The organism is Angustibacter sp. Root456, from assembly GCF_001426435.1.
Taxonomy (GTDB): Bacteria; Actinomycetota; Actinomycetes; order Actinomycetales; family Angustibacteraceae; genus Angustibacter.
In genome coordinates this window covers 1-57532 of record NZ_LMER01000002.1, presented here as the reverse complement: position 1 = coordinate 57532, position 57532 = coordinate 1, and the positions used below count along the sequence as shown (strand labels likewise).

50 protein-coding genes, 1 tRNA gene and 1 pseudogene (1 of these 52 cut by a window edge) are annotated in these 57532 nt (G+C 72.2%); 16 read left to right on the top strand and 36 right to left on the bottom strand.

Annotated elements, in window-relative coordinates:
• Nucleotides 1-116: the 3' portion of a hypothetical protein gene (locus tag ASD06_RS19230; protein ID WP_200941857.1), read on the top strand. Its footprint begins 22 nt before the window's first position; the window shows 116 of its 138 coding nt (coding positions 23-138); its start codon lies beyond the left edge, outside the window; the stop codon is at nucleotides 114-116.
• 62 nt (nucleotides 117-178) lie between these two features.
• On the opposite strand, the gene ASD06_RS18720 is transcribed toward ASD06_RS19230, so the two are convergent.
• Genes ASD06_RS18720 through ASD06_RS03450 form a run of 6 tightly spaced genes read right to left on the bottom strand, consistent with a single transcriptional unit; the run spans nucleotide 179 to nucleotide 6486 of the window.
• A complete protein-coding gene (locus tag ASD06_RS18720; RefSeq protein WP_056673243.1) occupies nucleotides 179-1864 on the bottom strand; it encodes an alpha/beta hydrolase in 1686 nt (561 codons plus the stop codon).
• Complete coding sequence (locus tag ASD06_RS18715; RefSeq protein WP_157371479.1) at nucleotides 1861-2097, bottom strand: hypothetical protein; 237 nt, start codon at nucleotides 2095-2097, stop codon at nucleotides 1861-1863. The genes ASD06_RS18720 and ASD06_RS18715 overlap by 4 nt, the downstream gene beginning before the upstream one ends.
• Nucleotides 2098-2150: 53 nt before the next feature.
• Entirely contained in the window at nucleotides 2151-3296 is a 1146-nt protein-coding gene (locus ASD06_RS03465) for an AI-2E family transporter (RefSeq protein ID WP_157371478.1), read from the bottom strand.
• Between the two features lie 14 nt (nucleotides 3297-3310).
• A complete protein-coding gene (locus ASD06_RS03460; protein WP_056673238.1) occupies nucleotides 3311-4657 on the bottom strand; it encodes a glutamate mutase L in 1347 nt (448 codons plus the stop codon).
• A 30-nt stretch (nucleotides 4658-4687) separates the two neighbouring features.
• Nucleotides 4688-5860, bottom strand: coding sequence for a cystathionine gamma-synthase (locus ASD06_RS03455; protein WP_056673235.1), 1173 nt, complete (start codon nucleotides 5858-5860; stop codon nucleotides 4688-4690).
• Entirely contained in the window at nucleotides 5857-6486 is a 630-nt protein-coding gene (locus tag ASD06_RS03450) for a YitT family protein (protein WP_056673232.1), read from the bottom strand. Before ASD06_RS03450 ends, ASD06_RS03455 begins: the two co-directional genes overlap by 4 nt.
• Nucleotides 6487-6549: 63 nt before the next feature.
• Here ASD06_RS03450 and ASD06_RS03445 point away from each other — a divergent pair, with 63 nt between their 5' ends.
• The gene (locus ASD06_RS03445) at nucleotides 6550-8007 is read left to right on the top strand and encodes a PLP-dependent aminotransferase family protein (RefSeq protein WP_082537668.1); all 1458 of its coding nucleotides are present in this window, start codon (nucleotides 6550-6552) and stop codon (nucleotides 8005-8007) included.
• Nucleotides 8008-8167: 160 nt separating this feature from the next.
• The gene (gene msrA / locus ASD06_RS03440; RefSeq protein WP_200941856.1) at nucleotides 8168-8842 is read left to right on the top strand and encodes a peptide-methionine (S)-S-oxide reductase MsrA; all 675 of its coding nucleotides are present in this window, start codon (nucleotides 8168-8170) and stop codon (nucleotides 8840-8842) included.
• A 28-nt stretch (nucleotides 8843-8870) separates the two neighbouring features.
• On the opposite strand, the gene ASD06_RS03435 is transcribed toward msrA, so the two are convergent.
• From ASD06_RS03435 to ASD06_RS18330, 4 genes are all read right to left on the bottom strand, one after another.
• A complete protein-coding gene (locus ASD06_RS03435) occupies nucleotides 8871-10079 on the bottom strand; it encodes a hypothetical protein (protein ID WP_157371477.1) in 1209 nt (402 codons plus the stop codon).
• Nucleotides 10076-12265: a sensor histidine kinase gene (locus tag ASD06_RS03430; protein WP_056673225.1), complete on the bottom strand. Its 2190-nt coding sequence runs from the start codon at nucleotides 12263-12265 to the stop codon at nucleotides 10076-10078. The genes ASD06_RS03435 and ASD06_RS03430 overlap by 4 nt, the downstream gene beginning before the upstream one ends.
• 3 nt (nucleotides 12266-12268) lie before the next feature.
• The gene (locus tag ASD06_RS18335) at nucleotides 12269-13438 is read right to left on the bottom strand and encodes a DNA methyltransferase (protein ID WP_255354475.1); all 1170 of its coding nucleotides are present in this window, start codon (nucleotides 13436-13438) and stop codon (nucleotides 12269-12271) included.
• 245 nt (nucleotides 13439-13683) lie between these two features.
• Nucleotides 13684-13974 (bottom strand): helix-turn-helix domain-containing protein, encoded by a 291-nt coding sequence (locus ASD06_RS18330; RefSeq protein ID WP_082537666.1) that lies wholly within the window; start codon nucleotides 13972-13974, stop codon nucleotides 13684-13686.
• A gap of 449 nt (nucleotides 13975-14423) precedes the next feature.
• Here ASD06_RS18330 and ASD06_RS19090 point away from each other — a divergent pair, with 449 nt between their 5' ends.
• The 3 genes and pseudogenes from ASD06_RS19090 (at nucleotide 14424) to ASD06_RS03415 (ending at nucleotide 15314) form a co-directional block, all read left to right on the top strand.
• Nucleotides 14424-14696 (top strand): type II toxin-antitoxin system Phd/YefM family antitoxin, encoded by a 273-nt coding sequence (locus tag ASD06_RS19090; protein WP_056673218.1) that lies wholly within the window; start codon nucleotides 14424-14426, stop codon nucleotides 14694-14696.
• Nucleotides 14697-14742: 46 nt separating this feature from the next.
• Nucleotides 14743-14847, top strand: a pseudogene (locus tag ASD06_RS19750) (peptide-methionine (S)-S-oxide reductase); the annotation flags it as partial.
• Between the two features lie 113 nt (nucleotides 14848-14960).
• Complete coding sequence (locus ASD06_RS03415) at nucleotides 14961-15314, top strand: YciI family protein (protein ID WP_056673215.1); 354 nt, start codon at nucleotides 14961-14963, stop codon at nucleotides 15312-15314.
• Between the two features lies 1 nt (nucleotide 15315).
• On the opposite strand, the gene ASD06_RS03410 is transcribed toward ASD06_RS03415, so the two are convergent.
• The 4 genes from ASD06_RS03410 to ASD06_RS03395 are packed head-to-tail and all read right to left on the bottom strand — an operon-like array spanning nucleotide 15316 to nucleotide 20175.
• Nucleotides 15316-15756 (bottom strand): hypothetical protein, encoded by a 441-nt coding sequence (locus ASD06_RS03410; RefSeq protein ID WP_056673212.1) that lies wholly within the window; start codon nucleotides 15754-15756, stop codon nucleotides 15316-15318.
• Nucleotides 15756-18362 (bottom strand): multicopper oxidase domain-containing protein, encoded by a 2607-nt coding sequence (locus tag ASD06_RS03405; RefSeq protein WP_056673208.1) that lies wholly within the window; start codon nucleotides 18360-18362, stop codon nucleotides 15756-15758. The genes ASD06_RS03410 and ASD06_RS03405 overlap by 1 nt, the downstream gene beginning before the upstream one ends.
• On the bottom strand, nucleotides 18359-19477 hold the full coding sequence (locus ASD06_RS03400; protein ID WP_056673206.1) for a hypothetical protein: 1119 nt from the start codon (nucleotides 19475-19477) through the stop codon (nucleotides 18359-18361). The genes ASD06_RS03405 and ASD06_RS03400 overlap by 4 nt, the downstream gene beginning before the upstream one ends.
• Nucleotides 19474-20175: a metalloregulator ArsR/SmtB family transcription factor gene (locus tag ASD06_RS03395; RefSeq protein WP_082537664.1), complete on the bottom strand. Its 702-nt coding sequence runs from the start codon at nucleotides 20173-20175 to the stop codon at nucleotides 19474-19476. Before ASD06_RS03395 ends, ASD06_RS03400 begins: the two co-directional genes overlap by 4 nt.
• An 83-nt stretch (nucleotides 20176-20258) precedes the next feature.
• Between ASD06_RS03395 and ASD06_RS03390 the strand changes: the two genes are divergently transcribed.
• Nucleotides 20259-21062 carry a DUF2249 domain-containing protein gene (locus tag ASD06_RS03390; protein ID WP_056673198.1) on the top strand — a complete coding sequence of 268 codons (804 nt, stop codon included), beginning with the start codon at nucleotides 20259-20261 and terminating at the stop codon, nucleotides 21060-21062.
• Between the two features lie 24 nt (nucleotides 21063-21086).
• Here the strand turns inward: ASD06_RS03390 and ASD06_RS03385 are convergent, their stop codons facing one another.
• Both ASD06_RS03385 and ASD06_RS18705 read right to left on the bottom strand, forming a co-directional pair.
• The gene (locus ASD06_RS03385) at nucleotides 21087-22016 is read right to left on the bottom strand and encodes an AraC family transcriptional regulator (protein WP_056673195.1); all 930 of its coding nucleotides are present in this window, start codon (nucleotides 22014-22016) and stop codon (nucleotides 21087-21089) included.
• Nucleotides 22017-22094: 78 nt separating this feature from the next.
• Nucleotides 22095-22247, bottom strand: a complete 153-nt coding sequence (locus ASD06_RS18705; RefSeq protein WP_157371476.1) for a hypothetical protein — start codon at nucleotides 22245-22247, stop codon at nucleotides 22095-22097.
• A 193-nt stretch (nucleotides 22248-22440) separates the two neighbouring features.
• On the opposite strand from ASD06_RS18705, the gene ASD06_RS03380 reads away from it, so the two are divergent.
• Entirely contained in the window at nucleotides 22441-25974 is a 3534-nt protein-coding gene (locus tag ASD06_RS03380; protein ID WP_056673460.1) for an ABC transporter ATP-binding protein, read from the top strand.
• Nucleotides 25975-26004: 30 nt separating this feature from the next.
• Here ASD06_RS03380 and ASD06_RS03375 read toward each other — a convergent pair whose 3' ends face one another.
• Complete coding sequence (locus ASD06_RS03375; RefSeq protein ID WP_056673192.1) at nucleotides 26005-27381, bottom strand: cystathionine beta-synthase; 1377 nt, start codon at nucleotides 27379-27381, stop codon at nucleotides 26005-26007.
• A 120-nt stretch (nucleotides 27382-27501) separates the two neighbouring features.
• Here ASD06_RS03375 and ASD06_RS03370 point away from each other — a divergent pair, with 120 nt between their 5' ends.
• From ASD06_RS03370 to ASD06_RS03360, 3 genes are all read left to right on the top strand, one after another.
• Nucleotides 27502-28227, top strand: a complete 726-nt coding sequence (locus ASD06_RS03370; RefSeq protein WP_056673189.1) for an MBL fold metallo-hydrolase — start codon at nucleotides 27502-27504, stop codon at nucleotides 28225-28227.
• Nucleotides 28228-28294: 67 nt separating this feature from the next.
• The gene (locus ASD06_RS03365) at nucleotides 28295-29359 is read left to right on the top strand and encodes an SGNH/GDSL hydrolase family protein (protein WP_056673184.1); all 1065 of its coding nucleotides are present in this window, start codon (nucleotides 28295-28297) and stop codon (nucleotides 29357-29359) included.
• A 78-nt stretch (nucleotides 29360-29437) separates the two neighbouring features.
• Entirely contained in the window at nucleotides 29438-30661 is a 1224-nt protein-coding gene (locus ASD06_RS03360; RefSeq protein WP_056673181.1) for an acetyl-CoA C-acetyltransferase, read from the top strand.
• A gap of 24 nt (nucleotides 30662-30685) precedes the next feature.
• On the opposite strand, the gene ASD06_RS18700 is transcribed toward ASD06_RS03360, so the two are convergent.
• The 16 genes from ASD06_RS18700 to ASD06_RS03280 all read right to left on the bottom strand — a co-directional run bounded on the left by ASD06_RS18700 (nucleotide 30686) and on the right by ASD06_RS03280 (nucleotide 47048).
• Nucleotides 30686-31003 (bottom strand): hypothetical protein, encoded by a 318-nt coding sequence (locus tag ASD06_RS18700; RefSeq protein WP_157371475.1) that lies wholly within the window; start codon nucleotides 31001-31003, stop codon nucleotides 30686-30688.
• Between the two features lie 86 nt (nucleotides 31004-31089).
• Complete coding sequence (locus tag ASD06_RS03350; RefSeq protein ID WP_082537663.1) at nucleotides 31090-31884, bottom strand: Bax inhibitor-1/YccA family protein; 795 nt, start codon at nucleotides 31882-31884, stop codon at nucleotides 31090-31092.
• A 146-nt stretch (nucleotides 31885-32030) separates the two neighbouring features.
• Nucleotides 32031-32104, bottom strand: a tRNA-Leu gene (locus ASD06_RS03345).
• Nucleotides 32105-32259: 155 nt separating this feature from the next.
• Entirely contained in the window at nucleotides 32260-32781 is a 522-nt protein-coding gene (locus ASD06_RS03340; protein ID WP_056673454.1) for a peptide deformylase, read from the bottom strand.
• Nucleotides 32782-32798: 17 nt separating this feature from the next.
• Entirely contained in the window at nucleotides 32799-33320 is a 522-nt protein-coding gene (locus tag ASD06_RS03335; RefSeq protein WP_056673176.1) for a glycine cleavage system protein R, read from the bottom strand.
• A gap of 4 nt (nucleotides 33321-33324) precedes the next feature.
• On the bottom strand, nucleotides 33325-34185 hold the full coding sequence (locus ASD06_RS03330) for a uracil-DNA glycosylase (protein ID WP_056673173.1): 861 nt from the start codon (nucleotides 34183-34185) through the stop codon (nucleotides 33325-33327).
• Between the two features lie 214 nt (nucleotides 34186-34399).
• A complete protein-coding gene (locus ASD06_RS03325) occupies nucleotides 34400-35335 on the bottom strand; it encodes a Ppx/GppA phosphatase family protein (RefSeq protein ID WP_056673170.1) in 936 nt (311 codons plus the stop codon).
• Nucleotides 35332-35859 carry a DUF501 domain-containing protein gene (locus ASD06_RS03320; RefSeq protein ID WP_056673452.1) on the bottom strand — a complete coding sequence of 176 codons (528 nt, stop codon included), beginning with the start codon at nucleotides 35857-35859 and terminating at the stop codon, nucleotides 35332-35334. The genes ASD06_RS03325 and ASD06_RS03320 overlap by 4 nt, the downstream gene beginning before the upstream one ends.
• A complete protein-coding gene (locus tag ASD06_RS03315) occupies nucleotides 35856-36419 on the bottom strand; it encodes a septum formation initiator family protein (protein WP_157371474.1) in 564 nt (187 codons plus the stop codon). The genes ASD06_RS03320 and ASD06_RS03315 overlap by 4 nt, the downstream gene beginning before the upstream one ends.
• A 7-nt stretch (nucleotides 36420-36426) precedes the next feature.
• A complete protein-coding gene (gene eno / locus ASD06_RS03310; protein WP_056673165.1) occupies nucleotides 36427-37707 on the bottom strand; it encodes a phosphopyruvate hydratase in 1281 nt (426 codons plus the stop codon).
• Nucleotides 37708-37892: 185 nt separating this feature from the next.
• Nucleotides 37893-39506: an amidohydrolase gene (locus tag ASD06_RS03305; RefSeq protein ID WP_200941853.1), complete on the bottom strand. Its 1614-nt coding sequence runs from the start codon at nucleotides 39504-39506 to the stop codon at nucleotides 37893-37895.
• The gene (locus tag ASD06_RS03300; protein WP_056673162.1) at nucleotides 39503-41194 is read right to left on the bottom strand and encodes a DUF885 domain-containing protein; all 1692 of its coding nucleotides are present in this window, start codon (nucleotides 41192-41194) and stop codon (nucleotides 39503-39505) included. Before ASD06_RS03300 ends, ASD06_RS03305 begins: the two co-directional genes overlap by 4 nt.
• Nucleotides 41191-42228, bottom strand: coding sequence for a MazG family protein (locus ASD06_RS19535; RefSeq protein ID WP_056673159.1), 1038 nt, complete (start codon nucleotides 42226-42228; stop codon nucleotides 41191-41193). The genes ASD06_RS03300 and ASD06_RS19535 overlap by 4 nt, the downstream gene beginning before the upstream one ends.
• Before the next feature lie 6 nt (nucleotides 42229-42234).
• Entirely contained in the window at nucleotides 42235-42813 is a 579-nt protein-coding gene (locus ASD06_RS03290) for a hypothetical protein (RefSeq protein ID WP_056673156.1), read from the bottom strand.
• A 145-nt stretch (nucleotides 42814-42958) separates the two neighbouring features.
• The gene (mfd, locus tag ASD06_RS03285; protein WP_056673154.1) at nucleotides 42959-46567 is read right to left on the bottom strand and encodes a transcription-repair coupling factor; all 3609 of its coding nucleotides are present in this window, start codon (nucleotides 46565-46567) and stop codon (nucleotides 42959-42961) included.
• A gap of 118 nt (nucleotides 46568-46685) precedes the next feature.
• The gene (locus tag ASD06_RS03280) at nucleotides 46686-47048 is read right to left on the bottom strand and encodes a hypothetical protein (protein WP_056673151.1); all 363 of its coding nucleotides are present in this window, start codon (nucleotides 47046-47048) and stop codon (nucleotides 46686-46688) included.
• 189 nt (nucleotides 47049-47237) lie between these two features.
• On the opposite strand from ASD06_RS03280, the gene ASD06_RS03275 reads away from it, so the two are divergent.
• The 4 genes from ASD06_RS03275 (at nucleotide 47238) to asnB (ending at nucleotide 52348) form a co-directional block, all read left to right on the top strand.
• Entirely contained in the window at nucleotides 47238-47528 is a 291-nt protein-coding gene (locus ASD06_RS03275) for a PqqD family protein (protein WP_056673148.1), read from the top strand.
• Nucleotides 47525-48355, top strand: coding sequence for a hypothetical protein (locus tag ASD06_RS03270; RefSeq protein WP_056673145.1), 831 nt, complete (start codon nucleotides 47525-47527; stop codon nucleotides 48353-48355). The genes ASD06_RS03275 and ASD06_RS03270 overlap by 4 nt, the downstream gene beginning before the upstream one ends.
• 106 nt (nucleotides 48356-48461) lie before the next feature.
• A complete protein-coding gene (locus ASD06_RS03265; RefSeq protein WP_200941852.1) occupies nucleotides 48462-50498 on the top strand; it encodes a glycosyltransferase in 2037 nt (678 codons plus the stop codon).
• The gene (gene asnB / locus ASD06_RS03260) at nucleotides 50498-52348 is read left to right on the top strand and encodes an asparagine synthase (glutamine-hydrolyzing) (protein WP_056673138.1); all 1851 of its coding nucleotides are present in this window, start codon (nucleotides 50498-50500) and stop codon (nucleotides 52346-52348) included. Before ASD06_RS03265 ends, asnB begins: the two co-directional genes overlap by 1 nt.
• 24 nt (nucleotides 52349-52372) lie before the next feature.
• On the opposite strand, the gene ASD06_RS03255 is transcribed toward asnB, so the two are convergent.
• Entirely contained in the window at nucleotides 52373-53533 is a 1161-nt protein-coding gene (locus ASD06_RS03255) for a glycosyltransferase (RefSeq protein ID WP_056673135.1), read from the bottom strand.
• 119 nt (nucleotides 53534-53652) lie between these two features.
• On the opposite strand from ASD06_RS03255, the gene ASD06_RS03250 reads away from it, so the two are divergent.
• The gene (locus ASD06_RS03250; protein WP_157371473.1) at nucleotides 53653-55176 is read left to right on the top strand and encodes a lipopolysaccharide biosynthesis protein; all 1524 of its coding nucleotides are present in this window, start codon (nucleotides 53653-53655) and stop codon (nucleotides 55174-55176) included.
• On the opposite strand, the gene ASD06_RS03245 is transcribed toward ASD06_RS03250, so the two are convergent.
• Together ASD06_RS03245 and ASD06_RS03240 are read right to left on the bottom strand one after the other, a co-directional pair.
• On the bottom strand, nucleotides 55164-56015 hold the full coding sequence (locus ASD06_RS03245) for a glycosyltransferase family 2 protein (protein ID WP_162248034.1): 852 nt from the start codon (nucleotides 56013-56015) through the stop codon (nucleotides 55164-55166). The two genes, ASD06_RS03250 and ASD06_RS03245, sit on opposite strands and share 13 nt — an antisense overlap.
• Nucleotides 56016-56143: 128 nt before the next feature.
• Nucleotides 56144-57028, bottom strand: a complete 885-nt coding sequence (locus tag ASD06_RS03240; RefSeq protein ID WP_056673125.1) for a hypothetical protein — start codon at nucleotides 57026-57028, stop codon at nucleotides 56144-56146.
• Nucleotides 57029-57532 lie beyond the last annotated feature (504 nt).

Genomic DNA, 57532 nt, shown 5'->3' with positions numbered 1-57532 from the left:
AGCATCTGTCCAAGAAGGCGGGCAAGTCTCTCAAGGAGAAGCGCGCCGACAAGCAGGCCAAGGCCGAGTCCAAGAGCCAGCACATCGACATCTTCCCGACCGGCAAGCGCCACTGAGCGCACGCCCGGCACCCCACTGCGCCGGCCGGTGACGGCTGGCGGGGTGGACGCCGCCGCCGTCAGCGGGGCGGCCACGACGCAGCGGCGTAGGTCGGGTCGCTCCACGGCGTGCGGTCGACGACGTAGCGCGGCGGTCGCCATCGCGGGACGCCGTCGTCGAGCTCCAACCGCCAGGGCTGGAGGTGGGTCTGCCAGCGCTCCGGTTGCAGCACCTGCACCGGCCCGCCGGTCATGGTCGCCAGCAGGTTGCGCCACCCGGTGCTGCCGGGCGTGAACACCTCGCTGTGGCCGCGCACCAGCCGGCAGCTGTCGTCGAACCGCCCGGTGTCGAGCCGGATCACGCCGGGCACGACGTCGGGATCGGCGCCGTGGCCGATCTGCCGGCCGGGGACCACCGCGCGCAGCGCGACGCCGAGCGCCACGGCCTCAGGTGCCACGACCGGCGGTGAGAGCTGCGCGAGGCGCTGTGGTGCGTCCGCGAGGTCGTGCCCCTGGGCCAGCTGGATGGGGTCGTCGGGCGCCGTCATCGAGTACACCTGCGTCCCGCCGTGGTGAGGGTGGGGCGCGTAGGTGCCGGCGCTGGAGACGTGGACGACGCGGTCTGCGCCCAGGCCCCGCTCGAGCGCCGACCCCACGATCGACCCGCCGTAGCTGTGCCCCAGCACGGTGACGTCGGCGTCCGGCGGGACCGCCCGGCGCAGGTCGGCGACGTCCGCGGCCAGGGCCGGACCCGCGCGGTCGGCGGCGTCGCGGTAGGCCGCGGCGATCACGTGCTCGCGCACCGGCAGGACGCCGTCGTCGAACGGCTGGTCGGGGAAGTCGGCCCCCTGCCACACCACGACCGCGAGCCGGGGGTCGGCCGACGCGAACGGCACCATGCGCGCCAGCGTCCCGGGAGACCGCTGGAGGTCGCTGCCCGTGCCGGGCACGAACACGGCGAGGTGCCGCGCCCGAGCCAGGTCGCCGAGCACCTCGACGACCTCGCCGTCGCCGCGCGGGTCGAAGTGCAGCAGCTGGTGCCCGTGGCGTCGCACCGACCCGTCGGCGCCCCGCAGCGTCACGCTGCCGTGCAACCACTCGCGGCGCTGCGCCACCACCCGGGCCAGCCGCTCGCGCGCAGCGCCCGGTGGGGCCGAACGCGCCCGGGCGAGCACCGCATCGAGGTCGGCCGCGACGAGCACCCGGTTGGCGGCGTACCGCGCGAGGGGCGGCGCCGCCCGGGCCGACGCCCAGCTCACCGGGTGCAAGAGGGCGAAGCGCACCAGCTCCTGGTCGTCGACGCCCTCGGGGCGCACGGGGGTGCGGCCGTCGTCGCCGGCCACGACCACCGCGGCGAGCGCCGGCCCGTTGACCAGGAGGGCCTCGAGCTCGGACGCCGGCAGCGCAGCCAGCAGCGCGACCACGCCGCCATCGGGCGACGCGGGAACGGTCGTGGCCGTGGCCCAGCCCGGCAGGGCGACCGGCCCGGCCGCGCTGGCGCCGACGGTAACCAGGCGCTGCTCCACCTCCGCGTACACGTGCAGCGCCAGAGCCACGGCGCGAGCGAGGGCCCGCAGCCGGATCAGGCAGGTGGCCCGCTGCCGGACGGCCTCACCCAGCTCGACCCAGCCTCGAGGCCCGCCGGCGTCAGCGGCTCGGGACGCCGCGAGCAGCGGCGCGCTCGCGTCCTCGACGCGCCGGGCGAGCCGGACCGCCGTTGAGGCGAGCCGCTCCAGCTGGTGACCGTCGACCTCCAGGACCCTCACGGCCGGCGCTCCCCCACGGCGCGCTCGGCGTCCGCCGCCCGGCCGCACGCCGCCGCCAGGAGCCGCAGCTCACCGGCGACGGCGCCGACCAGGTGCTGCAGGGCCGCCCCCGTCTCACCGCGGAGCCCGACGTCGTCCCCCGCCCGCGCCAGCTCTCGGGCCGCGGCGTCGACGTCCGCGGCCGCCCCGCGCAGGCGCACCGCCCAGGTGCTCGTGGACGGGACTGGGTGCATGCACTGACCTTCCGCCGGCGACCGTCCCCACGCCGCCCGTCCAGTCTTTCAGTTCAGTCCGGCGCGCTCGGGGCGTCGTCCACAGGGCCTGACGTGGGTTCGTGGTCGGCGAGCGGACCCGCGTCGTCGGGGTCGGCATCGCCGTGGCCGGCCAGCGACTGCACCATCGTGTTGCCCGTCGCGATGAGCGGGACGGCGAAGAGGGCGCCGATGATGCCCGCCACGAGCGCTCCGGACGCGATGCCGAGGATCACGGCCAGCGGGTGGACGCTCACCGCGCGCCCGAGCAGGAACGGCTGCAGCACGTGGGACTCGAGCTGCTGGACGCCGATCACGACCGCCAGCATGATCAGCGCCTTCACCGGGCCGACCGCCACCAGCGCGATGAGCACCGCCACCGAACCCGACACCAGCGCACCCACGACCGGAACGAAGGCACCGAGGAACACGAGCACGCCGAGCGGGACGACCAACGGGACGCCCAGGATCGCCGCACCGAGCGCGATCCCGACGGCGTCGGTCAGCGCCACCACGATCGTCGCGCGCACGAAGGACGTCAGCGTCACCCAACCGCGCAGGGCGGCGACGTCCAGCGGCTGGTGGGCCGCCCGCGGGAGCAGGCGCAGCAGCCACACCCAGATGGCCCGGCCCTGTGCGAGGAAGAAGTACGTCGAGAACAGCGCGATGAACACCCCGGCGAGCACGTGCCCGGCGGTGGCGGTGGCCGCGAGCGCCCCGCTGACCACCTGGCCCCGGCCGCCGCCGAGGCTGGTGCGGATCTGGTCGAGGTACCCGGCGATCTGGTTGGTGGTGACGTGCAGCGGGGGCCCGGCCAGCCAGCGGCGCACCTCGTCGACACCCGCCTGCGCCTGTCGCTGCAGCTCGGGGAAGCCGCTGACCACCTGGGTGCCGACGACGGTGACCAGCCCGGCGACGACGGCGATGACGAGCAGCACGGTGAGCAGCGCCGCCACGCCTCGCGGCACGCGGGCTGCGGTCAGCGCGTCGGTCAGCGGCTTCACGAGCGCCACGAGCAGGACGGCGATGAGCACCGGCGCGACGAGCACGATGAACAGCGCGAGCAGCTTGAGCAGGAAGTAGATCGCGGCGCCCAGCACCAGCAGCCGCCACGCCCACGCGGTCGCGATCTGCATCGCGCGCGGCACGGCGACCTCGGCTCGGTCTCGGTCGCCGGTCACGCCACCATCCTGTCTCAGCGACTGGCCGCGGTCACGTCGTGCAGCGCCGCCGACACGAGGCGCGCCGCGGCGGTGGGCGCCGACGTCGCGAGCAGACCGGCCGCGAAGAGCACGTAGCGGTCGTCGACGGTGAGCCGGGCGTCCTCCGGTACGCGCCAGCCCCCGCCGAAGTCGCTGGTTGCCGGTCGCAGCACGCGGGCCCGGGCGGCGTCGCCCTGGTGGCGGAGCACGCCCCCAGAGCCCACGACCAGATCGACGTCCTTGAGTGGTCGCGGGGCGGCGGAGGGGTTCGCCGGCCGCCCGTGCCGGCGCAGCGCGACGGTGACCGCGAGCTCGGCGAGGGCGGCGTCGCGGTCCGCGTCGCCAGCCGTCTCGGGGACGAAGGCCGGGTCCTCGTGCACGCGCTCGGCGTACCCGGCGAGGTCGTCGCTCACCGGCAGCCGCTCGGCGAGGGCCGCGGCGACGACGTTCGTGGCGTTCCAGCGCATCCCGAGGTCTCCCTCGACGGTGCGCGCGTGCCACAGCGGCGCCACGACCTCCTTGTGCAGCGTGGCGTCCTCGCCCTCCGGCGTCAGCGCGGAGTAGACGTCGGTCGTGGCCCCACCGACGTCCACGACGAGGACGTCGCCGGCCCCCGGGACGCCGGGGCCGCCGTCCGCGAGCACGCCCACGCCCGCGAGGACGGCGTCGGGGGTGGCGCCTTGCACGAGGCTCGCGAAGCGTGGGCCCTTCGACAGCCCCTTGCCGCCGATCACGTGGTGGATGAACACCTCGCGGATCGCGCGGCGCGCGGGCTCGGGATCGAGGACGCCGATGCGCGGCAGCACGTTCGCGGCGACCGTGACGCGCCGGCCCCGCGACCGCAGCTCGTGCGCGGCGTCGTCGGCGGCGGCGGCGTTGCCGGCGAGCACCACCGGGGCAGCGAGGCGAGCGATACCGAGCCTACGAGCGTTGTGGCACAGCACGTCTGCGTTTCCGTGATCGGTGCCTCCGACGAGCAGGACGACGTCCGGCCGGCTCGCGCGCAGCTGCTCGACGTCGTCTCGCGACAGCTCGCCAGCGGCCACGTGGACGACCTTGGCGCCGGCCGAGAGCCCGACCCGGTGTCCGGCCTCGGCGGTGACGACGCGCTCGTAGCCCACCACCGCGAGCCGCAGGCCCCCACCGGCGCTGGAGCAGGCGACGACGTCGTCGACCCGCTCGCCCGCCAGCTGCGCGCGGATGGCGTCGAGCCCGTCGAGGACGTCGGTCTCGATGGTCGTGCGGTGCGAGGCCGACGCGACGAGCGTGCCGTCAGCGGCGTCGACGAGCACCGCCTTGGTGAACGTCGACCCGAAGTCGACGCACAGCACTCGGCTCATGCCCGGCTCACGTCCTGTGCCGCAGCGGTTCTATGCGAGCAGCTGCTCGAGGTCGGCAATGAGGTCGCTGATGTCCTCGATGCCCACCGACAGGCGCACGAGGTCGTCCGGCACCTCGAGCACGGAACCCGCCACGCTGGCGTGGGTCATGCGCCCCGGGTGCTCGATGAGCGACTCGACGCCGCCGAGCGACTCGCCGAGCGTGAAGACCTCGGCGCGCTTGCAGGCCGCGAGCGCTTCCTCGACGCCGCCTCGCAGGCGGAAGCTCACCATGCCCCCGAAGCGGCGCATCTGCGACGCGGCCACCGCGTGACCGGGGTGGCTGTCGAGGCCGGGGTAGAGCACGTGCGACACCCGGGGGTGCTCGGAGAGGAACTGCACGACCGTCTCGGCGTTGTCGCAGTGGCGATCCATGCGCACGGCGAGCGTCTTGAGGCCACGGAGCACGAGCCAGGAGTCGAACGGCCCGGCGACGGCGCCCATGGAGTTCTGGTGGAAGGCGATGCGGTCGTCGAGGTCGGAGAACCCCGGCACCGCAACGGTTTTCGCGGTCACGAGGGCACCACCGACGACGTCGGAGTGGCCGCCGGCGTACTTGGTGGTCGAGTGCACGACGACATCGGCGCCGAGGGCGAGCGGGTTCTGCAGGTAGGACGTCGCGAACGTGTTGTCGACGACGAGCAGCGCGCCGGCCTCGTGCGCGATGTCGGCGAGGGCGGCGATGTCGGCGATGCCCAGCAACGGGTTCGTGGGCGTCTCGGCCCACACGAGCTTGGTCTCGCCTGGGCGGATCGCGGCCCGCACTGCGTCGAGGTCGCCGAGGTGCGCGGGCGTGTGGGCGAGGCCCCACGGCTCGGCCACCTTGGCGAACAGGCGGTACGTGCCGCCGTACGCGTCGTCGGGAACCACCGCGTGGTCACCGGGACGCGCGACCGAGCGCAGCAGGGTGTCCTCGGCCGCGAGGCCGCTGGCGAACGCGAAGCCGCGGCTGCCGCCCTCCAGGGCCGCCAGGCACTCCTCGAGCGCGGTGCGCGTCGGGTTGGCCGAACGCGAGTACTCGTACCCGCCCCGCAGACCGCCGACGCCGTCCTGCTTGTACGTCGACACCTGGTAGATCGGCGGAACCACCGCGCCCGTCAGCGGGTCGGGGTCCTGCCCGGCGTGGATGGCACGGGTGCTGAAGCCTGCGGTCTGGTCGCTCACGCCGCGAGCGTATCGGGGTCGGCGACCATCACCGGCGCCGCCTCGGGCACCGTGAACCGCGGCAGGAAGACCTGCACGAGCGGGCCGATGCCGATGGCGTAGCCGGCCGTGGCGACGCCCAGGGTGCCACCGAGCAACCAGCCCACGGCGACGACGACGACCTCGATCGAGGTGCGCACCAGGCGCACGGAGCCACCGGTGCGCCGCACCAGCCCGGTCATGAGCCCGTCGCGCGGGCCGGGGCCGAGACGGGCGCCGATGTAGAGGGCCGTCGCCATGGCGTTGAGCAGCAGACCCGTTGCGGCGTAGGCGATGCGGACGACGAGCAGGTGCGGGTCGGGCAGGACGGCGAGGCTCGCGTCGATCGCCAGGCCGATGACCACGACGTTGCTCACGGTGCCGATGCCGGGCCGCTCACGCAGCGGGATCCACCCGAGCAGGACGACCGCGCCGACGAGGATCGACCACTGGCCGATCGTGCCGCCGACGTGGCGCGCCAGGCCCTGGTGCAGCACGTCCCACGGCATGACGCCGAGATCGGACGCCACGAACAGCGCCATGCTCAGGCCGTAGAGCACGAGCCCGGCGTAGAGCTGGACGAGACGGCGGGGCAGGCGGCGGCGCATGGTCGACATCGTGGCCTGCGATTGGCCTTGTGATCCAGGGCCAATTCGGCCAGAGTGGCCTGCATGAGCGATCGGCGGCTGGGCGTGCGCGAGCTGGCGGCCCTGCTCGGCGCGTGGCCGACGTCCGGCGTCCCGGCCTACGCGGCGCTGGCCGCGCGCGTGCGCCTGCTCGTGCTCGACGGCCGCCTGCCCGTGGGCGTGCGACTGCCGCCCGAGCGCGCGCTCGCCACCACGCTGGGTCTCAGCCGCACCACGGTGAGCGCGGCGTACGACGTCCTGCGCGAGAGCGGGCACGCCGCCAGCCGCCAGGGCTCCGGCACCTGGACCTCCCTGCCGTCGTCGGGCGCGGACGTGCCCACGTGGGCGCCCGAGCCGGCCCCCGCCGGCGTCACCGACCTCGCCCACGCCGCGCCGTCGGCGCCACCTCAGCTGCACGCGGCGTACACCGCGGCGCTCGAGGAGCTGCCGCTGCACCTGCCCGGCAGCGGCTACGACTACCGCGGCCTCCTCGGGTTGCGCGAGGCGCTCGCCGAGCGGTTCACCGAGCGCGGCCTGCCGACGACGCCCGACCAGGTGCTGGTGACGAGCGGTGCCTTGCAGGCGGTGCGGCTCGCGCTCAGCCTCGTCGTGCGGGCCGGCGACCGCGTGGTGGTCGAGCAGCCGGGCTACCCCAACGGGCTGGACGCCGTCCGCGACCTCGGTGGGCGGCCGCTCGTCGTCCCCGTCGACCCGCGCACTGGCCGGTGGCACCTCGCGTCGTTCGAGAGCCCAGCTGCTCGCAGCGCCCGGGCGGCGTACCTCGTGCCCGACTTCCACAACCCCACCGGCGCGCTGATGGACGACGACGCCCGGGCCCGCGTGGCGCAGACGCTGGCCCGCAGCGGCGCCCTGGCCGTCATCGACGAGACGCTCGCCGAGCTCGCCCTGGAGGACGGGCCGCTACCGGCGCCCTTCGCGCGGCACGCGCCGGCCGGAGCGCCGGTGGTGACGGTTGGTTCTGCGAGCAAGATCTTCTGGGGTGGTCTGCGGATCGGCTGGCTGCGCTCGGACGCCACCACGGTCGCCCGGCTGGCGGCGTTGCGCTCTCGCCTCGACCTCGCCGGCCCACTGCTCGAGCAGCTGGCCGTCCTGCACCTGATGCGCGAGCTGCCGGCCGTGCGCCGGCTGCGGCGGGAGGGCCTGCGGCGCTCGCGCGACACGCTCGCGACGCTGTTGCGCGACCAGCTGCCGTCGTGGCGGTTCGAGGTGCCGGCGGGCGGCCAGGTGCTGTGGTGCGGGCTGCCGGACGGGGCGTCGTCCACCGCCGTGGCCACTGCGGCCGCCGACCTCGCCGTGCGCCTGACGCCCGGTACGCGGTTCGCGGCCGACGGCACGCTCGAGTCGTGGCTGCGGCTGCCCTTCACCCGGCCCGCGGACGACCTCGCTCGCATCGTGCCAGCGCTCGCGGCGGCCTGGCGGGCGAGCGGTGGCGCCGGCGCCGACCGCGGCGTCGCGCCGGAGGTCGACGCCTTCGTCGTCTGAGCTCCCGACTGNNGCGGTCAGGTGCGCTGGCGTGCATGATCACGCCAAGCGGGCCGGGCGTGATCATGCACGCCAGCGCAGGGCGAGCAGGGGTGTCGAGCGGGGATGATCTGCGGCTGCCTGCTGGTTGACCCCTCTGCTACCCACGAGGAGGTTCACCGTGCTGTTCGGTTCGGCGGCCAAGAGCCGCATGGTCACACCCGCCGAGGCCCTGCCGGGCCGCGAGTCGACGCCGTACCCCGTGCCCGAGACGCACGCCGTGCTCGGCACGCCGCTCAAGGGGCCGTGGCCGGGGGGCACGCAGGTGCTCTACCTCGCGATGGGCTGCTTCTGGGGTGCGGAGCGGATCTTCTGGCAGACGCCGGGCGTGGTCACCACCGCCGTCGGCTACCAGGGCGGCTACACGCCGCACCCGACGTACGACGAGACGTGCACCGGACTCACCGGCCACGCCGAGACGGTGCTGGTCGCCTACGACCCCGCGCAGGTGTCGACCGAGCAGCTGCTCAAGGCGTTCTGGGAGAGCCACGACCCGACGCAGGGCTACCGCCAGGGCAACGACCGCGGCACGCAGTACCGCTCGGCGATCTTCTGGACCACCGACGCCCAGCGCGAACTCGTCGAGCAGACGCGCGAGTCCTACCAGCAGGCGCTGCGCGAGCGCGGGTACGGCGACATCACCACCGACCTGCGTCCGGCGTCCGAGGCGGGCGACTTCTACTACGCCGAGGACTACCACCAGCAGTACCTTTTTCGTGTGCCAAATGGCTACTGTGGTTTGTCCGGAACGGGCGCTTCGTGCCCCCTCCCGGGCACCGGACCCGCTGCCGACTGAGAATGGCGTTGAGAATCTGGACGCCAGATCACGCGGGATCCGAGACGTCGCTGTAGATGGTGTAGTCGACTCGGGGCAACCCTTCGGCCTGCAAATACGCCGCGTGCTTCTGTTGAAACCGCGTGGCGTACGGCGGCAAGAGTCGACCAATCCGATACTGCCTGATGTCATCCCAGTCGAGCAGTTGCGCGTGGCGAAACTCGAAGTAGTAGGGAGCGTCGTCCAGCAGAGTATGCACGACCTCGCCAGCTGGGCCCTTCTGCCGATTCTCCAGTCTCCTGAACTGCGAAAGAGAACTGACGTCGGCACGCTCGCCACGGATCAGGTGCAGGCGGATTGGTTGGGCAGGCTGCCCATACGGGCCGGGCCTCGGCACCGTTTGGCAGACCGGCGAAATGTTGATCCATAACTCATCGACCCCTGCCCCGTCCAAGCGAAAGAGGTCCCCAGGAAATACCATGCGTTCAGACAGCCGAGAGTTGTCAACAAAGGTCCGTCCATTTAGGACTTTCCTTACCGCGGCGGGGGAAATAGCCACGTCCTGCTGGGTACAGCCATCGTCGAAGGCCACGGGGTTCAGGCGCGTCAACAGGTTGGAGCTGATCACAGACGAGAGCTCAAACGCCGGGTCCACGCCGTCATCAACGGCCATACGCCACACGTAGACCGGCCAGTCCGGCTCCATGCTGTTCAAGTCAATGAAGAGCCGGTTTCGGGCTGCGTCAAACTCCTGCTCCCAGGTGCGCAACACCGACAGGGCAGGGCTGGCCGCAATCCTGTTCGTCAAGTGCTCAACGATATTCTCCATCAACTCACGCTTGGGGAACACGGTGATGCGCGCATCGACATCGCCGGCTGAGTTCCGGAGTTGTTCGCTCTCATGAATCTGCCGCTTGATTTCGTCCGCGTCCTCTCGACTGATTATGAAGATCGGGCAGTAGACAACCTGCATCAGCCGATCGAGGAAATCGAAGAGGGCACGCCGCTTGAACTCACTGAGGGTTGAGCTGCCAACTGCGCCGAGAGAGCCCGGGCTCAGATCCCAATCGACAACCACGAAGGATAGGGTCTGCCAGTGTTCGAACCAGGTGTCGCGCGCGTCTTCCTCTGGCAGATCTCTCACCGCAAGGACGGGCCTCCCTGAAGCCTTGAGCGCGGAAAGTAGTTGACCCGCCTCGCTTTCATCATTGTCAATTTCGTCATCAATGAAAACTACTGGCCCGGAAAGAAGGCTCACGATTTAGCCCCCGAGTCGAACGATACGGTAAATGTAGCGCCAGCAAGCGCTCTCTCGTCTGGCGGTGACTGCGCCACGTCGACGGCGAAGCCGTTACGAAGTCCGTTTTGCCTGGCGATATACAGGCCTAGCCCCTTGCCCTCGTCTCCCTTACCTGAGTAAAAAGGCTCGAAAATGAAGGGGACGTCTTCCTCTCTGACACCGGGCCCATTGTCAGTGATAACGACGGCGTCTGCGCCCAGCGCGTATGCGCGAATCCTTCGCTCTCGACCAGAGGTAGTCATAAGCCAGTAGGTCGCGTTATCAACAAGATTTATCACGCATTGCAGAAGCGCGCTCTCAGTCGTTTCCGCGATCACCTTACCGGCCCCGTCCACGTCAAAGTCAATCTTCTGGTCTCGATGGAGGCTCGCATACATAGACCGAACTTTGCGAATCAGTTGCAGAACGTCGATGCGACTTCGCCTTTGGCGAGTAGAGACAAATAGTCCTTGGACATCAGAGAATCGACTGACGACAAACTCTAACCGGGCGACCAGGGCTTTCGCCTGCGCGAATATTGGTTCGCTTGTCAGGTCGTGGTATCGGAGATCGTCCAACAAGCGGCGGGCAAGCCTTAGCGCCTCCTGCCCCGCAGCGATCAGGTCGTGAGAGGCTGTCTCCACTGACAAGCCAACACCTGCGAGCTGCTCAGTGCGCGAGATCCTCAAGTTCGCAAGTTCGCGCTCAGCACTGAGGGAGTCTTCGAGGGCGTCGAGTGCCTTGGTGGCACTCGACGGGAGATTCGCGGTTTGCCGCATTGCGTTGACGAACTGGTCAACACGCTTGCCCTCAAGCTTCCGCTCTCGAACGCGTCTGTTCGCAGCCGCGTAGCGCTCGTAGGGCTTTGCTCGCAGGTACGCAAGGATGGTCTGGATTAGGGCAACAAAGTCGCCCGTAGCCGGCCCATCTTCCAGGAGGCCTTCGCGGTTGGTCTTATCTCTCAGCCGCGGATTGTGCTCCTGTGTGATGGACACGAAGCCGGCAGTCTGATCGTTACTGAACATGGACCGGGCGGACTGCGTCCCTCTGATCACGTCGATCTGCAGCCAGTCGTCTCCTGGATCCCCGTAGGGGTAGACGCGGATCCCGTCTCTGTAGAGGTAGACGCGGTGCCGTTTCAGAAGGGCCTTCTCATCGCGATCGAGAGAGTGCGCCGCTGGTGCGGTAGCACTGAAGTCAAAGACGTAGAACTCGAATGCGAAGGGCCCACATTGCGGGCGGGGCAGAGCCTCTGTGCCCTCAAGGAAGTGGTCACGAAATACCTTCAACCCGCGAATCTGGGCGTCATCGATACTTAGCACCTCCTCTCGGCCGTCTAGCGTGAATACGAACTGACGGCCGACTGGATCGAAGCGACCGTCTTCGACCTTCAGGACCGCGCGCTGAAGCACCGCTTGGAAATCTGCATTCCGTTCCACATTCAACCGCATATCAACGCCATCGCGACAGAACGTTACCTCGAAGGCTGCGGCCCTATCTTCACCGCTAGCGCTCCACATGACAGGCTCAAGGCGACCTACGTCTTCGAACACTTCGCGGACCAACTTGGCGTTCCACTCGGCTCGGAGGCCGCGAACCTCCAGTTGAGTGCCATGCTCGCTTGCCATGGGCCCGGAACCGTCGAAGATCACGGGGGCACTCGTGTCTATGATCGCCGCCATTTCTTCGAGATACATGTCCTCGGCCTGCGATCCATGGCCTGCATCATCCAAGACCCCGATGTCGATCAGCAGGGTGGTCTCTATTGGGGCCCCTTCAGCCCGCGAGGTGACTGCAAGTTGGCGGCCGAGCTTGAATGTCGCGAACCTGCCGATCCCCTTCTCCCCTTGGATAGCGCGGCCGAGCGGCGTGCGAGGCCGCGCGCGTTTGGCTCGAGCCTTGCTGGGCGTCGCCGGGCTCATCCAGGTGTGCCGTACGACGTTGGGCTCCATCCCAAACCCGTCGTCGGTTATCACCAGAGCGGAATCTGGCAGCACCTCGAATGCTTCGCCGAAGCCACGGAAGTCGACGACTACTCTTCGCGCATCCGCGTCATAGGAGTTTTTTACGATCTCAACCAGCGCAATACGTTCGTTTTTGATGAGTTGTTCGCCGAGCATTGTCAGGAGCCGTGCATGCGCCTTGAAGCCTAAGCTCTCTGCCATATCTCAGCGTCCCATCTTCATAACGACCTCGGTCCTCATCCGCCGGCCCATGTTCGACGAGGCCGGGGTCTCAATAGCCATGTACCGCCGACTGGGGGGAATCTCTCGCTCATAACGTCCATTGAGCGTGAAACCTGCTATTTCCATGGCCGTTTGGACGATGACATCATTCCGAATGTAGTTCCCTCGCAGCGTGGAGTTGCCGACTACCAAGACAGCCTGGCCATCTTTCCGCAGCACGCGGGAGAGCTCACTAGCGAACTGAATACAGTCCTGAGCAAATCGCTGCACCATACCTTTGCGTAGCAGATTCTTGTCGAGAGCTTCACGCTCAATCGCGCGCAGCATCGCCGCCACATCCTCAGACGCTGGCGATGTAGCGCTTCGTTCCGAGCCAATGCTTGTGGCACGACGTAGACGCAGTTCCGAAATAGTGTACCCGAACCATATAAGGGCGAGTTTGTGTCCGCGCAGGTAGTCGAGCGCGTTCAAATACGGTGGCGATGTAACGGCCATATCGACGCTGCCCCGACGCACGCCCTTCATGTCCCGGGCGTCACCGAGTGATACTTCTGCCTCGCCGGAGGCTGTTTGCTGACTGAGCATGTGCGCGAGCTGTCGGACCGATCTTTCAAACCCGGAGCGTACATCGTAAGGCGACGTTGTCAGGACCTTGTGCGGCCGGCTGTGAGATGTGTCGGCGGCGAGAGATGCCTGCGGTGTCTTGGTAACAATGATTCGGCTGATCGCCACTTCAAGGGCCAGCCGAATCTGCCCTTGAGTGAGTGAACGTACGGCGTGCGTCACCTCAAGCAGGTCGCTACGTTGCTTTTTGCCAAACCAGTAATCGACGAATCGGTCTGTCTCCTCATCATCTCCCCAGGGCGCGTCACCCCCCGCGCCTTGCGAGAAGGCCACCACTTCTTTCGCGGCCTGAAGGAGCTCCTCGCTGTCAATGCGGCTGACTGCGACGCGAGACATCATCACTGCCAGGGGATCGATGTCGATGCCGATAGCTCGGTGACCTCGCGCTCGCGCAGCGTTCAGCACAGTTCCCGAGCCGCACATCGGGTCCAAGATGACAAGCTCACGTTTGGTGCGCGGCGGAATCGCATCGAGCGCGATCTCTGGCGCCATCCTCGCGGGGAAGGGGTGGACTGTCCGCGTGCTCATTTCACCTGGTCCCCGGGTAGGCATTTGTGTGATGGAGCCTGCCAGACAACCGGGCTGTGGCACTGGACGTTCACGGCGCGTCGCACGCATCTGTCGCCCTTGCCCCGAGCGAGGCACGATATGGAACTGCGGTCGGTCGATGTCACGAGCGCTGCTGTGCCCGTCTCCGACGTAGTCGCCGCTGGGCTGCGGGGGCGCGGAGGAAGGTCAGCAGGCGACTCACTTGCTCTTGCCAGTGCTCGACATCACTCAGGACGGTGGCCTTTCGAGCGGTCTGCTGCAGGCTGGCTTGCTCGGGTCAGGGATAGTCCCGAGAGCAGGGTGCCCGGGTTAACCCCCAGAGCCTCGGCAAGGTGCACGATGTTGAGAAGACTGACGTTGCGCTCTCCCCGCTCCACCGAGCCGACATAGGTTCTGTGCAGGCCAGAACGCGCGGCCAGTCCTTCCTGCGAGAGCTGAGCCTGCTCTCGGTATGCCCGCACGCGGTCACCGAACGCCTGCAGGGCCGCCAGTGCCTCAGCGTCGGACGATCGCACCCGCCCACGGTGCTTGACGGATGACGATGAGTCGACAGACTATGAGTAGCATGCTGCGACTAGTGGTCCGTGAGCCTTGATGACCGAAGATCCGCCGGGGGGGCGCTCGGGCGGCAAGGCTCGAGGAGCTCCGCCTCATGTCTGAGGCGGCTGCACTAGAGGCTGATCGCGTCGGCCTGCCCCTCAATGACTTCCTCTGGTTGCGCTCGGAGGGCCGAGCCATGGCCGTCCAAGCCGGCCCCTTCCCCGCCAAGGTGCAAGAAGCCCTCATGACGCTGTCCCTGGGGCGCGGGCGCATACGGCCTGACCAGAGAACAACAGGCGCGTCGAGACCACTTCAGCCACGGCCTCAGGCATCGAACGAGTCACCACTCGCGTCTTCAGCTTCCAGCCATGGCATGCCTCCAGAGGCTCCCACGCAATCCAAACCGGCGGGTAGCGTTCAAGCCATGACGGAGACGTCTATAACTGACGCCAAGGCTCGGCTCGGTGATCTTGTGCAGCGCGCCGAGACCGCAGGCGAGCGCACGATCATCACCAGGTATGGGCGCCCCGTCGCGGTCCTCATCTCCGTCGACGAACTTGAGAGCATCGAGGAGACCATGTACTGGCTGCCGCACCTCGATGAGGTGCGGCAGGCGGAACGAGAGCCGCGGGTCTCACTGAGCAAAGAGCAACTGCTGCACGAGATCCACTCGCGCGCCGAGCGCGGTCAGGTCTGACGAGGACACACTCCGGTCGCGCCCTTGGATGGTCTGTGAATATCGACATGACTACCACCAGCAGTACCTGTACAAGGTGCCGAACGGCTACTGCGGCATCGCCGGCACGGGCGCGACCTGCCCGATGCCGGGCAGCGGCCCGGCGGCCTGAGCCTCACGCCGACCCCTCCAAGAACTTTCGTCGTGGCTGTCGGATCTGGCCGACCCCGTTCGTCGCTAGGTTGAGCGGACGCCGGGTCCGCCGCCAAGACGAGGAGCAGCCGCATGGCCAGGTACCTGATCTTCTTCAACCAGCAGTGGGTGGGCGACCACCCCGAGGAGTGGTTCGCCTCGCGCGTCGCGCCGTCGCGGGCTGTCGTCGACGAGATGCGGCAGGCCGGCGTCCTGGTGTTCGCCGGTGGACTCGTGGAGGAGCTCGAGGAGGCGGCCAGCGCCGACGCGACCAGCGGCGAGGTCGTCATCACCGACGGGCCGTACGTGGAGACCAAGGAGTACCTCGGCGGCCTGACCATCATCGACGTGCCCGACGACGAGACGGCGCGCATGTGGGCGGGGAAGGTCGCCGTGGGGTGCGGGTGGCCGCAGGAGGTGCGCCGTTTCAAGGGGTCGGAGCTCTGACTCAGGTCGTGGGCAGCGCGGTCGCGAGCAGCACGATCGCCAGCGAGCCCACGAGCGAGGCGATGGCCAGCGCGCGCGCCAGCACCTGGCGCCCGCTGCCCATCGCCCACCCGTGGGCTCCGGCCGCGAGCATCACGAGCGCGAACGCGACCAGCTTGGCGCCGAGCGTGCGGCCGTAGCCGGGGTCGGCGAGCGAGGAGATCGTCACGCCCTTGTGCCAGGCCAGCGCGACGCCGGTGCCGACCTGCAGCGGCAGGAACACCGTCACCGTGAACACACCGAACCGGCGTCCGACGGCGCTCAGGATCCACCCGCGCATCGCCGGCTCGACGTGCTTGCGCACCACCGGGAGCAGCATCGAGGAGATGGTGAGCTGCCCACCGACCCACACCATCGCCGACACGACGTGCAGGAACCGCACCACCGACCAGCCGCTCAGCATCAGCGCGTCACCTCGATGACTCCGCGGGCGCCGGCCTCACCGCGCCGCATGTCGTGGTCGACCATCACGAAGTGCCCCGGCTCGGGCATCACCGCCTCGACGAACCCACCTTGCGCCGCACCCAGGTCGAGCACCTGGGCCGCCCCGTGCTCGGGGTTGTCGCGCCGCAGCAGGTAGGCGCCCTCCTTGAAGACGGTGTCGAACTGCGTGCCCACGACGTGGAAGTCGACGCCGTCGCTGGGCCCGGCGGCGACCACCCACCACCGCACGCGCTCCCCCACCTTTGCGGCCAAGGGCGCGTGCACGTACTGGTCGGGGTAGCCGTTGAACTCGGTCGCGTCCCACTGGCCGGCGGCCAGGCGCGCGGGGTCGGCGCCGTCGGGGCCGACGTACAGCTGCGAGGAGACCAGGACGAACTCGCGGTCGACCTTCGGCAGGTGCGGTGGGTCGATGACGACCGCGCCGTACATGCCGTTCGCGATGTGCTGGGTCATCGGCATGGTGCTGCAGTGGTAGAGCCACGCCCCCGAGTGGTCGGCGCGGAAGCGGTAGACGAGGGACTGGCCGGGCGCCAGCGCGCGCATCACGCCGTCGGGGGCGTTCTGGCCGGCGTGGAAGTCGATGCCGTGGTCCATCGAGCCGTCGTTGACGAGCGTGACCTCGAAGACGTCGCCGACGTGCCCGCGCAGCGTCGGGCCGGGCACCGACCCACCGAAAGTCCAAACCCGTTGCCGCACACCGGGTGCGACCTCGACGTCCTTCTCGATCACGTGCAGCGTCATGCGGTGCACCGTGGCGGAGGACGCCGGTGCGAGCGCCGCGTCGTACGGCGTCCAGCCGGGGCCGGGTTGGCCGTGCACGTCGATCCTGGTGGCCGCACCGGACGCCGCCGCTCCGGCCATCGGCATGGTCGAGCCGCCGTGATTCGTGTGGTCGGTGCCGCCGGCCTTCGTCGTTCCGCCGGTGACCCGGACGTCGAGCGTCATGCCGGCCGCACGGTGGCCCGGCACCGTGCACCAGCCGGACAGGTTGGCCTGCACGACACCGAGATCGAGCGTGGCGCGCTCGCCCTGCGAGAGCATCGGCGTCGACGGCCCGTTCGCGAACGCGAGGTCGTGGCGCATGGCGTCGCGGTTGCTCACGACGAGCCGAACTCGCGTGCCGACCGGCACCTCGATCACGGCCGGCCGGATGTCCATGCCCACCATGGTCACCGCCACCTGCTGGACGCCGGACGCCGCAGCCACCCGCACCGCCGACGGCCCGGACGCCGGTGCACCACCCGACACCGCGATGAGTACCGGCACGAGGGTCATCACGACGCCCAGGGCCACGCCGCCAGCCGGGCCGCGCGCCGCCGTCGGCAGCACCGCCCCCGCGACCAGCACGACGAACGCCGCGACCGGCGCCAGCACGAGCACCCAACCCGCGGTCGTCACCGGTGCCGGCAGGTCGGCGAGGGCGGCGGCCACCAGCACCACGGCACCGACGTTCAGCGCCGTCACGCGCACGACCCAGCCGGGCGAGAGCGCGGCGATGGTCTCGCGCACCTGCAACGGGCCGCCTCCGCGCATCACCGGCACGAGGTAGGTCAGCGCACCGACGAGCACCTGCAGGACGAACCCCACGGCCAGGCCGGGCACCACCGCGTCCAGGCGACCGAGGTAGGCATCGAGGTCGCCCGAGGCCGCGAGGAGCACGACGTCCGTGGCGGCGCCGACGGCCAACCACGCCACGGACGCCGCCAACGACCACGCCGCGGGGTCGTGGGGCGCCTTGCGTCGCCACGTCGCGACGAACGGGCGCAGGGCGAGGAGCACGCCGCCGACGTACGGCAGCATGCCGACAGCGGCGACGAGCCGCTGCCCCGCCACGAGGGCACCGACGGTGACGGCCAGGCCCACCGCCGTGAGCCACAGGCTGCGGGTGGCGTCGGCCATCACGCCGTCGACCATGCGGGTGCGCAACACGGTGGGCCACAAGGTGAACAGCGTGCCCAGCACCGTGAGCGCCACCCAGCCGAAGAGGTTCGCGTGCACGTGGGCGGCGTGCAGCTCGTCGTGCACGGCGCTGAGTCCCCACGAGCCCCGGTGCGCCATGACGGTGAGCACCCCGAGCGTGATGCCCACGACCAGCGCGCCGGCGGCGGTCAGGTAGTAGCCCACGGTGCGCGCGAACCGGCTCATCAACGCGCGCTTCCACACCACCGCGAGTGCGCTCGCGTGAGCCACCACGACCGCGGTGAGCAGCACCGCCGCGCCGACGGTGAGGGCGGGGACGTCGGCCGAGACGCCGCACAGCACCCCCACCACACCGACGTTCAGCGCCACCAGACGCGCGGCCGACCACCGCCGTGAGGCGGGGCGCGCGCGCAGCAGGGCGACGGCGAAGTGCTCGGTCCAGGTGACGATCGCGTTGGTGGCCCCGCCGAGGAGCAGCAGGTGCACGGCCAACCAGCGCGGCATCGGCAGGGCCCCGTGCGCCACCACGGCGGCGCACGCCGCGACGACGTAGACCAGCACGACCGCGTTGGCGCGCAGGTGCCAGGTGCGACGGGCGTTCGGCGCCTCGGCGGGAGTGCGAGCCGGGCGGGTGGTGGTGGTCATGCAGCGGACTCCGAGAGTGAGCGCGGGCCGACCGGTGACCGGCCTCGACGACGGGTGGCACCGACCGCGGACACGGCGGCACCGACGACGAACGACAGCAGGGCGACGACGCCGACGACGCCACCGGCGACCCGCAGCGCCGTGACGCCGGCGAGGTCACCACCCACGACGCGCACGAGCAGTCCTGCGTGCAGCAGCACGAGCGGCCCGTAGTCGCGGCGGTGGTGCGGCAGCCGCACCCGCAGGACGGCGGGCAGGATCACCGGCGCGTGCCCGAGCACCATCGACATCGCGAACCCCAGGAACACCGCGTGGACGACGGCGTCGTACGCGCCGCCCTGCACGACCTGCCCGCGCACCAGCCACACGACGCCGGCGGCCGTCATCCACGCGTAGCCCGTGAGCAGGCAGACCGCCATGTAGCGGGTGAGTCCGGACGCGCGCACGGTGTGGCGGGCGACGTCGTGCCGCACCAGCCAGGCCGCGAGCGTCAGCAGGCCGAGGGCGAGCACGCGCAGGCCGACCTCGGGGGTCGCGAGCGTCACGAGCGGACCGGCGAGCAGCAGCGCCGTCCAGGTGAGAACGGCGCGCCGGTGGTCGCGGCCGAGCAGCGCCACGCGCGCCAGCTCCAGCCGCTCCCCCGCGATCGTGAGGACGACGAACGCCGCCAGCCACGGCACGAGATCCGGCAGGTCGGCTCCGCGGAGCCAGACGACGGCGGCGGCCCACCAGGCGACCGCGCCGAGCGCCTCGACCACCAGGTGCAGCGTCGGCTGGGTCTGCATCATCACGGCGTAGGTGGCCACGAGCCAGGCCCCGGCTGCCGCGAAGGCCAGGGCGCTCGCGGACGTCGGCAGGCCGGCCACCACGGCGACGCCGCCCAGACCGCTCAGCACGGGGGCGACGTACCCCCACCACCGCCTCAGCGCCACGGCCCGTTCGAGGGCGATGAGCGTGCCGAGGAAACCGAGCGTCATGAGCACGCCGTGGCCGGCGGCAGCGGTCGCCGGGCTCGGGCTGCCGGCGCCGATGCGCGCGAGACCACCGGCGAGGCCAGCGAGCAGCGAGAACGCCCCCAGTGCCAGCACCGGCACCCGGCGGCCGGCGACGGTCATCGGGTCGGCGAGGACGAGGTGGGTGTGCGCTCGAGGGTGGCGACGCAGAGGTCGGGCTCGACGAGTGGCAGCAGCTTCGTGGCCGCGATCGGCGCGCCCAGCTGCGCGAGCGCGCCCTGCAGGATGCCGAGATGGGCGCCGCACACGACCTCGGGGCTGGCGACGGCGAGGTCGCGGAACGGGCAGTGGTGCAGGTCGATGCGCGAGCCGTCCGCGCTGGCCTCGGGCTGAAAACCGCTGTCGGCCAACAACTTCACGACTGCGGCGACCGCCTCGCGCTCGGTCGTCGGCTCGCCGTCGCTGCGCGTGTGTGGCGCGGCGTCGACCTGCGGCGCGGCCCAGGAGCGGCCGGCCGCGACGGCGTCGGCCGCGGGCTGGGCACTCGTGCTGGCGAGGTAGTGCGTGAGCACCTCGGCGAGCAGCCGGTAGTTGCTGCCGTCCTCGGGCGCCGCCGTGGCCTCGTACACCGTGCGGGGGCGGCCGGGCCCGGACGGCGGGAGGCTGCGTCGCACGGCGTACCCGCCGTCGACGAGCACCTCGAGGTGGCCGCGCACGGTGTTGACGTGCAGCCCGACGGCGGCCGCCACCTCGTCGACGTCGAGGGCGGTGCCGCGGCTGCGAAGCACCTCGAGGACGGCGCTGCGACTGGTGCTGGCGAGCACCTGGTGGGGGCTGCGGGGGCGGCGGTTCGTGGGCACACTTGCATTTTCCACGAGAAGTGCCGTAAAAACAATCTAGGCCGTGAGAACTCCTCCGGCCCACCTTCTCGAGGAGCCCCCGGATGAGCCTCACCACCCCCGAAGCCACCCAGCAGCACGGTCAGGACGACGTCGTCGACGCCATCCGCCGCCACCACGAGCAGCTCGAGCAGGCGGTCGCCGCCGGTGCACTGAGCGTGCGCGACGCCGCCGACCGGCTCGGCGACGTCGCCCCGGCCCGCGACGCGCTCGTGCTCCTGCTGCTGCAGGAGGTGCTACCGCACGCCGCCGCCGAGGAGAGCACCCTCTACGACGTCGCCGCGACGCTGCCCCGTACCGAGCTGCTCGTGCGCGCGATGGTGGCCGAGCACCGGCGGCTCGAGGGCCTGGTGAACGAGCTGGCCCGTGCGCGCACCTCGGGTGCCATGGCCGCGAGCGCCGGGGCCGTGCGGGCGCTGTTCGAGGCCCACCTGGCCAAGGAGAACGACGACCTGCTCCCCGAGCTCGTGGCCCACGACGTCGACCTCGCGCGGCTGCTCGAGGGCATGCACGAGATCCTCGGTGGCGGCCACGACGAGCCGGCGGCCGAGGGTGGCTGCGGCTGCGGCGGGTGCGGGTGCGGCGGCGGAGCCGAGGCCGCGGCGGACGCCGGGCTCGAGGTCGAGGCCGACCTCGACGTCCGGGCCATGCCTCCCGCGCTGCGGCACGAGCAGATCTTCGCGGCGGTGGCCGACCTCCCGCCCGGCGGCTCGTTCGTGCTGTGCAACGACCACGACCCCAAGCCGCTGCGCTACCAGCTCGACGCCGAGCGGCCGGGCCAGATCACGTGGGACTACCTCGAGGAGGGTCCGCAGGTCTGGCGCGTGCGCATCGGGCGCACGGCCTGACGGCCCGCTCCGGGGCAACCGGGGTCAGCGGACGCCGGCCTCCGCGTCGAGGTAGGGACGCGGGTCGCCGGCGTCCAGGTCGGTGATCCCGGCCGTGGCCAGCGCGCCGAGCGCCAGGGTGCGCCGGACCGCACCGAAGCACAGCACGTGGCCGATCGTGCCGCCCATGGTGTGCGTGACCGGCGGCTCGCACGTCGTGTCGACGAACGTGTCGGCCAGCCGGCCGAGCTCGATGGTCTCGGCGACCCACTCGCGGTAGTCGCGTCCGGCCACGGCGTGACGCGCGGCCAGGCCTGCGAGCGAGGCGTCGCTGTCGTCGGGCCAGCCCTGGCCGCGCAACGCGTTCAGCCAGTGCTCCTCTTGCGTCACCATCGCGTTGAGCAGTGACCGCAGGCTCTGCCCGTCGTCGTCGATCGTCTCCACCGACACCTCGATCGGCCGGTCGAGCACCTCGTCGTCGAGGTGCGAGGCCCGTTCGATGATCTGGGTCAGCAGGCCCACGTGGTGGTCGGTCATCTGGCGCAGGACGTCCATGTCGCTCTCCTGGTGCTCAGCCGGCAGCCGCAGGCCACCCGGCGGTTGGAAGTGCACGCCGCTCGGGCACGCGAGCTCGAGGTCGCGGAACGTGCGGGGAGGACGACGGCGGACGTCGCTCGGCGGCCACCCGTAGTACCGGGTGAACGCGCGGGTGAACGCCTCGTGCGAGGAGTAGCCCGCACCGACCGCGACATCGAGCACCGACCTGCGGGTGGTGGCGAGCAGGTAGGCCGCCCGCTCCATGAGCAGCCGGCGGCGCAGCGCCCCCGGCGGCTCCCCCATGGCCGCGCTCACCAGGCGGTTGAAGTGGAACCGCGACAGGTAGGCCCGGTCGGCGAGATCGGCCGCAGAGGCCTCGGGGTCGGCCAAGGTCTCGGTGACCAGGTCGAGGATCCGCGCCATCACGTCCGTCGTCATGGGCACCAGCCTGGCGGGTGCCGGTGGCCGCCCGCTTGATCGTGAGTGCGCAGGTGGTCCGGTGGCGCTCGACCCGGGTCAGGACTCGAGCGCGCTCAACCAGGCGAGCACCTCGCCGAGGGGCGCCGGCTGCCCGGCCGCCTCGGCCGACCTGAGGTCGACGACGCCAGGGGTCACGGCGTCGGTGTCCTGGTTGCCGGGACGTCGCACCGGCAGTGGGCTGAGCTTCATGGACTCGATGGTGGGGCCCTGGGGACGACGCTCGCGAGCGTTCCGGGCCGCAGGTCCCCCGCACCGCTCACCGCCGTCGCGCACCGTCGCCCCCGGTGACGCAAGGTGGCCGGATCCTGGCGGCGCGAACCCCGGGCGAGCCGAAAACAGGAGGCGATCTGTCGGTGGTGGGACGTAGCGTGCTGGGGTGACGATGACGAGCGAGAACGACACCACGCTCGCCGGGTCCGCAGCAGGGGGGTCCTCATCGACGCCTGCCCAAGCGGTGCCGGCGCAGCGACGCCTGGACTGGCGCCGGCTCAAGGGCCGCGGGTCCACCGTGGCCCTCACGGCCTCCGCGCTGGCGGGCCTCGGCCAGGCCCTGGGCACCAAGGTCGCCGGGTGGCTGGCCGAGGGCCCGACGCTGCGCCTGGTGCTGGTGCTCGCCGCGTGCGTCGTCGGCGCCGCCCTGCTCGACACCCTCGGCCGCACCCTGTGGTCGGTGGCGGTCGACCGCGCCGAGGGCCGGTTGCGAGCCGACCTGCTCGACGCGGTGATGGACCAGCCGGTGTCCGAGCTGAGCGAGCAGGCGGTCGGCGAGGTGCTCGACCGCGTCGACGACGACACGCACGAGCTCGGCGCGCTGCTGCGGCAGAACGCCTGGGCGGTCATCCGGGTGCTGCTCAGCACCCTGCCTCTGCTCGTCGTCGCGGGGTGGACGTGGTGGCCGGCGTGGCTGCTGCTGCCGGTCACCGCCGGCAGCGTCACGCTGGCGATCCGCCCGCTGCTGGCGAAGATGTCGGCCGCCAAGGTCGTCGAGGAGATGGCCTGGACCGACCACGCCGCCGCGATGGAGGAGGGCGTCGCCGCGCGCGACGACCTGCGCACCGCCCTCGGCCAGTCCTACCTCGTGCGCCGGTGCGCCGAGCTCTCGTCGGCCGTCCACGCCCGGTTCGCGAACGTCGTCCGGCTCGAGAGCCAGATCAGCCGACGGGCCGGCGTGATCCTGCACGGGGTGCTGGCGGCCGTGGCGGTGATCGGCGTCTTCCTGGTGCTGAACGGCACCGAGTCGACGGCCACCCTCGTCACCCTGTTCCTGGTGACCACCACCTTCGTGGGCCAGGTCGACCAGGTCGCCCGGCACGTGCCCGACCTGCAGGGCGGTGTCGGCGCGCTCGTGCGCCTGCGCGGGCTGCTCGCGGCCGCGCCCGAGCCGCAGGGTGGGGCGCCGGTGCGCGACGTCGTCCCCGAGCTCGAGCTGAGGCACCTGCACTTCGCCTACGCCGAAGGGACGTTCGCGCTGCAGGACGTCAACCTCACCGTCCCCGCGGGCCAGACGCTGGCGCTGGTCGGGCGCAGCGGATCGGGCAAGTCCACCTTGGCGTCGCTGCTCTCGCGGGCCGTCGAGCCCGAGCCGGGCAGCGTGCTGCTCGACGGCGTCGACGTCCGCGACCTCGACCTGCAGAACCTGCGCCGCGCCGTCGGCGTCGTCACCCAGCGCACCGAGATCCTCGCCGGCACGCTGGCCGAGAACATCGCGCTGTTCGCCGACATGCCGCTCAGCCGGGTGCAGGCTGCCGTCGACGAGCTCAGTCTCACCGACTGGGTGGCCGGCCTGCCCGACGGCCTCGAGACCATGCTCGGCCCGAGCGGCACGACGCTGTCCGCAGGCGAGGAGCAGCTCGTCGCCTTCGCCCGCCTGCTCGTGCGCGACGTGCACGTCGTCGTGCTCGACGAGGCGACCGCGCGCATGGACCCCGTCACCGAGGCGCGCGTCGTCGCGGCGTCCCACCGCCTGCTGTCGGGCCGCACCGGCATCCTCGTCGCGCACCGGCTCACCACCACCGCCCGGGCCGACCTGGTCGCCGTGATGGACGCCGGCCGCGTCGTGCAGTTCGGCCGGCGCGCCGCGCTCGCCGAGGCAGCCGGCCCGTTCCGACGGCTGCTCGAGGCCGCCGAGGACGTCCCGGGAGCGACGGCGGCCAGCGTCGCCGCCGACGCAGCCCAGAGCGGTGTCGGCACCGCGCGCCGGGCCGGGCAGGCGCCGCCCGCGCCGCAGGTGCCGCCGGGCCCCGGCCTCGTGCGCGGCATCTGGCACGCGCTGACGATCCACCCGTCGTGGGGGCTGGTCTCCGTCGCGCTCTTCCTCGCCTCCGCGCTGATGGGCGCGTACGGCGCGATCACCGGCTGGCTCTGGGGGCACCTCGTCGTCGACCTGCAGGCGGGCGGGCGTCCCACCGGGCTGCTGCTGGCGATGGTCGTCTCGCTGCTCGTCGCGCCGCTGCTGCTCGCCGAGGCCATCGGGCGCTACCCGCGCTGGTGGGTCGCGGTGATGCTGCGCGCGCGCACCGCCGTCCTGCTGGGGCAGACCGCACAGCGTCGGCTCGAGCGCACGCCCCCCGGTGAGGTCGTGGCGCGGGCGATGGACGCCGACCGGTTCGCTCGGTACGGCGACCGCTGGGTCGACTTCGCCAACGGCCTGGCGATCGTGGTCGTCACCGGCATCGCCGGGTCGAGCCTGCTGGCGGGCGGCGTCCTGCTGGGCGTCATGGTCGCGTCCGCCGCCGTCTCGGCGTTGGGCTCCCCCGCCGCCGGGCGCTCGGCCGCCGAGGCGTCCGCCGCTCGCGCGCGCTTCGGCCGTTCCCTGGTGTCGGCGCTGGAGTCGATCCGCACCGTGAAGCTCGCAGCGGCCACACCCGCCGTGCACGCGCACCTGCGTCGTGTCGACGGCGGCCGCATCGACGCCGCCGTGCACGAGCACCGCATCCAGGCGATGCTCGCGGGCGTCCCGGTGGTGCTCGTGCAGATCGGCGTCGTCACGGCGTGGGCGGTGCACCTGGCGGGTGGTTGGGGCCTGGCCACCGCGCTGCTCGTCTCCGGCGCCGTCAACGGCTTCGACTGGTTCGGCCGGGTCGCCGGCGCCGTCATCACCGAGGCGCCCGGCACGCGGGCCTGGCAGCGCGCCACCACCGAGTACGCCGGAGGCCGCGACCTCATGCAGCTGCCCCAGGGACTCGACCTGGTGAGCGGCGCCTCACCGGCGCCGCCCCAGCCGGCCGATGACCGCCTCGAGCACCTGCGCCTGCGCGGGCTCACCGCCGTCCACGACGACGGCACGATCGGCGCGAGCGACGTCGACCTCGAGGTCCGGCGCGGCGAGCTGGTGCTGCTGCTCGGCCAGATCGGCTCCGGCAAGTCGAGCCTGCTGTCGTCGCTGGCCGGCCTGGTGTCCTACCGCGGCGAGCTGCACTGGAACGGCGAGCCGGTGACCGACCCCGAGGCGTTCCTGCGCCCCGGGCGCGTCGCGCACGTGGCCCAGGTGCCGCGGGTGCTGTCCGGCACCTTCGCCGACAACATCCGACTCGACCACGACCGCGAGGTCGAGCGCTCGATCGCCGACGCCCGGCTCGGTCGCGACGTCGACGACGCCGGTGGCCCCCACTCGCTCGTCGGGCACCGGGGCGTGCGGCTGTCCGGCGGCCAGGTGCAGCGGCTCGCGCTCGCCCGGGCCCTGGCGGCCGACGCCGAGCTGCTGCTCGCCGACGACGTCTCGTCGGCGCTCGACGCCACTACCGAGGTCGAGCTGTGGGACTCGTTGCGACGCAGGGGAAGCACCGTCATCGGCGCCACCACCAAGCGGGCTGCGCTCGCGCGGGCCGACCGGGTCGTCGTCCTGGCCGAGGGCCAGGTCGCGGCCGTCGGGCCGTGGCGCGAGCTCGAGTCCGGCTGGGGCCACCTCGCGGGCTGACCGCCCGCGAGGTGCCCCGTGCCCGCACGCTCAGTCGGCGAGGAAGCCCAGCAGGTCCGCGCGCGTCAGCACGCCCACCGGCTTGCCGTCCTCGACGACCATGACCGCGTCGGCGTGCTCCAGCTCGTGCCGCGCGGTGGTCACCGGCTCGCCCGCGCCGACGAGGGCGAAGGGCGGACTCATGTGCTGGCTCACGGGGTCGGACAGGTGGGCCTTGCCGGTGAACAGCGCGTCGAGCAGCTCACGCTCACCGACGCTGCCCGCCACCTCACCGGCCATTACCGGCGGCTCCGCGCCCACCACCGGCATCTGCGAGACGCCGTACTCGCGCAGGATCTGCACGGCGTCGCGCACCGTCTCGCTGGGGTGCGTGTGCACGAGCGCCGGCAGGTCACCGGCCTTGGCGTGCAGGACGTCGCCGACGGTCTTCTCGCCGTCCGCGCGCATGAAGCCGTACGACGACATCCAGCCGTCGTTGAAGATCTTCGACAGGTAGCCGCGGCCGCTGTCGGGCAGCAGCACGACGACGACGTCATCCGGGCCGAGCTCGCGCGCGACCTCCAGGGCGGCCACGACCGCCATGCCACAGGAGCCGCCGACGAGCAGGCCCTCCTCGCGGGCGAGGCGGCGGGTCATCTCGAACGAGTCCGCGTCGCTCACCGCGACGATGCGGTCGGGCACCGAAGGGTCGTAGGCGGTCGGCCAGAAGTCCTCGCCCACGCCCTCGACGAGGTACGGCCGGCCGGTGCCGCCGGAGTACACCGAGCCCTCAGGGTCGGCGCCCACGACGACGACCGGGCCGCCGTCGCGGTCGGCCGAGACGTCCTTGAGGTAGCGGCCGGTGCCGGTGATGGTGCCGCCCGTGCCCACGCCGGCCACGAAGTGCGTGACCTTGCCGTCGGTGTCGGCCCAGATCTCCGGGCCCGTGCTGGCGTAGTGGCTCGCCGGGCCCTCCGGGTTGGAGTACTGGTCGGGCTTCCAGGCGCCCTCGACCTCGCGCACCAGCCGGTCGCTCACGGAGTAGTAGCTGTCGGGGTGGTCGGGCGCCACGGCGGTCGGGCACACGACGACGTCGGCGCCGTACGCCTTGAGCACGTTGCGCTTGTCCTCGCTCACCTTGTCGGGGCACACGAAGATGCAGTGGTAGCCCTTGCGCTGCGCGATGAGCGCGAGGCCGACGCCGGTGTTGCCGCTCGTCGGCTCGACGATCGTGCCGCCGGGCTTCAGGGCACCGGACGCCTCGGCCGCTTCCACCATGCGCAGCGCGATGCGGTCCTTCACGCTCCCGCCCGGGTTCATGTACTCGACCTTGGCGAGCACCGTGGCGGTGATCCCCTCGGTGACCGAGTTCAGCTTGACGAGGGGCGTGTTGCCCACGAGGTCGGCGATGTGCTCTGCGTACTTCACCGGGCCATGGTCCCAGATCCCGTCTCCCGGCAAATTCCGGGGAACTTCGACGCCTACGCGATGCCAGGCGCACAACTTCCCGGGTATTTGTCGGGGACGGGGTCGCCGTAGGCTCGGCGCGTGGCCACCGCACCCGCCATCGAGCTCGCGCCGAACGTCTGGCGCCTGCCCCTGCTCGCCAGCTTCGTCAACGGCTACGTCCTGCGCGACGACGACGGCCAGGTGACGCTCGTCGACTGCGGCGTGAAGAAGTCACCGGCGAAGATCAGCGCCGCGCTCACCCACCTCGGTATCGCGCCCGAGCAGGTCACCCGCATCCTGCTCACGCACGCCCACGCCGACCACGCGGGCGGTGCGGCAGAGATGGTGCGCCGCACCGGCGCTGAGGCGGTGGCGATCCACGCCGACGACGCCGCCGCCGCCCGCAGCGGGATCGCGCCGCCTCGCGACCAGTCGCTGCGGCTCGGCCGCCTGCTCACCCGCGGCTCGCGCAGCGGCAAGCCAGCCTTCGAGCCCGTGCCGGTCGACGAGGAGCTCGCGGACGGCCAGGTGCTCCCGGTGGCCGGAGGGCTGCGGGTCGTCCACACCCCCGGCCACTCCCCGGGGCACGTGTCGCTGCTGCACGAGCCCACCGGCGTCCTGGTGGTCGGCGACGCGCTGTTCAACTGGCGCGGCATCGGCTGGTCCGTGCCCTTCTTCTGCAGCGACTTCCGGCTCAGCCAGCGCACCGCCCAGCGCTTCACCGAGCTCGACTTCACGGTGGCCGCGTTCATGCACGGCCCGCACGTCAGCACGAACGCGCGGCGGTACGTCGGCGAGTTCCTCGCCCGCTACACCCACGACTGAACGCCGCGCCTCGGTCGGCCCCGGCGGGTACGGTGGCGATGAAGATCACGGTCGGGGAGGGATGTCCATGGGTCGCGCCCGTCGGGCCCGCAAGGTGGCTGCCGCGGCAGCCTTCGGAGGGGGTGGCGTCACCGCGCTCGGCGCGCTCGGCGTCGGGGTGATGGCGCTGGAGATGAAGCTCGCCCGGCGCACGATCGGCACGCCGTTCGGGGCCGCCCGGCCGGACGCCGACGGCGTCTACGGTGCCGGGGCGGGCGAGCCAATCGAGCTCGCGGTGCTCGGCGACTCCTCGGCCGCCGGGTTGGGCGCCGACCTGCCCGAGCACGCGCCCGGCGCCGTCGTCGCGCGGGGGCTGGCCGCCGTCTCCGGTCGGGCCGTCCGGCTCACCACCGTGGCCGTCGTCGGGGCCGTCTCCGCCGACCTCGCCGGGCAGCTCGACCGGCTGCTCGACGAGGTGCGCCCCGGCGTGGTGCCCGACGCCGTGATCATCATGGTCGGGGCGAACGACGTCACCCACCGCGTGCGGCCCGCCGTCGCCGTCCGACACCTCGCGCAGACGGTCGAGCGGCTCGTCGACCTCGGCTGCCAGGTCGTGGTGGGCACCTGCCCTGACCTCGGCACCATCGAGCCCGTTCCCCAGCCGCTGCGGCTCATCGCGCGTCGGCTCAGCCGCGACCTCGCCGCCGCGCAGACCGTCAGCGCCGTCGAGGCCGGCGCTCGCACGGTGTCGCTGGGCGACCTGCTGGGTGATGAGTTCCGTCGCGTCCCGGCCGAGATGTTCAGCGCCGATCGCTTCCACCCGTCGTCCGCCGGGTACGCCGCGGCCGCGCGGGCCATGCTGCCGTCGGTGGCCGCAGCGCTCGGCTACTGGCCGGACGGCGGCGCCGAGCGCCTACCCGACGCCCGCCGCGGCGAGGGGATCGGGCCGATCACCGTCGCGGCCGTCGCGTCGGCCGCCGACCCCGGCACCGAGGTCAGCGCCACCGAGGTGGCCGGCGAGCAGCGCGGGCCGCGGGGCCGGTGGGCGGTGCTGCGCCGGCGGCGTCAGGAGCCGGCCGAGGCGTCGCCGGCCACCGAGGACGGCTCGAACGAGACGCAGGTCACGGCGACCACCTCCCCTACCGCCGAGTAGCATCGACCGCGGCAATCCACCCGAACCACCCGGCCGATCGCTGTCGATCCCGGGGCCGGACAATCCGAGGAGCCCGTCATGTCCGAGGCCGTCATCGTCTCGACCGCCCGCAGCCCGATCGGGCGCGCGTTCAAGGGCTCGCTGAAGGACGTCCGGCCAGACGACCTGGCCGCCACCGTCGTGCGCGCGGCGCTCGACAAGGTGCCCGGCCTCGACGCGTCGCACATCGACGACCTGTACCTCGGCTGCGCCGAGCCGTCGGGTGAGCAGGGCTTCAACATGTCGCGCGTGGTCGCCGTCCTCGCGGGGCTCGACTCGGTGCCGGGCGCCACCGTCAACCGCTACTGCGCGTCCAGCGTGCAGACCACCCGCATGGCCTTCCACGCGATCAAGGCCGGTGAGGGTGACGTCTTCGTCTCGGCCGGCGTCGAGTGCGTCAGCCGCTACCGCAACTTCAAGGGCGCCGGTGAGGGCGAGGAGGGGCTGCAGAACCCCCGCTTCGCCGAGGCCCAGGCCCGCATGGCCGAGATGGCGCGCACCAACGAGGTGTGGAGCGACCCGCGCGAGCAGGGCCAGCTGCCCGACATCTACCTGTCGATGGGCCAGACCGCCGAGAACGTCGCGACCTTCCGTGGCGTGACCCGCGCCGAGCAGGACGCGTGGGGCGTCGAGAGCCAGAACCGCGCCGAGAAAGCCATCGCCGACGGCTTCTTCGCCCGCGAGATCACGCCGATCACCACGCCCGACGGCACGGTCGTCTCGACCGACGACGGCCCGCGACCCGGCGTCACGCTCGAAGGCGTCTCGCAGCTGAACCCGGTGTTCCGCGAGCAGGGCACCATCACGGCCGGCAACTGCTGCCCGCTCAACGACGGCGCGGCGGCACTCGTGGTCATGAGCGACACCAAGGCCCGCGAGCTCGGGCTCACGCCGCTCGCGCGCGTGGTGTCGACCGGCGTCTCGGCGCTGTCGCCCGAGATCATGGGGCTCGGCCCCGTCGAGGCGTCACGCCAGGCACTCGCCCGGGCCGGCATGACCATCGACGACATCGACCTGGTCGAGATCAACGAGGCCTTCGCGGCGCAGGTGCTGCCGAGCGCGGCCGACCTCGGCATCGACCACGACAAGCTGAACGTGCACGGCGGCGCGATCGCGCTCGGCCACCCGTTCGGGGCCACCGGCGCGCGCATCACGACGACGCTGCTCAACGGCCTGGCCTCGCGCGACAAGACCTTCGGCCTGGAGACGATGTGCGTGGGCGGTGGCCAGGGCATGGCCATCATCTACGAGCGCCTCAGCTGACCCGGCGTGCGCCCTGCGCCGCACTCAGAGGGTGCGGCGCAGGGCGACGAGGACGTCGAGAGCCTCACGCCGGCGCGGCTCGTCAGCCTCGGCGAGGACGTCGGCGGCCGTAACGGCCAGCTGATCGGCGACGCCGTGCGTCGCGAGCACCGGCAGCGGACGGCGCTCGCGCCCTGCTGCGTCGGCGGCGAGGTCGGCGAGGGTCTGGGCCGCGGCGTGAACGCGCTGTTCCAGAGCCTGCCCCTCGCCGTCCGGGCGCTGGAGGCGGTCGAGGGCCATGGCGCGCAGGCGGTCGGTGACGCGGGCGGCCTCCCGCTCGAGCTGCTCACGGACGTCGTCCACGCCCGCACTCTGCCATAGGTCCCCGCACGCACCGGCGGGCCGCCACCTCGTTCGTGACGACCCGCCAGGCAGTAGGAGTGCGAGCGTCAGTCGCCGCGCAGGATCGCGAGGATCCGCAGGATCTCGATGTAGAGCCAGACGAGCGTGACGACGAGACCGAAGGCCGCCGTCCAGGCGAACTTGGCCGGGGCGCCCTGCTCGACGCCGGCCTTGATGAACTCGAAGTCCATGACCAGCGAGTACGACGCGAGCAGCACCGCGAAGGCGCCGATCACCAGGCCGAGGGGGCCGGCGCGCAGGGAGTCCTGGCCGGCGAACACCATCAGGCCGAGGTTGACCAGCGAGAACAGCAGGTACCCGCCGATCGCGATGAAGAAGATCTTGTTCAGCTTCGGCGAGGTGCGCAGCTTGCCGCTGCGGAAGCCCACGAGCACGGCGGCGAAGACGCTGAGCGTGCCGAGCACGGCTTGCGCGACGATGCCTGGGTAGCGTCCCTCGAAGAACATGCTGATGCCGCCGAGGGCCACGCCCTCGAGCAGGCCGTAGCCGACGATGAGCGCCGGGCTGGGGCTCTTCTTGAACGAGTTGACCAGACCCAGCACGAGGCCGCCGATGAGGCCGACCCACATCAGGCCAGGGACCTTCCAGCCGACCACACCACCCACGAGCACGGCCGCGAAGACGATCGCCGTCTTGACCACGACGTCGTCGTAGGTCATCCGGCGGGTGTCGACCGGCGTCGCGGACGGCGCGTTGTACATCGTCTCGAGCTCGTCCGGGGACGGCGTGGCGTACCCGCTGGGCTGACGCGTGGCTCCGGGCGGGCCGAACGTGGCGTAGCCGCGGCTGTCCTTCATCCGCTCGAACACCGGGTTGCTCATCGTGCTCCTCCTCGGCCCGTGCGGGCCCGTTGGCGTCCCGCCGTCGCGGGCCGTCACACCAGTCAATGCGGGAACGCCGTCGAAAGTTCCCGCCACCCTGTCAGACGCGGGCGACGGCGCGGCAGTTCCCGGTCGGCGCGTCGGCGTGCCCCCGACGGGGTTCGAACCCGCACTCGGACGCTTTTAAGGCGTCTGCCTCTGCCGGTTGGGCTACGGGGGCGCACCCAGCCTAGAGCGGCCAGACCCGCCGTCCGGGGCGGCCAGACCCCCGACTGGGGAAGATCACTGCACTCGGCGGTGGCCACTGGGTGCCCCAGCTGCCATAGGTTGGCCGCAGGGTGCCCCCGCGCCAAACCCACGGGAGAGGTGGTGGGGTTAGAGGTAGGTCTGGCGGGCGTGCAGGGCGTGCGCCCCCGCCACGCGGTCGAGGAACAGCGCGCCGTCGGTGTGGTCGATCTCGTGCTGCAGCGCGACGGCCTCGAAGGCGTCGGTCGCGATCGTCACCTGCTCGCCCGTCACCGGCAGCAGCCCGCGCACGACGACCCTGCGGTAGCGCTTGACGTCTCCGGTGAGATCGGGAACCGACAGGCAGCCCTCACGGCCCCTCTCACGCCGCGAACCCTCGACGACGACGGCGTTGCACAGCACGAAGGCACCGTGGCACGTGCGGGTCTTGGGATGTGCGGAGACGTCGACGCTGAAGACCCGCCAGGCGACGCCCACCTGCTGCGCAGCCAGCCCGACGCACCCGGGCGACACGGCCTGGGTCGCCAGCAGGTCCGCGGCCAGCTGCACCACGTCGGGGTCGGTGGGATCGACGTCGAGTCCGGGCGTCGACAGCACCCGGGCCGGGGCGCGCACGACGTCGCGCACCACGCCGTCCGGCAGCTGCGGCATGACGAGCAAGGGCTCGCTCACAGCTCGTCGGTGTCGACCGGGCGCAGCGAGACGTCGACGCCGAGCTCGTCCGCTGTGGCCGCGAGCGCCTGGCGCAGGGCCGCGACGTCGACGGACGCCGGCAGCGCGACGTCGGCGAGCAGCACGTAGAGGCCACCGGCCAGGCGGGTCGTGAGGTCGGTGACGTTGCCACCCGCACCGGCGAGCACGCCGGTGACGGCGCTGACGATGCCCGCCCGGTCGGCGCCGTGCACGCTCAGCACGTGCAGGTCGGACGCCGGTGCGGGCGTCGCGGCGTCGTCCGTGACCTCGCGCACGTCCACCGTGAGCAACCCGTCGGCGCCGAGCGGCTGCAGCGCGTGCTCGACGCCCTCCCGCCCGCTCCCGGTGCGCACGAGCAGCAGCATGGCGAAGTGGCCGCCCAGCAGCGTCATCGTGGAGTCCTCGAGGTTGCCCCCGAGGCGGGCGAGCGCGGCGGTGGTGTCGGCGACGATCCCCGGCCGGTCGTGGCCGAGCACGGTGACGGCGAACAGGCTCATGCCGTCATGATTCCAGGGCGCCGGGCGGGTCGGTGAGCCGTCTCACGCGAGCGAGGACGTCGTCGAGCATCGCCTCGGTGAGCTTGCCGGTGAACGTGTTCTGCTGGCTGACGTGGTAGCTGGCGAGCAGCGGGACGACGCGGCCGTCCGGCGTCACGAGCGGCACCTCGACGCCGTGCCCGAAGCGGGGCTTGGGTCGCGGCACCGCCCACCCGGCACGGCGTGCGGCGGCCAGGAACGCCTCGAAGCCGATCGAGCCCAGCGCCAGCACCACGCGCAGGGTCGGCAGCGCCAGCTCGACGTCGCGGTCGAGCCAGGGGGCGCAGGTGGCGCGCTCGTCGGGGGTCGGCTTGTTGGCGGGCGGGGCGCACCGCACCGCCGCGACGATGCGCGCGCCGTCGAGGTGCTGCCCGTCGCCGGCGTGCCGCGACCACGGGACGCTCGCGTACCCGGCGCGGTGGAGGGCGGCGTAGATCCAGTCGCCGCTGCGGTCGCCGGTGAACATGCGGCCGGTGCGGTTGGTGCCGTTGGCGGCAGGCGCGAGCCCGACGACGAGCAGGCGCGGGTGCGTGTCGCCGAAGCCGGGCCCGGGGCGGCCCCAGTAGGGCTGGTCGGCGAACGACGCCCGCCGGCCGCTGCGCGCGACGTCCTCGCGCCACTCGACCAGCCGCGGGCAGGCCCGGCACACCGACACGCGGGCGTCGAGGGCGGCGACGTCGCGGGACGACGACGCCAGCCGGGCGACGTCGGCCGCGGTGTGCGCACGCGCAGTGCGGGGCTGGGCCGGGTCGCCCGGCCAGCCGGTGCCCGGCGGCACCGGCGAGGTGAACTCCTGCCCCGTGATCGGGTGCGGGTGGGTGCTCACGAGCGACCGCCGGCCAGCTCGCGGTAGTGCTCGTCGCGCTCCTGCAGCAGGATCCGACCGCGCGGGTCCACCAGGAGCACGACCGCGTAGTGACCCTCGACCGCCATGCGCCGATCCTGCCAGGCGGCCCGACCCATCGTTGCGCCACCCAGACCGCCTCGCGGCGGCTTGGGGGGCGCAAACCAGCTTGAGTGGCGGAAACGGGATGGTGGGGTCAGGCGATGCTGAAGGCGATGCCGTCGAGGATGTCGCGCTCGCTCACCAGGACGTCGGTGATGCCGGACTCGGCCTGCACTCGGTCGATCACCCGCCGCCACACCAGGGCGCCGGCGCCGATGACGTCGACGCGCCCGGGGTGCATGAACGGCAGTGCGGCGCGCTCGGCCCGCGTCATGGCGAGCAGGCGGTCGCACGCCGCACGCACGTCGTCGACGCCGAGGCGCGCCCGGTGGATGCGCCCAGCGTCGTAGCCCGGCAGGTGCAGCGCCTCAGCGGCCACGGTAGTGACCGACCCAGCCAGCCCGACCAGCGTCGAGACCCCTTGCAGCGCAACGCAGTCAGCCACCCGATCGAGCGCGCGGTCGATGTCGCCGCGAGCGGCCTCGACCTGGGCCTCGGTAGGCGGGTCGTCGTGCAGGTGCCGCTCCGTGAGCCGCACGCAGCCGACGTCGACCGACAGCGCCGACTCCACCGCGCGCTCACCGCGCACCACCTCGGTCGAGCCACCACCGATGTCGACCACGACGAACGGGTTCGGCACGTCGTCCGCCAGCAGCTCGAAGGTCGCGCCAACGAACGACAGCGCCGCCTCCTCGCTGCCGGCGATGACCTCGGGCTCGATGCCGAGCCGCTCGCGCACGCCGTCGACGAAGTCCTGGCGGTTGTCGGCGTCCCGCGAGGCAGACGTCGCCACGAACCGCATCCGCTCCACCCCCAGCTCGCGGCAGCGCTCGGCGTACCGGTCGGCGACGGCGAAGGTGCGCTGCAACGCTTGCGGCGCAAGGCGTCCGGTGCGGTCAACACCTTCACCGAGACGCACGACCTCCATGACCCGCTCGACATCGGTAAGCGTGCCGCGGCCGGGGTCGACGTCCGCCACCAGCAGACGCAAGGAGTTGGTGCCGCAGTCGAAGGCCGCTACGCGAGTCACGAGTCTTCCCCCTCCGGCGCCACGCAGCTGCCGGGCGCCCACCACTCGCCCAGGGCCTCGAGCGCCTCGTCGCCGAACGGGTTCACGCCCGGGCCCGCCGCCAGCGCGTGGCCGACGAGCACGTGCAGGCACTTCACCCGCGTGGGCATGCCACCCGCGCTGATGCCTGCGATCTCGGCCACCTCGCCGAGCCGATTCCGGCGGCGCAGGTAGTCCTCGTGCGCAGCGCGGTAGCGGTCGGCCAGGTCGGCGTCGTCCGCCAGACGCTCGGTCATGCGCGCCATGAGGCCGGACGACTCGAGCGTGCTGATGGCGCCGGTGAGCCGTGGGCAGGTGGCGTAGTACGTCGTCGGGAAGGGCGTGCCGTCGTCCAGCCGCGGCACGGTCTCGACGACGTCCGGTGCGCCGCACGGGCAGCGGTGGGCCACACCCACCACACCGCGCGGCCGGCGCCCGAGCTGCTGCTCGACCGCCGCCAGGTCAGCGGCGTCGACCCCGCCCGCACCCCCCGGGACGTCGGTCACTTGGCGCCCGCGGACGCCGAGCCCGCGATCTGCGCCGAGCGCCACATGTCGCCGAACCACGAGCGGTCGCCGCGCGCGGTCTCGGCCGCCGCTCGCACCGGGGACGTCGTCGCCTGGTCCTTCGCGGGCCGAGGGTCGATGACGGTGTAGGCGCGCTCGCCCGGCATGACGAACTTCAGCCGGTCGCGCGCCTGCGCCTTCACGTAGGCGGGGTCGTTCCAGGCGGCACGGTCCTTCTCGAGCTGGGTCACCGTGGCCTGCTGCTCGCGCACGTGCTCGCGCAGGGCGCCGATCTGCTGCTGCTGCGCGAGGTACGACCGCAGCGCGGGGGCGAGCAGCACCGCGAGCACGGCGAGCACGCCGCCGAGCACGACGAACCGCAGCATGCGGCTAGGACGCCCAGCGCCCGCTCCCCCACGCTGCGGGCGGCCGGCCACCGCCGCGGCCGGACGCACGCCGGTGCGAGCACCGCCCGCACCGGGCCGCGTACCCGCGCGCGAGCCACCGCGGGCACCGGTGCCCTTGGCCCCGCTGCCCGGCGGCCGTCGTCCCGCCCCCATGGGCTGCTCAGCCCCCGAAGCGCGGGAAGGCCTGCCGTCCGGCGTAGCGGGCGGCGTCGTCGAGCTCCTCCTCGATGCGCAGCAGCTGGTTGTACTTCGCGACGCGCTCGCTGCGGGCGGGGGCGCCGGTCTTGATCTGACCGCAGTTCGTCGCGACGGCGAGGTCGGCGATGGTGGTGTCCTCGGTCTCGCCCGAGCGGTGGCTCATCATGCAGCGGAACCCGTTGCGGTGAGCCAGGTCGACGGCGTCCAGCGTCTCGGTGAGCGAACCGATCTGGTTGACCTTCACGAGCAGGGCGTTGGCGGCGCGCTCCTCGATGCCGCGCTGCAGGCGGGTGGGGTTGGTGACGAACAGGTCGTCGCCCACGATCTGCACCCGCTGCCCGACGGTGCTGACGAGCTGCGACCAGCCGGCCCAGTCGTCCTCGGCGAGCGGGTCCTCGATCGACACCAGCGGGTACTCGCCCAGCAGCGTCTCGAAGTAGCCGGCGACCCACTCGGCCGAGCGGTCGCCGCCCTCGAACCGGTAGACGCCGTCGGAGTAGAACTCGGTGGCCGCGACGTCGAGGGCCAGCGCGATGTCGGTGCCGAGCGAGAAGCCGGCCTTCTCGACCGCGACGGCGATGACGTCGAGGGCATCCTTGGTCGACGGCAGCGACGGCGCGAAGCCGCCCTCGTCGCCGAGGCCGGTGGCCAGGCCCTTCTCCTTCAGCACGGCCTTGAGCGCGTGGTAGGTCTCCGCGCCCCAGCGCAGCGCCTCGCTGAACGTCTCGGCGCCGATCGGCGCGATCATGAACTCCTGGACGTCGACCCCGGAGTCGGCGTGCGCGCCGCCGTTGAGGATGTTCATCATCGGCACGGGCAGCACGTGCGCGTTGGGGCCGCCGACGTAGCGGAACAGCGGCAGACCGGCCGACTCGGCCGCAGCGCGCGCGACGGCGAGCGAGACGCCGAGGATCGCGTTGGCGCCGAGCTTGCCCTTGTTGTCGGTGCCGTCGAGGTCGAGCATCGCCTGGTCGACCAGCCGCTGCTCGGCCGCGTCGAAGCCGAGCAGCCGGGGCCCGATGTCGTCGAGCACCGCGAGCACGGCCTTCTGCACGCCCTTGCCGCCGTAGCGGCCGGAGTCGCCGTCGCGGCGCTCGACGGCCTCGAACGCGCCGGTCGACGCGCCCGACGGCACGCCAGCGCGGGCGATCGTCCCGTCGTCCAGCGCGACCTCGACCTCGATGGTCGGGTTGCCCCGGGAGTCGAGGATCTCGCGTGCTCCGACTGCTTCGATGCTGGCCACGGGCGTGCTCCGGTGTGGTCGACGACAGGTCCGCACCGAGCCTAGCCTCCCCGCGTCGGGCGCCCGAGCCCCCACGCCGCCCTCACCCCGGCCCACTCCCCGCCTCCGGCAAATTCCCCGGAATTCGCACGGCTGGGCCGGTCCAGGCGTACGAATTCCGGGGAATTTGCCAGTCGGAGCGTGGGTCAGGGGCGCGTGTGCACGGGGACGCCGTCGACGAGGGTGAGGTCGACGCCGACGTCGGCCAGCTCGTCGGGCGGCACGGCCAGGGGGTCGCGATCGAGCACCACGAGATCCGCGAGCGCACCGACCCGGACGCGGCCGGCGTCGTCCCGGTGGTTCACCCGCGCCGAGCCGAGGGTGTACGCCGACAACGCGGTGCGGACGTCGATCGCCTGCGCGGGCAGCAGCGCCGGCCGGTCGCTGCCGGGCTCACGCCGGGTCACGGCCACCTGGATCGCCTCGAACGGGTTCGGCGACGACACGGGCCAGTCGGACCCCATCGCGAGCGGCGCGCCGCTGCGCACGAGGTCGCCGAACGGGTACTGCCACGCCGACCTCTCCGGCCCGAGGATCGGGATGTTGAGGTCGTCCATCGCCGGCTCGTGGCAGGCCCAGAGCGCCTGCAGGTTGGCGATGACGCCGAGCGCGCCGAAGCGCGGCACCTCGTGCGGGTGCACGACCTGCAGGTGGGCCACGTGGTGGCGCAGGTCGGCCGGCGCGGCGGCGTCCGCGAGCGCCGTCTCGAGCGCGTCGAGGGCCTCACGCACCGCGCGGTCACCGATGGCGTGCAGGTGCAGCTGAAAGCCTTCTCGCGCTAGGCGGACGGCGACCTCGCGCAGCAGGTCGGGCGCGACGTACGACAGCCCGCGCACACCGTCGCCGCAGCGGCAGCCGGTGGCGGCGTCGACGTACGGCTCGAGCAGGCCGGCGGTGCGGCTCTCGACCACGCCGTCCTGCATGATCTTGACGCTCGTGGCGCGGAACCGGCCGTCGGGCACGGCTTCGGCCACGCGCCGACGCCGCGCGACGAGGTCGTCGACCACCGACCCGACGTCGTCGGGGGCGACACCGCGCGGCCACCACAGCGCGCCCACGACGCGGGCGGTCAGCCGACCGGACGTGGCCACCTGCAGGTAGGCGTCGGTGGGGTCGGGATGACCGGCGTAGTCGCCCACGATGGCGTCCTGCCAGCCGGTCACCCCGAGCGAGTGCAGGTACCGCTGCGCCTCCAGCAGACCGGCCACCTGCTCCTCGAGCGTCTCCGGCGGCAGGTGCGGTGTGACGAGGTCCATCTCGTCCTCGTGGAGCGTGCCCGCACTCGACGCACCGGCGATCCGCAGCGCCGCGCTGTTGACCCACACGGCGTGGTGGCTGTTGTCGCGCAGCATCACCGGGCGATCGGGAACCACCTCGTCGAGCGCCGCCGCCGTCGGCAGACCGCCCTCGAAGTGCTCCTTGAGCCAGCCACCCCCGACGACCCACGGCAGGTCGGGGTGGGCGTCGGCGTAGGCGCGCACCCGCGCCAGCTCGTCCTGCGCGCTCGCCGCCCCAGTGAGGTCGCACCCCAGCCGCTCGACGCCGCCCTGCACCGGGTGCGCGTGGGCGTCGGTGAAGCCGGGCAGCACCACGCGGCCGCGCAGGTCGACGACCTCGCGCGCCGCGCCGACGGCGGCTCGCACCTCGCAGTCGCTGCCCACCGCGACGACGCGGCCGCCCTCGACGGCCACGGCGGTGGCGCCCGGCACCAGCTGCTCACCGTCGAACACCGCACCGCCGTGCAGCACGAGGTCGGTCACACCAGTTCCAGCAGGTCACGCAACAGCCGCGGGGACGGTGAGCCGTGCGACAGCAGCTCGTCGTGCACCGCCCGGTCGGTGGCTCCCGGACGCGCAGCCCGCAGGTCGGTCGCGAGCGCCGACACCTCCGCGTGGCCCACGTAGTACGTCGCGAGCTGGCCGCTCGTGAGCAGCGCGCGCCGCCACTTGCCCGTCGCCTCGCCGTCCTCCTGGTGCCCACGGCCGGTCATGAGTGCCATCGCCTCGCCCTCGGTCATGCCCCGTGCGTGCACGCGGACGTCGAGGATCGCGTTGATGGTGCAGCGCAGGCGCATCTTCAGCTGCTGCATGCGCAGCGCGAGCGTGGCGTCGTCGCCGGGCGCGAGCTGTTCGAGAGCGTCGGCGACCAGCTGCTCGGCGTAGACGGCCCAGCCCTCGACGAACGTGCCGCTCCACAGGGCGGCTCGCACCGAGGTCGCGCCGCGGAAGCGCCGGGAGTGGGCGAGCTGCAGCACGTGGCCGGGCATGGCCTCGTGCACCGTGAGGTCGCGCAGCATGTGGTCGTTGTACTCGCGATAGAACGACGCGACCCGCGCGGCCGACCAGCTCGAGGGCGTCGGAGCCACCGCGAAGAACGTCGGCGGCGGCCCGCCGGGGCCACCGGGCTCGAGCGCGCCCGGAGGATCGCAGTAGGCGACGGCGACCCCGCGGTCGGCCTCGGGCATCTCGATCACCTCGACGGCGTCGTCCGGGATGCTCACGAGATCGCGCTCGCGCACGAGGTCGGTGAGAGCAGCCAGGTGACGACGGCAGCGGTCGAGGACGTCGTGGTCGCCCACGGGCGCACCCGCCGCCAGGGCGTCGAGCACCTCGCGCACCCGATCGGAGGCCGGTGCCGTGATGCCCAGCCGCGGCGCCAGGAGGGCCGCCACTTCGGCGATCTCCTCCTCGACGGCCATGAGGTCGCTCTCGGCGCGGTCGAGCAGCGTGTCGGGGCTGGTGTGGGTGTCGAGGGAGTACCAGAGCCGGGCCGCGAAGTCGCGCTCACCGAGGCGGGGGTCGCGCTCGGACTCCGCCAGCTTGCCGTCGAGCCAGCGCGCGTGCTGCTCGAGCGCCTGCGCGGCAGTGGCACGCGCGGTGTCGACGGCGGCCCGCTCGCCGGGCGCACGCGCCAGCAGCGCGTCGACCGTCCCACCCAGCAGCGACGCCGCTCCCCTGACCTGCGCCGCCGCGGTCTCGACGTGCACCCGAGGCATGGCACCGAGCTGGTCGCGAGCGTGAGCGAGGTAGGCGGGCAGCGCGCTCAGCCGAGCCGCGAGGGCTCGCGCGCGCTGCTCGGGCTCACCGGTGTCGCGGGCAACCAACGAGTAGATCGCCTGTGCCGGAACGGTGGTGAGGGGGTTCCACGTCTGCTCCGCCAGTTCGCCCATCGACCACTGCATGGCCGTGAGCCGCGAGCGCAGCAGCTCGAGGTCGACGGCGTCCTGGGCGTCGAGCTCGGCGTCGTCGAGGTCGTCGAGGGCTCCGGTCGCGTCGACGAGCAGGCCGAGCGTGGCGTGCGTGCCGGCCGGCGACGGGTCAGGCAGGCGGTCGTCGAATCGGTGGTCGCCCAGCGCCGTGGCCGCCGGTGGGTCGGCCTCGAGCAGGACGTCGAGCGCGGTGGTGGCCGTGCGGCGAAAGCGCGTCGACTCGGTGTTGCCGGCGCTCACGACGCCACCTCGGTGCGACGCACACGGGCCTCGATCTCCTGCACCGCCTGGCGCAGCCGGGCCTCGGCATCCTCGCCGCGGGCCTGCGCCCGGCGCACGGTGTCGATCAGCTCGCGGGCGGTCTCGTCGTCCACGGCGCTCAGCTCGTCGACGGCGCCCGGGCGGCTGCGCTGCAGCCGGCTCAGCACCTTGTCGGCTCGGGCGAGCGCCGGCAGGGCGCGCGGGATGCCGTCCAGCACGCTGGCCCGGCCCTTCTCCTGCGCCTTCAGCTCGTCCCAGCGCTGCTGCACCTGCTCGGCCGTGTGACCGGCGGCCGGCTCACCGCCGTCGTCGACTGCGCCGTCGCCCGCTGCGCTGCTGTCGACGGCGAAGACGTGCGGGTGACGGCGCACCAGCTTGGTGACGATGCCCGATGCGACGTCGTCGATGTCGAACGGCTCGATGGGGTGCTCCTGACCGACGCGAGCGTGGAAGGCCACCTGCAGCAGGACGTCGCCCAGCTCCTCGCGCATCGCGGCTCGGTCGTCCGACTCCAGCGCCTCCGCGGCCTCGTAGGCCTCCTCGACCAGGTAGGGCACCAGGCTCTCGTGAGTCTGCTCGGCGTCCCACGGACAGCCGCCGGGTGAGCGCAGCCTGTCCATCACCTCGACCAGGTCGAGCAGCCGCGCCCCCCGCACGTCGTGGCTCGCCACGAGCACCTCCACTGACGGGGGGTCAGCGTGGGCGGCCACGCGCGACAGCTCAGCGGCCAGCGCGTCGGTGAGGCCGGGGTCGCCGTCCGGTGAGCTCAGCCAGACCACCGACGACGTGGCCGCCGCCTCCACGAGCGCCCGGGCGAGCGACGCGGCGTCCTGCTGCGCAGCCTGCTCGACCCCCACGCCCGCGTCGGCGACTGCGGCCGGCGTCGGATCGGCGAGGTCGGCGCACAGCACCCGGTCGGCCTGCTCGAGCGCCTGCCACCCGGCCCGCGTGAGCAGGCCAGCGGCGACTCGTGGGGTCGTGACGAGCAGGACGAGGTCAGCCGGCGCGCTCACCGCGGATCAGGGCGTGTCGCCGGACGACGCGGTGGGCTCGGCGCGCGGCGCGATCCAGTTCGGGGGTGCGTCGACCACGGCCATCTGCTTGACGTCGAACGTGCCGTAGCGCGGGTTGAGCTCCGGCTCGGCCGCCGCGACGTCCTTCTGGATCTGGGTGAGTGCGTCGTTCTTGCCGGCCTGCTGCAGCTTCTGCAGCGCCACGAAGGTGCGCAGCACGCGCACCGCTCCAGGGTCGGCGTCGTGGACGTTGGGCAGCATCTCCCGTGCGGTGTCGGCGCTGACGCCCACGCCGTTCTGCTCAGCCGCCGACAGCACGTACGGCGAGATGACGAGGAAGAACAGCACCGTGCGCTCGAGCCCCTGGCCCTGGGCCAGCTGCGGGTTGCCCTGCTTGATGCCCTGCGCCGCCTGGCTCACCTCGCTGGTGCTGATGCGCCGGTCGCCGACGATCGCGGCCGCACCGGCCTGGCCCGGGGTGCAGGCGGCCAGCGCGACGGCTGCCACCGCAGCAGCGGCCGCGGCCTTGAGCCCGCGCCGTCCCGCGCGTCGTGCCGCCGTGGAGTCACTGGAGGTGTCGAACACCGCTGTCCCTTCGGTCCCTGAGGTGGCTCAGTCGCGAGCCCGGTGGCAGGCGTTCACCCGCACACGGCCCCGCCAGAGCCTAAGCCTAGGCGCCGCGCGGGCGACGACCGCCCCGCACCCGCCGCCGGTCGCTCGCCGACCTCACTCAGGTGGTGGCGACCTTCGCTGCCCCGGCGACGTCGTCCAGCAGCACCGCCTGCACGAGGTCGCGCGCCCACGCCAGCACCTCGGCGTCGCGCAGCGGGCGGCCGCCGATACGCGCGGTGGTGGGTTTGGGCACCTGGATCATGCGCACCGCGGGCCGCACCTGCGACCCGGGATAGAGCCGCGTGAGCCGCAGCTGCTGGCTCTCGCGCAGCTCGACGGGTGCGAAGCGCACGTGGTTACCCTGCACCGCGATGTCGGTGAGGCCGGCCCTGCGGGCCAGCACGCGCAGGCGCGCGACCTCGAGCAGGTTCTCGACCGGCGCCGGCGGCTCGCCGTACCGGTCGACCAGCTCCTCGCGCACCGCCTCGACGGCGGCGTCGGAGTCGGCCTCCGCGAGCTTCTTGTAGGCCTCGAGGCGCAGCCGCTCACCGGGCACGTACTCGTGCGGCAGGTGCGCGTCGACGGGCAGCTCGACCTTCATCTCGGCTGGCGCCGCCTCGGTGTCGCCGCGGTACTCGGCGACGGCCTCGCCGACGAGCCGGATGTAGAGGTCGAAGCCGACGCCCTCGATGTGCCCGGACTGCTCGCCGCCGAGCAGGTTGCCTGCTCCGCGGATCTCGAGGTCCTTCATCGCGACGGCCATACCCGAGCCGAGGTCGGTGTTCTGGGCGATGGTCTGCAGTCGGTCGATCGCCGTCTCGGTGAGCGGCTTCTCGGGCGGGTAGAGGAAGTACGCGTAGGCCCGCTCGCGTCCGCGGCCCACCCGGCCCCGCAGCTGGTGCAGCTGCGAGAGGCCGAAGTTCTCCGCACGCTCGAGGATCAACGTGTTGGCGTTGCTGATGTCGAGACCGGTCTCGACGATGGTGGTGCACACCAGGACGTCGAAGCGCTTCTCCCAGAAGTCGACGACCACCTGCTCGAGCTTGTGCTCGCCCATCTGCCCGTGGGCGGTGGCGATGCGCGCCTCGGGCACGAGCTCGCGCAGCCGGCTCGCCGCCTTCTCGATCGAGCTCACGCGGTTGTGGACGTAGAAGACCTGGCCCTCGCGCAGCAGCTCACGGCGGATCGCGGCGGCGATCTGCTTCTCGTCGTAGGCGCCGACGAACGTCAGCACGGGGTGCCGCTCCTCCGGAGGCGTTGCGAGAGTAGACATCTCACGGATCCCGGTCACGGCCATCTCGAGCGTGCGCGGGATCGGGGTGGCGCTCATCGCGAGGACGTCGACCGCCGTCCGCATCGCCTTCAGCTGCTCCTTGTGCTCGACGCCGAAGCGCTGCTCCTCGTCGACGACGATGAGTCCGAGGTCCTTGAACCGCACCTCGCTGGTGAGCAGCCGGTGGGTGCCGATGACGACGTCGATGCTGCCGTCGCGGATCCCGGCCTTGACCTGCTCGGCCTCCTTGTCGGTCTGGAACCGCGACAGCGCCGCGACGTTCACCGGGAAGTTCGCGTAGCGGTCGCCGAACGTCTGCAGGTGCTGCTGAACCAGCAGCGTCGTGGGCACCAGCACCGCGACCTGCTTGCCGTCCTGCACCGCCTTGAAGGCGGCCCGCACGGCGATCTCGGTCTTGCCGTAGCCGACGTCCCCGCAGATGAGGCGGTCCATGGGCACAGAGCGCTCCATGTCGGCCTTGACCTCGTCGATCGTCACGAGCTGGTCAGGGGTCTCCACGTAGGCGAAGGCGTCCTCGAGCTCACGCTGCCACGGCGTGTCGGGCGCGAAGGCGTGGCCGGGCGAGGCCATTCGTGCCGAGTAAAGGCGGATCAGCTCGCCGGCGATCTGCTTGACCGCCTTGCGCGCGCGGCCCTTCGTCTTGGCCCAGTCGCCGCCACCGAGCTTGTTCAGCGTCGGCGCCTCACCGCCGACGTACCGCGTCACCTGGTCGAGCGAGTCGCTCGGCACGAACAGCCGGTCGCCGGGCTGGCCCCGCTTGCTCGGCGCGTACTCGATCACGAGGTACTCGCGGGTGCTGCCCTGCACCGTGCGCTGCATCATCTCGACGAACCGGCCGACGCCGTGCTGCTCGTGCACGACGTAGTCGCCGGGCTTGAGCTGCAACGGGTCGACGACGTTGCGGCGGCGCGCGGGCATGCGGCGCATGTCCTTGGTGGTCTGCCCCGCGGTACCCGTCAGGTCGGTCTCGGTGACGACCGCGAGGCGCACGCCCTCGGCCACGAAGCCGCGCCCCAGGCTGCCGGTGGTGACGTGCACCACCGACGGCTCCGGCAGGTCGTCGAGGCTGTCGACGGCCCGCGCCGCGATATCGCGCTCCGAGAGCACCTCGACGACGCGCTGCACGAGCCCGTGCCCCTCGGTGACCACCACGACGCGCCAGCCGGACGACGTCCAGCCGGCCAGGTCGTCGAGCGCCCGCTGGGTGTCGCCGCGGTACGACTCGACCTCGTGGGCGTCGACCGCGCGAACGGTGTCGTCGTCCACCACCGTCTCGGCGGACGACGTCTCGAGGTCCGCCGCGAACGGCCCGACGCTCCACCAGGGCACGCCGGTGGCGACAGCGTGCTCACGCACGTCGGCGAGGGTGCGGAACGACGCGGTGCCGAGCACCGCCTCGAGGTCGATGGGGGTGGCGTTGCCGGCGGCCGCGTTGGCCCAGCTGGCCTGCAGGAACTCCTCGCTGGTGGCGACGAGGTCGTGCGCTCGGGCGCGCACGCGCTCGGGGTCGCACACCAGCACGTGGGCGCCGTCGGGCAGCGCGTCGGTGAGCAGCTCCATGCCGTCGCCGACCAGCGCGGGGGTGAGCGACTCCATGCCCTCGACGGCGATCCCCTCGGCGACCTTGTCGAGCAGGTCGGTGACGCCGGGCAGCTGCGGCGCGAGCTCGCGGGCCCGCTGGCGAACCTCGTCGGTGAGCAGCAGCTCACGGCAGGGCGGCGCCCACAGGCCGTGCTGGGCCACCTCGAGGCTGCGCTGGTCGGCGACGGAGAACCAGCGGATCTCCTCGACGGTGTCGCCCCAGAACTCCACGCGCAGCGGGTGCTCCTCGGTGGGCGGGAAGACGTCGAGGATGCCACCGCGCACCGCGAAGTCCCCGCGGCGCTCGACGAGGTCGGTGCGGGTGTAGGCGGCGCCGGCGAGCCGCCGGGCGACGTCGTCCAGCTCGGCCTCGTCACCGGCGGCGAGCTGCACCGGCTCGAGGTCACCGAGGCCCTTGACGAGCGGCTGCAGCACGGCCCGAACCGGCGCCACGACGACGCTGATCCGGCCGGTGGTCTCGTCGTCGGCGGCGGGGTGCGCGAGTCGCCGCAGCACCGCCAGTCGACGCCCGACCGTGTCGCTGCGCGGGCTCAGCCGCTCGTGGGGCAGCGTCTCCCACGACGGGAACTCCACCACCGAGTCGGGCGGCAGGAAGCACCGCAGCGCGGAGGCGAGGTCCTCTGCCTCACGGGTGGTGGCGGTCACTGCCAGCACCGTGCGTCCCGCGCCCTCGTGCGCCGGATCGGCAGCCAACGCGGCAGTTACCGCCGGATAGGCACCGACCGGCGCCGACAGGTCGAGCGTCGCCTGCGCGCCGCTGCGTGCCAGATCGCGCGCGGACCGCACCGCGGGGTCGGCGAAGAAGGCGTCGAGGATGCCGGTGAGGCTCATGATCTCCAGCGCGGGTCGTTGCCGGACGGATCGTGCCGGACAGCACGAGCACCCCGCCTCCGTGAGGGGACGGGGTGCTCCATGCTACGGCGGCGGCCTCGACCGCCTGTGCCGGGCGTCAGTCGCCGGACGGCTCGCCGTCAGCCGCTCCCGCGACCGTCGCCGGCTGCCGGCGACGGCTCGCCACCGCCAGCGCCGCACCGCCGGCCACCAGGCCCGCGCCGATCATCGCCGCGCCCCCCGCGTTGGCGCCGGTGTAGGCCAGGGACGACGGCTGCTCGGCTGCCGTCGGCACGCCACGCTCGTACTGCTCGCCCTTCACCTGCGGCTGCTGCGACGGAGTCTGGCCGCTCGGTGAGTCGGCGCTCGCTGGACCGGCACCGATGACGGTGACCGCTGGCACCACCCACGCCGCACCGGCGACGTACGCGCCAGCGCGCAGCGCCTGGCGGCGGCTGATGCCAGAACCCTTGGCTTCCATCGAGACCCCTTCGACTGGTCGGTGATCTCACAATAGGGGGGCCGCGTCGTCACGCATCGTGAAATGGGGACATTGCCCCCCGTTGGAGGCTAGGTCTGACGCAGCGCTGATCCTTCGTCACCGTCAGGTGATCGTGGGGTGTTCCCGAAGTGCCCCGAGCCGCGGTCCATCCCTGGCTACGCTGCTCACATGAGCCACCCCGACGCCGTGGTCGGCCCGCCGCTCGCCGGGGTGACCGAGGTCGAGCTCGACGGCCGGGTCTGCCTGTACGCCCCCAGCAGCGAGCAGGTCGTCATGCTCAACGACACCGCCAGCGACGTGTGGCGGCTGGTCGACGGCACCCTGAGCGAGCAGCGCATCGTCGAGCTGCTCGCAGCGGCCTACGCGGTCGGTGCCGAGCAGATCCGCCCCGACGTCGTCTCCGCGCTCGCGACGTTCCGGGCCGAGGGCCTGCTCGCCGACGCCTCCGACGCCGGGTGAGCGAGCCCGTGGCCTCTCCGGCGACCGCCACTACTGGCTTCGACCTGACGGCGCTGGACGTCCCCCTGCGCATCGAGGTGGACGACGCCGAGCTGGGCCGCCTGCTCGGCCACCTGCTGGGCGATCTCGGCTCGACTGGCACGCCGAACGCCCGCCGGATATCGGTGACCGGCCAGGGGCCGTTCGTCGTCTCGTCCGATCTGGGCCAGGTGACCTGCTCCAGCCGGCCCGAGGCCGTCAGCGCGGCGCTGGCGGCGGTCAACCTCACCGCCGTCGCGCACACTCCGGCGCTCGCGCTGCATGCCGGGGTGGTGGCGCGCGCGGGCCGGGCACTGGTGCTGCCCGGCCCGTCGGGTCACGGCAAGAGCACGCTCGTGGCCGCGCTGCTGCGTGCGGGCTGGGACTACGTGTCGGACGAGTCGCTCTGCCTGCGCTGGGTCGACGGCGCCCTCGTCGCCTACCCGCGCCCGCTGGGCCTGTCAGCGTGGGCGGCCGACTACCTCGGGGTCACGGGCACTTTCGGTGACGGCGAGCGCTTCGTCACCGCCGGCGACCTCGGCGCCCGGGCGGAACCCGCACCACTGGAGGTCAGTGACGTGGTGCTCAGCCAGCGCGGCGACGCGACACCGCACCTCGAGGCCGCCGACCGCTCGGCGGCGTTGGAAACCTTGCTGCGCCGAGGGTTCACCCACCACGTCGACGCGGGCCGCGCGCTGCAGGTGCTGTCCACCATGCTCCAGCGCGTGCGAGTGCACCGGTTGCTGGTCGGTGCGCCGGACGAGACGGCGGCGGCGCTGAGCGCCGGCCTGTCGGGTGGTTCTGCCTGAAACGCCCGCGCACGCTGCTGGCCGTGCGGCAGAATCGCGGGCGATGAACCAGCCTCGCGCCGTCCATGCAGCAGCCTCCACTGCCAGCGCACTCAGCGTCGTGATCGTGACCTACCACAGCGCCGACGTCCTGCCGGGGCTGCTGGACTCCCTGCCCGCCGCCATGGACGGCATCGACCAGTGGCAGCTCGTCGTGGTCGACAACGACTCCTGCGACGGGTCGCTGGACGTCGTGGCGCAGCTGGCACCGGACGCGCTGCGCCTCAGCACGGGCCGCAACGCCGGTTACGCCGCGGCCATCAACCACGCGCTGGAGCGCGTCCCGGCGTCCGACGACGTGCTCGTGCTGAACCCGGACGTCCGGCTGGAGCCGGGCGCGGTCGCCGCGTTGCGCACCGGCCTGCGCACCAGTGGGGCGGGCGTCGCCGTCCCCCGCATCATCGGCGCGGACGGCGCACCCCGGCCCTCGTTGCGTCGCGACCCCACGCTCCTGCGGGCCCTGGGCGAGGCCGTGCTCGGCGGTCGGCGAGCCGGACGGCGACCGTGGGCCGGCGAGGTCGTCGTCGACCCCAGCGCCTACGAACGACCCGGCTGGGTCGACTGGGCGACCGGCGCCGTCCTGCTGGTGAGCGCCCGCTGCCGAGCGGCCGTCGGCCCGTGGGACGAGGGCTACTTCCTGTACTCGGAGGAGACCGACTTCTGCCTGCGCGCGAGAGCGGCCGGCTTCGGGATCCGGTACGTCCCCAGCGCCACCGCGGAGCACCTCGAAGGCGGAGGCGAGTCCGACACCGGCTTGCGTCCCGTGCTCGTCAACAGCAAGCAGCGGCTGTACCGGCGCCACCACGGCCCGTGGGCCGCAGCCGCGTTCCGCGCGGTCGGTATCGCCAACGAGGCGTCGCGCGCGGCGCGGCCGAGCCACCGCGCCGCCCTGCGCACGCTGGTCACCGGCGAGGTCACGATGCCGCCCGGCGTCCGCCGCCCGGCCGTCGTGCTCTTCTCGGCGCAGGACTACTGGTACCACAACCGTGCGCACTCGGACGTCCAGCTGGCCCGCCACATGTCGCACCGCACACCGGTGCTCCTGGTGAACAGCATCGGCATGCGCATGCCGACGCCGGGCCGCAGCACGCAGAGCGGACGCCGGATCCTGCGCAAGCTGCGCAGCACAGCGCGCGCACTGCGCCGACCCGAGCGCGACAATCCCGACCTGTACGTGCTGTCGCCGGCGATCGTGCCCGCCTACTCCTCGCCCGCGCTGCGCCGACTGAGCGCAGCCCTCGTGCGCGCACAGGTGCGGATCGCGTTGCGTGCCATGGGTCAGAGCGCGCCACCCGATGTCGTCGTCACCATCCCGACGGCTGTCGACGTCGTCGAGCGACTCCCCCGCCGCACGCTGCTGGTCAACCGCTCCGACAAGTACTCGGCCTTCCCCGAGACCGACCAGCGGCTCATCGAGTCGCTGGAGCACCGGCTGCTCGGCCAGGCCGATGCCGCGGTGTACGTGAGCCGCCACCTGCTCAACGCCGAGCGGTCACTCACGGCGGGGCGGTCGGTGTACCTGGGGCACGGCGTCGACTACGACCGATTCGTCGCGGCCCACGGCGACCGCGTACCGGCCGACATCGCCCGCATCCCCTCGCCCCGCATCGGGTTCTTCGGCGGGATCGACGACTACGTCGTCGACCTCGACCTCGTGCGCCGCCTCGCGCTCGAGCTGCCCGAGGCCCACATCGTGCTGATCGGCGACGCCACCTGCTCCATGGAGTCCCTCACGGCGCTGCCGAACGTGCACTGGCTGGGAGCCCGGCCGTACGAGCAGATCCCGGCCTACGGCGCCGCGTTCGACGTCGCGATCATGCCGTGGCTTCGCAACGAGTGGATCGAGCACTGCAACCCGATCAAGGCGATGGAGTACCTCGCGCTGGGGTTGCCGGTGGTGACGATCCGCTACGCCGAGGTCGACGCGCTCGCCGACGTCATGGACGTCGCCGACTCGCCCGACGAGTTCGTCACGCTGGTGCGCAAGGCGCTGGACGGCGGTCGCGGCGACCCGACGACGCGCCGCGCCGCAGTGCGCGAGCACTCCTGGCAGGTGCGCGCCGACGAGGTACTGCGAGAGCTCGACCTGCAGGGAGACAGCTGATGTGCGGCATCGCCGGCGTCCACCGCTTCGACGGTGAGGAGGTGCCGTGCGCCCTCGTGACCGCCATGGCCGACCGGCTCGAGCACCGCGGCCCGGACGGCAGTGGCAGCTGGACCGGCCCGGGCATCGGCTTCGGCCACCGGCGGCTGGCCATCATCGACCTGGCGGGGTCGCACCAACCGATGGCGACGGCGGACGGTCGCTACCACCTGTGCTTCAACGGCGAGATCTTCAACTACCGCGAGCTGCGGCGCGGGCTCGACCACCGCTTCGTCACGGACGGGGACGTCGAGACCCTCCTGGCGCTGTTCGTCGAGCGCGGCGTCGCCGGGCTGAGCGCGCTGCGCGGCCAGTTCGCCTTCGCCGTCCACGACACCGCCACCCGCGAGACGTGGCTGGTGCGCGACCGTCTCGGCGTGCTGCCGCTGTACTACGCGCGCGAGCCCGAGCAGGTCGTGTTCGGCTCGGAGGTCAAGGCGCTCGAACCCGCGCTGACGCACCCCCTCGAGCTCGACCACCAGCAGCTGCCCGCGTACCTCATGCGCCGGTCGGTGCCGGCTCCCGGCACGCTGTTCCGCGGCGTCCACAAGGTCCCGCCGGGCTGCGTGCTGCACCTGCGGGCGGACGGTCAGCAGTCGCTGCACCGGTACTGGGAGCTGCCCGATCCCAGCGACGTCCTCGACGTCGACCTCGACGCGGCGGCCGACCTCGTCGACCGCGCCCTCGGCCGCGCCGTCGACGACGCCCTGGTGGCCGACGTCCCGGTCGGCTCCTACCTCAGCGGTGGCGTCGACAGCAGCCTGGTCGTGGCCCTCGCGAGCCGCCGCACCAGCGGACCGGTGCAGACGTTCTCGGCCACCTTCGGCGACCCTCGGTACGACGAGTCGGCCCACGCGCGCGAGGTGGCCCGGCAGTTCGGGACTGCGCACCACGAGGTGCCGGTCGACGCCGCGGACTTCCAGCAGGCGTGGATCGAGCTGACGCGCTTTCGCGACGCACCCCTGAGCGAGCCGGCCGACATCGCGGTGCACCACCTGGCCCGCACCGCACGCGAGCACGTCAAGGTCGTGCTGTCGGGCGAGGGCAGCGACGAGCTCTTCGGTGGCTACCCGAAGTACCGCTTCGCCCGGGCCACGACGTGGGCCGGGGTCGTCCCCCAGTCTGTGCGCTCGGGGCTGCTGCAGACCATCGCGGACGCGTTGCCCGCGCAGGCGGGTCGGCTGCGCATCGCTGCCCGCGCGCAGAGCGGGCGCAGCGCCGAGGACCGGCTCGCCACCTGGTTCGCGCCGTTCACGGCGGCCGAGTGCGAGCGGCTGCTCGGCGCCCGCGTGCCGCACCTGGCCGCGCCGGTCCCCCACCGCGACGCCATCGACCTGCTCGGCCGCCTCGACCTCATGTCGTGGCTGCCCGACAACCTGCTCGAGCGCGGTGACCGGATGTCAATGGCCGCTTCCCTCGAGCTCCGCCCGCCGTTCCTCGACCACCGGCTGGTCGAGCTGGCGTTTCGACTCCCGTCGTCGGTCAGGGTGCATCGCGGGCAGACCAAGGCGGTACTGAAGCAGGTGGCGCGCCGCTACCTGCCCACCTCCATCGTCGACCGCCCCAAGGTGGGCTTCCGGGTTCCACTCGACAGCTGGTTCCGCTCGGGGCTGCGCGACATCGCCCATGACCTGCTGCTGGGTGCCGACTCCACCGTGGCGCAGGTCATGGACCCCGGTGTGGTCGCCGAGCTGGTGCGCTCGCACGACTCCGGTCGGCGCAACGAGGAGATCCGGCTGTGGACCCTGCTCTCCCTGGAGATGTGGGCCCGGGCCGAGCTGCGCCCGACGTCGTCGCTCGAGGCCGGCTGACCGGCCGCCGCAGCGCCGCCGAGGTCAGAGGACAGCGTCGAGCAGCGTCTCGAAGCGCGAGCCCCAGGTGTTCTGCTCGATGAAGCCCAGCCGGTCAGGCTCGGCCGCAGGGCCGCGTCGCAGACCCTCGTGGACCCGGTGCACGAAGTCCTCGACCGTCGCCGCCGTGACGACGCCGGGCACGGCCCGGATCGCCGGGAGGTCGCTCGCGACGACGGGGCGACCGGCCGCGAGGTACTCGTACAGCTTCAGCGGGCTCATGGCGACCGTCAGGTCGCTCTTCACGTGGGGGATCAGCGCGACGTCGCACCCGGCCACGACGCCTCGAGTCACCTCCCGCGGTTGCCAGGACTGCACGTGCACCCGCGGAATGCTCCTCAGGCGCGCGACGACGTCCTCGTCGTCGAGCTGACCCACGACGGTCAGCGACCCGGCGTCCAGGCTCTGGCACACCGCCTCGACGGTGTCGAGGTCGAGGCGCGTGTCGACGGTGCCGGTGTAGAGCAACCGGGGGCGATCGAGGTCGAGGAACCACTGCGGCGCCGGAGCGGGATCACGCCACTCGTCCGCGATGAGCCCGTTCGGCACGGTAGCCGAGCCGGCAGGTGCGCCCGCTCGCTGCACGATCGCGTCGGTGACCCCCACGACGCGTACCCCTCGCTCCCGCATCCGCGCGTAAGCATCGAGGTAGCTGTCGTGCCAGGGCGCGAAGGCGGGGTGGGCGGCCCAGTCGTCCCAGCCGTAGTAGGCGACGTGGTGCCACTGGTCGGGGTCGGCCTCGGCCGCCACCCACGGGTGAGTGGCCAGCAGCACCGGGTGCTCCAGGCCCGCGCGATCGGCCGCCCGCCGGACACGGGCCAGATATCGCCGGGTGGCGCGGCGCACGGCAGCGACGTCCGTGGGGTCGGTGCGCCGCAGCCGTCGCGGCGACGCGTGGTGATGACGAGCATCGGCCGGGAAGGGGATGCGGTCGCGGCGCAGCAAACCCAGGACGCTGCGCCACGGATCGGCGACGAGCAGGCGGTCGACACGCTCGCTGGTGAGCAGGTGCTGCACGAGCAGGTCGGGTGAGAAGGCCGACCGTCGCACCGTGTCGGTGTAGGTCTCGAACGCGAGCGAGAGCACGAGGTCGCGCGCGGCCGCCGGCTGGCCCCAGCTGGTGTGCACGTCCTTGGCTCCCGTCACCGAAGCGCCCCACCGGGCGGCAGATCGTCGGTATCCTACGAACAGCGCGGCACGTCGGGGGGGCGAGGTCGGCCGATCGGCACCCGAACGCGCGACGACCAGCAACGAGGGGCAGATCTGTGCGTGAGAGCTCTGGCGACCACGCCTCCGGGGTACGAGCTCTGCCCGAGACGCCACCGGCGTCCGTGGCCGGCGGCACGAAGGCGATGGCCGCGAGCCAGGCCCTCACCCAGGCGACGCGGCTGCTCAGCAACGTGGTCCTCGCCCGCCTGCTGGCACCGCACGACTTCGGCGTGGTCGCCATCGCTCTGGTCGTCACCGTCTTCCTCGACCAGCTCAAGGACGCGGGCACCGGCAACGCGCTGATCCAAGCCCCGCGCATCACGCACGCCCTCGTCAACGCGGTGTTCTGGCTCAACGCCGCCATCGGCGTCGTGCTGTCGGTGGTCGTGTTCGCGACGGCGCACCCGCTGGCTCAGCTGTTGGGCAACCCCGAGGCGGCCCCGGTCCTCAGGGCCTTCGCCGCGGTGACGTTCATGACCTCCCTCGCTCAGGTCCACCACGCGCTGCTCCGTCGAGACCTGCGGTTCCGCGCGGTCGCGATCATCTCCGCGGCCACGGCGGTGACCCTGGCCGTCGGCTCTATCGGGCTGGCCTTCTTCGGGCTCGGCGTGTGGGCGCTGGTGATCGGCAACCTCGCTTCCACCGGGGTGTCCGTGTACCTGTCGTGGCACTACGACCGCTGGCGCCCGACGGCCCGCACGCACTGGGGTGAGCTGCGACCCATCGCCAGGTACAGCACCCACCTGTTCCTCACGAACTTCCTGTCGTTCTTCTACGTGCAGTCCGACAAGGTCCTCGTCGGACGCTTCCTGGGTGCGGCGCCGCTGGGCGTCTACACGCTCGCGCAGCGGATCCTCATGTACCCGCTGACCGCGGTGAGCGACGTCGTCAACGAGATCGCCTTCCCGGTGCTCGCGAAGAACCAGAAGGACGACGAGGCCGTGCGCACGGGGTTCGTGCGGGCGACTTGCGTCACGACGCTCATCACCTTCCCGCTGATGTTCGGCACCGCGGCCGTGGCCGAGCCGGCCGTGCACGTCATCTTCGGAGAGCGCTGGGTCGACCTCATCCCACTGATCCAGATCCTGGCGCCCATCGGGGCGCTGCAGACCATCATGTTCACGTCCAACGGTCTGCTCCTCGCCAAGGGCCGGTCCGACCTGCTCTTCCGGCTGTCACTGGTCAACAGCGCGGTCGTGGTGGCCGGCTACGTGATCGGTCTGCAGTGGGGGCTGGTCGGCATGTGCGTCGCGTACGCGACCGCGATCCTGCTGCTGATGGCGCCCAGCATGTTCTTCGCCTTCCGGCTCGTCGGGCTGCGCCACTCGCAGTTCGGCCGGGCGATGCTGCCGCAGGTGGGTACCAGCCTCGTGATGTTCGCCGCGACCTTCGCTGTCGTGCAGGCGAGCCGACCGCTCGGCTCGGTGCTCAGCCTGCTGGCTGGCGCGGTCACCGGAGTGGTCGTGTACGGCGGGCTGGTCGCGCTCTTGCGGCCGCCGGCCTTGGAGGACGCCCTCACGGTGCTGCGCAGCCGCCGCCAGATCGCCTCGGTGCCGGAGGACCCGGCTCAGGCGAAGTAGACCCGCTCGGTCACGCTCCCGCGCACGTGGCCCACGGCTTCGGCGGCCACGGCCACCCAGAGCAGCCGACGCCGACCACCGAGCACGACGTAGGGGCTGCGGCTGAGCAACCAGAGCACCTGGGCCGGCAGGTGGGTCCAGGGTGGTCGGCGCGCTCCGTGGCGGCGGTAGCGCACGAACAACGACGGCTCGCGCGAGGCGTAGTTGCTGATCTGCCGGAACATGTCCCAGGCCGTCCCCCGAAAGCGGTAGTGCATGACCGCCTCGGGCTCGTAGACCAGCGACAAGCCCGCGAGCTGCGCCCGCCAGCACAGGTCGACGTCCTCGCAGTAGCGCAGGTCCTCGTCCCAGCCACCGATACGGCCGAGCGCCTCCCTGCGGATGAGCAAGTTCGCCGATGCCGCGTACGACAGGAAGCGCGCCGGACCGTCGGGCAGCCGGGTCGCCACCTCATGGAAGCCGCGGGCCTGCAGCACGTCGGGGTCATTGAGGCAACGTGCCTCGAGCTGCCCGGCCACGAGATCACCGCGATGCCGGGCGCCGAAGAGCAGGCGCAGCCAGGAGGGGTCGGCGACGTCGTCGGCGTCGCAGTAGGCGATCCACTGCGCGTCCGTGGCAGCTGCACCGACGTTACGGGCATGGGCAGGCCCCGAGCGTTGCGAGGCGTCGACCAGGCGCACGGCCAGCCGACTGGCAAAGCGCTCGACCAGCGCGCCGGTGTCGTCGGTACTGCCGTTGTCGGCCACCACGACCTCGAAGGTTCCGGTGAAGTCCTGGCGGCACAACGATTCCAGCTGCTCAGCGAACAGGGCGCCACCGTTGCGGACGGGGATCACCACGGCCAAGTCCACGGGGCCGGCAGAGGAGGCGCCTGAACTCACCTTCGTCCCCTCGCGAGCATCCATGGGCTGAACGGTCGATCGCTCAGAGCATAGGGCCGCGCATCGCGGCACCCCTGGCTTTGCGACTATTTCCCGCCGGGTAGGTCAGTCGGCTGGCCGTCCAGAGTGTTGCCGGACTGCGCGAAGGCCACGTATCCCCCCGGAGGCAGTGCATCTGGCACGTAGGCGTCCGGCGGGTACTGCACTGCGGCGAACGACGGACTGTCGGAGGCGAAGTGGTTGTTCGTGACCCGGTTGGTGCCCTTGGCGTTGAAGTAGAGCTGGTAGGCGCCGCCGCCGAGCAGCCAGTTGCCGTCGAAGACGACGTCGGAGTTGAAGACGCCGTACATCTGCGGCTCGAGGGCGACGTTGGCGGTGAACTGGGTCTGGGTGCCGCCCCCGTTGGGCGAGTAAAGCTCGAACACGTTGTCGCGGATCACCGCGCCCTGGACTCCTCCCAGGTGCAGGTTCTCCAGGTGGGCCTCGGTCGTGGACGGCCGCACGCCGTGGAACCAGCTGCGCGTGATGACCAGACGGCTGGCCGGGAAGACTGCGCCGTGCGCGTCGTCGGCGTAGTTGAACAGCTGCGCGTGGGGGCCGTCCTGTTGGTCGACGAGCTCCACACCGTCGAGCGTCAGGCCCCTGAAGCCGTTACTGAAGATGCCCGTGGCGCGCACGTGCACGAGCCGGACGTCGGACGGTACCGGCTCCACCAGCCCACCCTGCGGCGTGAAGTTGACGTACACGTTGCCGTCGACGACGACGTCGCTCACCGTCACGTCGCTGCCCGTGATGTACAGACTGCCACGGACGTGACGACGGGAGAGCGAGACGCCCGACCGCTTGACGACGTAGTCGCCGCTCGTGGTGGACGTCGGCGACCGACGCGGCCCCGCCGCAGCCGTGATGACCCGCCGAGCGCCGACGTCGCTCGTGCGCACGACCGGCCGACGGCTGGGTGCGGCCGCCACGGTCGGCGTCGGCGACTTCGGGGCCGGACTCTCCGTGCGGCTGGGACTCGCCGTCCGCCCAGCGGAGGGCGTTGCGGGCGGTGTCGGCGTCGCGGAGGTTGGCACCGGGCTGACGCTGAGCGGACTGGGTGCGCTCTTCGTCGCCTCGGCTCGAACGGGTTCCGGCGTGGAGTCAACCGACAGCGCCACCGCGGCACCGCACAGCACCGCGGCACCGGCTGCGAGAGCGACCACCGTCGCGCGTCTGCCTGGTCGTCGTAGCCCCTGCATCACGCTCCGATCCGGCGAAGACGGCCCGACCCGTGACCGCCCGTTCGGGTGAATCTACCTGACCGGCAGCGCGCATCGGGCACGCTGAGCGCATTGGTGGGTACGCCGACGGCCCCGGTGCCGAGGTCGATCACCCTCGGCACCGGGGCCGTCACGCACTGCTGACTCCTGTCACTTGCCTCCGGGCAGGGAGACGGCCTTGCCGTCCAGGGTGTTGCCGGACTGGGTGAAGTA

Excerpts from the sequence above, each read along its gene's own strand:
- ASD06_RS03400 (WP_056673206.1), bottom strand. The coding sequence starts at position 19,477 with ATGACCGTCGCCGGCCGCCGGGTGCCGGTGCTGGCACTGGGGGCGTTC.
- ASD06_RS03360 (WP_056673181.1), top strand. The coding sequence starts at position 29,438 with ATGTCCGAGGCCGTCATCGTCTCGACCGCCCGCAGCCCGATCGGGCGC.
- ASD06_RS03275 (WP_056673148.1), top strand. The coding sequence starts at position 47,238 with ATGAGCCACCCCGACGCCGTGGTCGGCCCGCCGCTCGCCGGGGTGACC.
- ASD06_RS18715 (WP_157371479.1), bottom strand. The coding sequence starts at position 2,097 with ATGCACCCAGTCCCGTCCACGAGCACCTGGGCGGTGCGCCTGCGCGGG.
- ASD06_RS03445 (WP_082537668.1), top strand. The coding sequence starts at position 6,550 with ATGAGCGATCGGCGGCTGGGCGTGCGCGAGCTGGCGGCCCTGCTCGGC.
- ASD06_RS03335 (WP_056673176.1), bottom strand. The coding sequence starts at position 33,320 with ATGAGCCTGTTCGCCGTCACCGTGCTCGGCCACGACCGGCCGGGGATC.
- ASD06_RS03385 (WP_056673195.1), bottom strand. The coding sequence starts at position 22,016 with ATGACGACGGACGTGATGGCGCGGATCCTCGACCTGGTCACCGAGACC.
- ASD06_RS03280 (WP_056673151.1), bottom strand. The coding sequence starts at position 47,048 with ATGGAAGCCAAGGGTTCTGGCATCAGCCGCCGCCAGGCGCTGCGCGCT.
- ASD06_RS03380 (WP_056673460.1), top strand. The coding sequence starts at position 22,441 with ATGACGAGCGAGAACGACACCACGCTCGCCGGGTCCGCAGCAGGGGGG.
- ASD06_RS03450 (WP_056673232.1), bottom strand. The coding sequence starts at position 6,486 with ATGCGCCGCCGCCTGCCCCGCCGTCTCGTCCAGCTCTACGCCGGGCTC.
- ASD06_RS19090 (WP_056673218.1), top strand. The coding sequence starts at position 14,424 with ATGACGGAGACGTCTATAACTGACGCCAAGGCTCGGCTCGGTGATCTT.
- ASD06_RS03340 (WP_056673454.1), bottom strand. The coding sequence starts at position 32,781 with ATGCCGCAGCTGCCGGACGGCGTGGTGCGCGACGTCGTGCGCGCCCCG.
- ASD06_RS03415 (WP_056673215.1), top strand. The coding sequence starts at position 14,961 with ATGGCCAGGTACCTGATCTTCTTCAACCAGCAGTGGGTGGGCGACCAC.
- ASD06_RS03350 (WP_082537663.1), bottom strand. The coding sequence starts at position 31,884 with ATGAGCAACCCGGTGTTCGAGCGGATGAAGGACAGCCGCGGCTACGCC.
- ASD06_RS18335 (WP_255354475.1), bottom strand. The coding sequence starts at position 13,438 with ATGAGCACGCGGACAGTCCACCCCTTCCCCGCGAGGATGGCGCCAGAG.
- ASD06_RS03365 (WP_056673184.1), top strand. The coding sequence starts at position 28,295 with ATGGGTCGCGCCCGTCGGGCCCGCAAGGTGGCTGCCGCGGCAGCCTTC.
- ASD06_RS03315 (WP_157371474.1), bottom strand. The coding sequence starts at position 36,419 with ATGGGGGCGGGACGACGGCCGCCGGGCAGCGGGGCCAAGGGCACCGGT.
- ASD06_RS03410 (WP_056673212.1), bottom strand. The coding sequence starts at position 15,756 with ATGCTGAGCGGCTGGTCGGTGGTGCGGTTCCTGCACGTCGTGTCGGCG.
- ASD06_RS03390 (WP_056673198.1), top strand. The coding sequence starts at position 20,259 with ATGAGCCTCACCACCCCCGAAGCCACCCAGCAGCACGGTCAGGACGAC.
- asnB (WP_056673138.1), top strand. The coding sequence starts at position 50,498 with ATGTGCGGCATCGCCGGCGTCCACCGCTTCGACGGTGAGGAGGTGCCG.
- ASD06_RS03405 (WP_056673208.1), bottom strand. The coding sequence starts at position 18,362 with ATGACCACCACCACCCGCCCGGCTCGCACTCCCGCCGAGGCGCCGAAC.
- ASD06_RS03460 (WP_056673238.1), bottom strand. The coding sequence starts at position 4,657 with ATGAGCCGAGTGCTGTGCGTCGACTTCGGGTCGACGTTCACCAAGGCG.
- ASD06_RS03430 (WP_056673225.1), bottom strand. The coding sequence starts at position 12,265 with ATGGCAGAGAGCTTAGGCTTCAAGGCGCATGCACGGCTCCTGACAATG.
- ASD06_RS18705 (WP_157371476.1), bottom strand. The coding sequence starts at position 22,247 with ATGAAGCTCAGCCCACTGCCGGTGCGACGTCCCGGCAACCAGGACACC.
- mfd (WP_056673154.1), bottom strand. The coding sequence starts at position 46,567 with ATGAGCCTCACCGGCATCCTCGACGCCTTCTTCGCCGACCCCGCGGTG.